We start from the raw sequence: 57,671 nt of genomic DNA on the forward strand, positions 1-57,671 counted from the left end.
GCGGGGAGGACAAAGGCGGTCATGGTCTGTCTCTGCGGTTGGATGTCGGGCCGGGGGGCACCTTCGGCCGAATTGAGGGGCCGGGCAAGGCGTCGCTTTTCATAAAGCATTGGCCGGCCCGCCCGTATAACGAACCCGGAGTTTCCATCACTTTCGCGGCGATGCATCCTCGACCGGGATAGACTATTTGCCAATAAGTCGGCCATGGTCGCGGGATTATGCTGCGGCCGGCAAACCGAAACGAGCCACATGACAGCAGCCACTGACAGCGCCCGGTTCCTGATCATCGACGATCATCCGCTGTTTCGCGAGGCGCTGCACAGCGCCGTGCAGATGGCCTATCCCGAGGTCGACACGGTAGAGGCGCGCTCGATCGCCGAGGCACTCGACCTGCTGGCCGGGACAAAGCCGTTCGACCTTGCCCTGCTCGATCTCAGCATGCCCGGCGTGCACGGCTTCGAGGGGTTGCTGCAGCTTCGGACCCGCTATCCGCGCCTGCCCGTGGTCATAGTGTCGGGTTACGAGGAGCCCAAGATCATCTCCGAGGCGCTGTCCTACGGTGCTGCCGGCTTCATCCCGAAATCGGCGCGCAAGAGCGATCTGGCCAACGCTATACGCTCGGTGATGGAGGGCGCCATCTATGTTCCGGAAACTTATGAGGGCCGCCCGCCCGACGCCGACAGCACCGACCGCGCCGACATGGTGCAGCGCCTGTCGACTTTGACGCCGCAGCAATTGCGCGTGTTGCAGATGTTGCGCCAAGGCCTGCTCAACAAGCAGATCGCCTATGAGCTGCAGGTGGGCGAGACCACCGTCAAGGCGCACGTCTCGGAGATCTTGCGCAAGCTCAACGTCTACAGCCGCACGCAAGCGGTGATCGAGGTTTCGAAGCTGGACAATGCGGAGCTGTTTCGGGACCAAGCGGGTTTTTGAGGGGCAGGTCTAAGCCAGCAGATGGGCCAGCAGCGCCCTTAACTGCGCGGGCTTGAGCGGCTTGCGCATCAGCTCGATGCCGCCGGCCCGCGCCGCCTTGGCGACGGCTTCGGAACTGTCGGCGGTTACGATCAGCGCCGGCACCGCGCGGCCGAGATAGCGGCGGACCTTCGATATGGTGGTGGTGCCGAGATCGCCGCCGTCGAGGTGCTGGTCGGCTATGACGATGTCGGGCACCCAGTCCGTGTCGCCGAGCATGTCGAGCGCGTCGTCGGTCGAGGTCGCGGCGCGCACCAGGCATTGCCAGCGTTCGAGCAACGAGGTCATCGCCTGCAGCACCTCGACATCGTTCTCGACCAGCAGAACCTTGGTGCCGAACAAGCCGTAGCCGCGCGGCCGCTCCAGGCTTGCAGCGCTGGCGACGGCGTCGGCCGTGGCACCGATGCCGACAGGGACATCGATGTGGAAGATCGTGCCGCGGCCAACCTTCGAGGAAAACGTCACGGGATGGCCGAGCGCGCCGGCGATGCGCCGCACGATGGCCAGCCCAAGGCCGAGGCCGCCGCCGGCGAGTTCGGCATTGGCTGGCATGATGCCGCGATGGAATTCCTCGAACACCGCCTCGCGCTGGTCGTCGGGAATGCCGCAGCCGGTGTCGGCGACATCGATGCGGATGGCATCGCCGCGGTGCCTGGTGCCGACAAGGACGCCGCCCGAGCGGGTGTAGCCCAGCGCATTGGAGAGGATGTTCTGCAGGATGCGGCGCAGCAGCGTGCGATCGGAGCGGACCACGGCGTTGACGGCGCGGAATTTGAGCGACAGGCCCTTCAGTTCGGCCACAGGCTGGAAATCCGACCGCAGCGACGAGAACAGCGCCTCCAGGCTGACGTCCCCAATGTCGGGCTGGACCACGCCCGCGTCGAGCTTGGAGATGTCGAGCAGCGTGCGCAGCAGGTCCTCCATCGTCTCCAGCGAGCGCTCGACCTGCCGCACCAGTTTCCGGCCCTCGTCGCTGGTCTGCACTTCGGCAAGGGCGGAGACGGACAGATGCGCCGCATTCAATGGCTGCAGCACGTCGTGGCTGGCCGCGGCGAGAAAGCGGGTCTTGGACAGGTTCGCCTGCTCGGCGTTTTCCTTGGCGGCGCTGAGGTCGATGTTCGATTGTTCCAGCCGCCGCAGGGTCGAGTGCAGTTCCTCGGTGCGCGCGCGCACCCTGCTTTCCAGGGAGATCGCGGTCTGGAACAGCGAGAAGGCGTTGCCTTGCTGGTCCATCGAACGCTCGACCCGGCTGACCAGCGCGGCGTTGATCTTCTTCAGCCTGTCGGGATCGTCTATGTCCTTGAGGGGCACGGCAGCGCTCACTCGGCGGCAGGGCGCTCGCCGAAGGCGATGCCGGTGAAGGTCTGGTTGAGATGCATCGACCGGTATTGTTCGCCATAAGTGCCGAAGCCGATGACGTTGTTGACCCGGTAGAGTTCGGAAATTTCGCGAAAGACCTGCCGGTTGCGCGCATCCAGCCGGCGCAGGACACAGTCGAAGCCGATGATCATGTCGATGCCGCCAAGCCTCGCCTCGACGTCGAGCAGAGCCGCGCGGGTCGATTCCACCATGTCCTTGGGTTGGGCGATCGACAGCACGACACCATCGTCGATGGCGCAGAAGAACGACAGCGAGCCGTCCGCGTGCATCTTCTGGATGGAGCGGCAGTAATATTCACCGCCTACCTTCACCACCACCGGATGCGAGGCGAAGCTCAGCGGCGTCAGCGTCTGCGCGACGATGCCGACCGAAGCGGCATATTCCTCGGCCGCATTGGTGGCATTGAACTCGCGCACGATGCGGTGATCGGGATCGGACGCGGTGACCACCAGTTTTTCATCGGTGGGAACGAAATTGTCGGTCTTGAAGACATGGAAAGGGATTTCCGTAGCGACCAGCACGATGATGGCGCTGTCGGACGTGACCTTGCCGTTGGAGATCAGGCTCGTCGTCTCGAATTTCAGGTCGTCACCGGCGGAACCGCCGAGCAGCGGTATGTCGTCGAGGCCCCAATGGATGGCCGAACTCACCGCTTCCTCGGCATAGGACAGCCCGTCGATGAAACAGAGCGCGAAGGTGTTCCTGGTCCGCTCGCCGCCGATACGCCCATGCAGAGTGCGTCTCAGATCCTCGACATCACCAGTGACCCTGTCCAAGCCCGATGACGAAAGGTTGTCGACCGTGGTGCTGACCGCGGTGAACGACGCCGAAGGGAGCAGCATGGCGAGGATATGGCCTTCCTCGAGGCCCTGCGGCGTGATTTCTCCGGCGGTCGAGCAGCCGGCGTAGTGGAGCGCCGGCGCATGGGCCGCGATTGCACGCGTAATGGCGCCGGCCTCGACAAGGCGCTGGGAAAAGAACAACAGGGCGAAGCCGGCCTCGATGGCGGCGGCCTCCGCCGCTACCGCGCGTGCGAAGACGTCCGGGTCGGGCTCGTCCGTGGTCAGCGCCGACAAGCCGCATGCGTAGCGCGTCCGTGAAACGGTCAGCGACGTTCTCCCGCATTTCCTCCGACGCTGCCTGTGCGCGCTGTTTATGTGCTTCTTGCGCGCCAACGTCGAAGGTCATTGTTGCCGCCAATCGGCATTTTGGCAATGGGGCGAGGGGAATGCGTGTTTCGCCTTGCCATGGCCGAAAGTACAATGATCCGGCTTTTGCGCCGCGCTGTTTTTTACGGCTTGTGCGGTGTACGAATAACGCATGGCCGAAGCCAACACCGCCTCGGCAGCGTGATGACCAAGGTGATACCCAGGGAGGATTCATGTCGGACGTTTCGTTGATGGTGAACGGAAAACAGGTCCGCGGCGCGGCCGAGGACCGGACGCTGCTGGTTCACTTCTTGCGGGAGAATCTCGGCCTCACCGGTACCCATGTCGGTTGCGATACCTCGCAATGCGGCGCCTGCGTCGTCCATGTCGACGGCAAGGCGGTGAAATCCTGTACGATGCTCGCGGTGCAAGCGTCCGGATCGAGTGTGGTGACGATCGAGGGGCTTGCCAACGGTGCCGACCTTCATCCCGTGCAGGCGGCGTTCAAGGAGCATCACGGACTGCAATGCGGCTTCTGCACGCCAGGCATGATCATGACGGCGGCCGACATGATCAAGCGCCACCCTGAAGGCCTCGACGAAGCGACGGTGCGCGCAGAGCTCGAAGGCAACATCTGCCGCTGCACCGGTTACCACAACATCGTCAAGGCGATCCTCGCCGCATCGGAGGGGATGAGCGGCAAGGTCAGGCAAGCGGCGTGAGAAAAGGGGTGAGTAGTGAGTAGCCGGTCCGAACCGGCGCCGATCTTCACTACTCACTACTCACTACTTCCTACTCACTATTTCGGGAGGAATTTCTGATGGGCATTGAAGGTGTTGGCGCTCGCGTTGCGCGCAAGGAAGACAAGCGGTTCATCACCGGCGCCGGTCGCTATGTCGACGACATGGTGGTGCCCGGCATGAAGCATGCGGCCTTCGTGCGCAGCCCGCACGCGCATGCCCAGATCGTGAAGATCGACGTCGACAAGGCGCAAGCCATGCCGGGCGTCATCGGTGTGCTGACCGGCAAGGAACTGAAGGCCGATGGCATCGGCAATCTCATCTGCGGCTGGATGATACATTCCAAGGACGGTTCCCCGATGAAGATGGGAGCCTGGTCGCCGCTGGCGGTCGACAAGGTTCGCTATGTCGGCGATGCGGTCGTCGTCGTGGTCGCCGACACCAAGGCGCAGGCGCGCGACGCCGCCGAAGCGGTCGAGATCACCTACAATGAACTCGAGGCAGTGGTGGATGCGACGAAGGCGCTCGAAAAGGGCGCTCCGCAACTCCATCCGGAAGCCGAAAACAATCTGATCTTCGACTGGGAGATCGGCGACGCCAAGGCGACCGACGCGGCGATCAAGGCGGCTTCCCACATCACTCGCATGAAAATCGTCAACAACCGGCTGGTGCCCAACGCCATGGAGCCGCGGGCAGCGCTGGGTCACTACGACAGAGCGGAAGACCATTATACCTGCTGGACGACCTCGCAGAACCCGCATGTCGCGCGGCTGGTGATGAGCGCCTTCTACAACATCGCGCCGGAAAACAAATTGCGCGTCATCGCGCCCGATGTCGGCGGCGGCTTCGGTTCCAAGATCTATATCTATCCGGAAGAGATCGTCTGCCTGTGGGCGTCCAAGAAAACCGGCGTGCCGGTGAAGTGGGTGGCCGACCGCACCGAAAGCTTCCTCTCCGACGCACATGGCCGCGATCATGTCTCGACAGTGGAAATGGCCTTCGACAAGAACAACAGGATCACCGGCCTCAAGGTCGACACGTTGGCCAATCTCGGCGCCTACATGTCGTTGTTCTCGTCCTGCGTGCCGACCTATCTCTACGCGACGCTGCTGTCGGGTCAGTACGATATCCCGGCGATCCACGCCAATGTCCGCACGGTCTACACCAACACGGCACCCGTCGATGCCTATCGCGGGGCAGGGCGTCCCGAAGCCACCTATCTCATCGAGCGCACGATGGAAACCGCGGCGCGGGAACTCGGCGTGTCGCCGGCCGAGCTTCGGCGGACCAACTTCATCACCACGTTCCCGCACCAGACACCGGTCATCATGAATTATGACGCCGGCGACTATGGCGCCTCGCTCGACGCGGCGATGGAGGCCGCCGACTATGCCGGCTTTGCCGGGCGCAAGGCGGAGGCCGCCAGGAACGGCAAGCTGCGCGGCATCGGCATGAGCTGCTACATCGAAGCATGCGGCCTGGCGCCGTCGGCGGCGGTGGGCTCGCTTGGCGCCGGCGTCGGCCTTTGGGAATCGGCCGAGGTGCGCGTCAACGCCGCCGGCACCATCGAGGTACTGACCGGCTCGCACAGCCATGGCCAAGGCCATGAGACGACCTTCGCGCAACTCGTCAACGAGCGGTTTGGGGTGCCGATCGACAGCGTCTCGATCGTCCATGGCGACACCGACAAGGTGCAGATGGGCATGGGCACCTACGGCTCGCGCTCGGGCGCGGTCGGCATGTCGGCGATTGCCAAGGCGCTGGACAAGGTCGAGGCCAAGGCCAAGAAGATCGCGGCGCACCTGCTCGAGGCCGACGAGGGCGACATCGTCATCGAGAACGGCGCGCTGAAGGTCGCCGGCACCGACAAAAACGTGCCGTGGTTCCAGATGGCGCTGGCGGCCTATACCGCTCATAATTTGCCCGGTGGCATGGAGCCGGGATTGAAGGAGACGGCGTTTTACGACCCGTCCAATTTCACCTTTCCGGCCGGCTGCTACATCTGCGAGGTCGAGATCGATCCGGAGACCGGAACGACCGAGATCATCCAGTTCGTCGCAGCCGACGATTTCGGCAACATCATCAACCCGATGATCGTCGAGGGCCAGGTGCATGGCGGCATCGCGCAGGGCATCGGCCAGGCGCTGCTCGAAGGCGCCCACTATGACGCCGACGGCCAGCTCCTGACCGCGAGCTACATGGACTACACCATGCCGCGCGCCGACGACCTGCCTTCGTTCAAGATCTCGACCTCGAACACGCCGTGTCCGGGCAATCCGCTCGGCATCAAGGGCTGCGGCGAGGCCGGCGCCATCGGCTCGCCGCCGGCGGTGATCAACGCCATCACCGACGCCATAGGAATCGCCGATATCGCCATGCCGGCTTCGCCGTCCACGGTGTGGGCCGCGATCCGTGCGACGAAGCATTGAAAAGCGAATAGGAAGTAGGGAGTAGCGAGTAGGGGAAAAGCGTGATGCGAAGGGAAGGTCCTATTCGCTAACTCGCTATTGCCTATTCGCTCTTCCCGAAGGGAGAGAGACAATGTACGCAGTCAATTACCACCGCGCCGCCTCAGTCGCCGATGCCGCGAAGCTCGTCACGGGCGGCGACGCCAAGTTGCTGGCGGGCGGCATGACCCTGATCCCGGCCATGAAGACGCGGCTGGCGGCCCCTTCCGATGTCGTCGACCTGTCGCGGATCAAGGAATTGCAAGGCGTGACAGTGTCCGGCAGGACGGTCACGATCGGCGCCGCCACCACGCATTTCGATGTTGCCAGCGACGACACGTTGAAACAAGCCTGTCCGGCGCTCGCCCATCTGGCATCGATGATCGGCGATCCGGCAGTGCGCTACAGGGGCACGATCGGCGGCTCGATCGCCAACAACGACCCGGCGGCCGATTATCCGGCGGCCATGCTGGCGCTAAGTGCAACAATCATTACCAATACACGCCAGATCGCGGCCGCCGAATTCTTTAAAGGCCTGTTCGAGACGGCGCTGGAGGATGGCGAAATCGTCACCGCCGTCACCTTCACCGCGCCGTCAAAGGCAGCCTATGAAAAGTTCCGCAATCCGGCCTCTCGCTACGCCATTGTCGGTGTGTTCGTGGCCAAGGGTGAGGACGGCGTCCGCGTCGCCGTGACCGGCGCCGGCGACGATGGCGTCTTCCGCTCGAAGGAGATCGAGGCCGCGCTTGCGAAGGACTTCGTGGCTTCGGCGCTCGACGGCGTCAAGGTGCCGCCGACCAAGCTGATGAGCGATATCCACGCTTCCGCCGAATACCGTGCCAATCTGGTCGCGGTCATGGCCAAGCGCGCGGTGGCCGCCGCCAACGCCTGATTCCTTTCTGCTCCTGTCAGGCAGGAGAGGGACTTCGCGCCCCTTTTCCGCAGACGGGCGCATTGTGGCAATCTCGCACTTGCACAAAGCGATATTGCACTGCACTATGCCGGCGATCAAACGCGAGCCGGGTTCGGAGTGTTCATCACGACCTGCGACCCCTATTCGCATGTTTCGATGCGAAGGGAGCGGCATGACCGACATCTCCGCGACGCATGTTGTGCCGCCAAGACCCGTCGCCGACAGATCCGCCAGGACAAGACTGGCCTATCTCGACGGCTGGCGCGGACTTTCGATCGCGCTGGTGCTCATCGGCCATTTCTTTCCCGTTGCAGGGATCAATCTTGGCGTGCTGGGCGTCGAATTCTTCTTCGTGCTCAGCGGCCGGCTGATGGCCGAGATCCTGTTCGTCGAGCGCTACCCGCTGAAGAAATTCTTCAAGCGCCGCTTCTCCCGCATCTATCCCGCACTGCTGGTGTTCGTGATCGTTTCGATGATTGCGCTGTCGGGCACGTTCGTCGCCTTCAAATGGAAGGCGGCGCTGACGGCGCTGACATTCACCTACAACTATGCCGGAATTCTCGTGAACCGCGCCGGCGCGCTCGACCACATCTGGTCGCTCTGCGTCGAAGAGCATGCCTACATAATCCTGGCCGCGATCAGCGCGTTCGTCGCAAGCCGCAGCCGCGTCATCCCGCTGCTCCTGGTGCTGGCGGTGCTGGCCATGGCAAACGGTGCCGTTTCGTACTGGTTCCTGCATATGGATTACGAAACCACATACTGGCGCACCGACGTGCACATTGCGTCGATCCTGCTGTCGGCCGCCATCTGCCTGCTGAAGGCCGACGGCAAGCTGCCGGCCCTGTTGAATGGCCGCTATGTGGCGGTGGCGGCAGCCGTCGCGGCGGTGCTTCTGTTCATGGACCCGGTACCGACCCCGATCCACTATCTGGTCGCCGTGCCGCTGCTGGCGGTTGCCGTCAACGCTCTCGATTTCAGCACGAGATTGTTTTCCGGACTGCTGTCGTCCTGGCCTATGGCGACGCTGGGCCTATGGTCCTATTCGCTCTATCTGTGGCAGCAGCCATTCTACAAATTCGTCTATGAGCGAGGCAGCGACCCATGGCTGATGCTGGCTGGGGTCTTTGCCTGCGCGCTCTGCAGCTATTATGTCATCGAGCGGCCGTCGCGTGAGTGGCTGAACCGCAACTGGTGAGTGACGCCGCAGCGTCCTTCCCTTGCGTTGCATAGCGGCCAAGGTCAGCCTCGCTCGATCCCGCCTGTTCGGCAGCTTGTTTGGTAAGTTCATCCTAATCTATCCAAGGGTGACCTGGCGATCTGCTTGCCGGACAGCCCAATGTCCTTAGACATTGGTACTATGGCAGCTATTCCTTGTTGTCCCGCCCCGTGCTCCGCCTAGTTTGTTCGAAACAGAACATTGCATGGGAGGATGGAATGGCAACGACCAGGGAAAACGCCGGCGGCTGGCTCGACCGGTCGCGCACGATCGCCGAGCCCGGTTTCAGCAGATGGATGGTGCCGCCGGCGGCATTGTGCATTCATCTTTGCATCGGTCAGGCCTACGCGTTCAGCGTCTTCAACCTGCCGATGTCGAAACTGATCGGTATCACCGATTCGGCGCCCGACGATTGGAAGCTGACCGGACTCGGCTGGATTTTTTCGATCGCGATCCTGTTCCTTGGCCTCGCGGCAGCTTTCGGCGGCGGTTGGCTGGATCGCGTCGGCCCGCGCAAGGCGATGGTCGCGGCCGCCTGCTGTTTCGGCGGTGGTTTCATCGTGTCGGCGCTCGGCGTCACCTTGCATCAATTGTGGATCATCTATCTCGGCTACGGCGTCCTGGGCGGCATCGGCCTGGGGCTCGGCTACATCTCGCCGGTCAAGACGCTGATCACCTGGTTTCCCGACCGGCCGGGCATGGCGACAGGCATGGCGATCATGGGGTTTGGCGGCGGAGCCTTCATCGCTTCGCCGCTTTCGGTCTATCTGTTGAAGCTGTTTTCGACCCCGCAGCATATCGGTGTCGCCGAAACCTTCATCGTGCTGGGCATCGTCTACTTCATCTTCATGCTGATCGGCGCTGTCATCGTCCGGGTGCCGCCCGATGGCTGGCGTCCGGCCGGCTGGACGCCGCCGGCGACACAAAACACGATGGTCACAACCGCCAACGTCCATCTCGACGACGCGTTGAAGACACCGCAGTTCTGGCTACTGTGGGGCGTGCTGTGCCTCAATGTGACGGCCGGCATCGGCGTTCTCGGCCAAGCCTCCGCCATGAGCCAGGAGATGTTCCCGGGACGCATCACGCCGGCGGCTGCCGCCGGCTTCGTCGGCCTGCTGTCGATCTTCAACATGCTCGGCCGCTTCTTCTGGGCATCGACCAGCGACTATATCGGCCGCAAGACGACCTACGCGGTCTTCTTCGTGCTGGGCGTGATCCTTTATGCGGTGGTGCCGTGGACGGGCCAGTCGGGCAACGTGTTCCTGTTCGTGCTGTTCTATGGCGTCATCTTGAGCATGTATGGCGGCGGCTTTTCCACCATTCCGGCCTATCTGCGCGATGTCTTCGGCGTGCGGTATGTCGGTGCCATCCATGGCCGCCTGCTGACGGCGTGGTCGGTGGCGGGCGTGCTGGGGCCGGTCCTGGTCAACTACATCAGGCAGTACCAGATCGATGCAGGAGTAGCGAAAGCCGATGCCTACACGGTCACCATGTATATCATGGCCGGCCTGCTCGTCGTCGGTTTCCTGCTCAACCTGATGATGCGGCCGGTGAATGCACGGTTCCACATGAAGGCCGAACCGGCTGCAGCATAAGGAGAGTGATCATGGCGCAAGACAACAGCAATTCTGTCAAATTGGTCCTTGCCTGGCTGCTGGTCGGCATCCCGCTGTTGTGGGGGTTCTGGACGACGCTGGTCAGTGCGGCGGCGTTGTTCCAGTAGTGGCAGAGACCTGGAAAGGAGCAGCGCTCAGGCGATGATCCGCCTGACGTAGTAGCGCACCGCCTTCTTGCCGCCGTGGATCACCGCGTCGCCGACCTCGGTGAAGCCGAGCGCGGCATGGAAGGCGTCCGAAGCCGGATTGGGCGGGTCGGCATTGACCTCGCATGTGACCAGTGCGTGGCCGGCGCGTGTGGCGTGCTCAAACAGGTCCTGGTAGAGCAGGCGGGCATGGCCGCGGCCACGGGCTTGCGCCGCCACCACGACACGATCGACATAGACGAAGCGCTCGTAGCGTCCGCGAAACCAGAGAAAATTCGGGCTGTCGTACCGGGCTCCCTGATCGAAGGTCATGATGAAGGCTTCGAGCGCGCCGATGCGGCGCGCATAGAACGCCTCGCCAAGCAGGAAAGACAGGCGCTCGGGCTCAAGCCACGACAATTCGGCGGCATGCTCGTTGTTGAGCGCGAGTATGGCCGCTTCGTCACTTTGCGAGACACGGCTGATCGGGGAGAGGGCGGTCATGCCTTGGCCGCCGCGATCGTCGCTGCCACAAGCGGCGTATCGGTTAGCGTATTGCGATACTCGCGGTCGAGGTCGGAGCCGCCCATGCCGACCTTGGGATTGCGGTAGCGCATGGCGCTGGGCACCTCCTTGAGGGCGGCAAAATGCATTTCGGATAGTCCAGTCCTTTGCCGCACCTCGGCAATGTTGCCTAGATCGAGCCCGCCGCAGCCGAGAATGACGATGCGATCGCCTCCCTGTCGCACCAGGTCCGCCAACAGCGACAGGCCTTCCATCGCCGTGTCGCGCTGGCCGCTGGTCAGCACGCGGCCGACCTTGCAGCGGATCAGCGCTTCCAACGCCTCGGCCGGGTCGCGCGTCATGTCGAAAGCGCGGTGACAAGTGACGTTGAGGCCGCCGGCGGCCTCCGTCAATTCGCTCATGCGGCGCTCGTCGATGGTGCCTTGGACGGTGAGGCAGCCGAATACCACGCCTGATACACCGAGGTCGCGCAGGGCGGCTACGTCGGCCAGCATCGAACGGTACTCGGTTTCGCTGTAGAGAAAATCGCCGCCACGCGGCCGCACCATGACATGGACCGGCACAGTCGCCTTGTCGAGGGCGGCGCGCACGGTCCCCAGGCTCGGCGTGATGCCGCCTTCGACGAGGCTGGCGCACAGTTCGACCCTGTCGGCGCCGCCGGCCTGCGCGGCCAGAAGGCCATCAATGCCCTCGACACAGATTTCGATCAGCGGCGGGCGGACTTCTTCAGTCAAGGTGTGATCCTGTCCATGATGTTGTGAGAAGCCCGTAGCATCCGGGCGGCCAGCGCGAAAGCAGGAACGGCACGTCGCATTGGACCAGGGGGGATTTCCCTGCTTGACAGTTTTATAACTAAATGGTTATGAATTAATCCATAGCCGTCGGGTTATTGATCGCGAGCGGCCGCTCGACAACGACAAAGAGGAGCAGGGCATGACACAGACCAAATCGATCGTCGTTGAACGGCTGATTCCGCATTCGGCGGAGAAGATATGGCGTGCGCTGACGGTGCCCGAACTTGTCGCAGAATGGCTCATGCAGAACGACTTCGCGCCGCAAGAGGGGCATTGCTTCACCTTCCGCGCTTCACCGGTACCGGGCTGGTCGGGGGTGACGAACTGCGTCGTGCTGAAAGTCGAGGCGCCACGCCTGCTTGCCTATAGCTGGGGCCACGGAAGCGAATCCGACAGCGGGCTGAAAACCGTGGTGACCTGGTCGCTCACGCCTGAGGGCGCGGCGACCCGGGTGCGGATGGAGCACTCGGGATTCCGGCCGGCCGACGAGCGTGGATATGTCGGCATGGGAAGCGGCTGGCCGCGTATTCTTGAGCGGCTTGAGCACGTGGCTGCGAAGCAAGGCTGAGCGCCGACTCTCCTCGATCAGCCGGCCGGCATGGCCGGCGAACCACAATAAGTCTCCCGGATGCGCCGCTTCCGGGCAATGGCAAACCGCGCCCAAACGTTTCAAACGGAGAAAGACCATGGAAGCCAGACTCAAGAACCCCGTGATGCTCATTCCCGGCGCCTTGCAGGCACTGCTGGCACTGGACAAGTCGACCGACGCGGCCGGTTTGCCCTATGTGACGCGCAAACTCGTCCATCTGCGCGCCAGCCAGATCAATGGCTGCTCGGTTTGCGTCGACATGCATGCGCGCGAACTCAAGAAGGCCGGCGAGAAGGACGAACGCATCTTTGCCTTGTCGGCCTGGCGGGAAACGCCGTACTTCACCGATGCCGAACGCGCCGCGCTTACCCTTGCCGAGGCCGGCACAAGGCTGGCCGACCGAACGGATGCAGTGACGGACGAGGTATGGGACGAGGCCGCCCGGCACTATGACGAAAAGGCGCTTGCCGGGCTCGTCATCCAGATCGCCGTGATCAACGCCTTCAACCGGCTGAACGCCACGACGCGGCAGATGGCCGGCGCCTGGGGCTAGGGCCGCGCAAAGGCGAGCCGTGCCCCGGTGCAATGGACGCTGGAATCTCGGGGCACCCAAGCCGCTTGCCTAGCCCGGCCGGGTCGCGGCCGGCGGCAGTTCGAACAGTTTGGCGCCATTTTCCTCGCCGCGCTCGACATAGCCGATGGTGCGAAACCATTTTGCGATTTCCGGTCCCGTGAGCCAGCTGCGGGAGTGAATAGGGAGATTCCCGGCGAGCGCCTGGATCTGCCTGATATGCCGCCTGCAGAAACGCACGGTCGCGGCCCTGAAAAAGCCCTCGCGCGCGGCGAACAACGTGTCCGCGGCATCGCCATGCTCGTGCCAGGCTATGATCGCCACGGTCCCGTCGCTGTCGACAAGGGCATGGGCGCGGCCCTCCTTCAGGTTCATCATCAGATTGTCGTAGGCGACCTTGCTGTCCTTGCCGGCGGCGATGTATTCGTCCGACATCCGCTTGGACAAATGGCGAAACACGTCTTCCAGATCGCCGACCGTCGCTGTTCGTGCTCTCATTTCTGCTCCTTGAGCCCCGGCAGGGAGTTTGCTCCAGGAAAAGGCATTCACCAAGCAAAGGGATTCCGCGAAGAACTCGGCACGAGGAATCCGGTTCCGCCGGTAAGGCGGGCAACCGGCATAGCATCGTCAGCCCGGTCGTGCGGAACCGGATGTGAAGAGCTGTGCCAACGACTTCGCGCGGCGCGTTCCTGTGGCGAGGCAGTCGAGGAGCCAGAGCAGCGGTGGCTTACTGGCGCAAAACCGTGTTCTTGGCGCCTTGTTCGACCTGGTCGATCACCAGAAGCTTGACCGGGTTGTCGCCGATATTGGTGGCCTGATGCCACTGCCCGATCATCTCGATGATGAAATCGCCAGTCTGGTAGGTGTTGCTGTTGCCGGTCTCGACATTGGTGACCTTCAACGTGCCGGCTTCGACATAGGCATAGCGCGGGAACGGATGCTTGTGCACCGGCAAGGTCGCGCCGGGCGCTATGTCGTAGGTCGACACCAGCACCTGCACGTTCTTCTGCGGCAGCGTGATCGGCTGGCCGGAAGCGGTGGTCGTGCGCGAGGCGAGGGGTGTCACGACGACGGGCGTGCCGCTGCTGTCCAGCGCATGAGCGCCGGTTGCGAACGCTGCAGCCGCCAGCAGCAAGGCCGATGCCAGGATTTTTCGCATGATTCCTCCCCGAACCGCCGCATCTATCGCGCCGCGAAAGCCCGCGCGCAAGCATGCCGCTGACGAATCTGATCGGACTCGTAGACCTTGACGTGGCGGGCGACGTGTCAGATCGCTGCGGTAAGCTGAATCTCGACGCGGATCTCGGGCAGCGCGAAGCTTGCTCCGACCGTCGCGCGTGCCGGGGGCTCCACGCCGTCGAGCCATGTGACCCAAGCCTTGTTCATGGCGTCGAAGTCTTCGACGTCCCTCAACCAGATCTGCGCGAACAGCAGCTTCGATCTATCCGAACCGACGCTCGCCAGGAGGCGCTCCGCCTTTTCCAATATCTCCTTCGTCTGGTCAGGCGTGCCGTTTTTCTTGTCATCGGCCGTCAAGCCCGAGAGATAAACCGTGCCGTTATGAACGACGATCCGGCTAAGCCGTTCGTTCTTATCGAATCTTTCGATGTTCGCCATGGCGGAGGTCCTAACTGTATTGGTCAAAAGTAGGCCGCTGCGGCCAATCCCGCAGCCTGCGGGGATCAAACGTGCGCGACTGCGGAGCGCTGAGCGTGGACCTGGAAGAAGCGTTGCGGGCGAAACGTCTCCATTTCATCATGGATTTTGCCGCGCACGACTTCGTCGGCGACCACCTTGCCCAATTGCGGGCCGATGGTCACACCGCTGTGCGTTACGGCCATGTAGTGGCCGACGATGTCCGGCATGGCGCCGGCGACGGTGTAGCCGTCCTCCGGGAACGGCCGGACAGTGGTGCGAATGGCTTCCACACCTGCATCGCGGAGCGACGGCAGGACCTTGGCCGCCGCATCCAGGAGCGTCGACGCCTCGCCCCCCGTTGGGCTGAGCGCCTCCGGCTTCTCCAGGGTCATGTCCACCGAGACCTTATGGATCATGATGCGGCCCGCTCCGTCGGGACGGATATCCAGATCGTCGGCATGCAGCTGGCTCCGGAGCGTCAACGCCACCGGCGGGGTGAAGGCGAGCACGCCTATGGTCGAGGAAAGTGGGATGCCCTGGGCATCGCCGAGCCTCTCACTAGACCAGCCGCCGGTGCAGCTCACGACGGCATCCGCGGCGTGCCGGTCTCCATCCGCCGTGCGAACTGCCCGTACGCGCCCGCTTTCGGTCTCGATCTCGGTCACGCGTGAACCGAGTTTGACCTGTGCTCCCCAGCGCTCGTTCGCCGCCCGCAAAAGCCAGGCTGAGTAGAGCACCGGATCGACCCAGCCTTCTTCCGGATAATAGGAGATCGGACAATCGCCGAAGGCGGAGACATCGATATCGGGCTCCATCTCAGCAACACGCTTCTTGTCGATCCACTCGACGCCGTAGCCCCATTCCTTCATCTGCCTGAAGTTCTCGAAATAATCGTCCATCGACTCCGGCTCCGTTCGCCAATCGAAACTGCCGGTCTGGGTGAGCCAGGGAACGATGCCGAAGTCGCGCTTGAGTTCAAGATGGGCGCGCATTCCCGAGACGTTCAGATCGAAATACGGCCGGGGCCGCTTGGTCGTCGCATTTGTCCAGGCAAAGCTTACCGCCGACGTGCCGCCTGCTATCCTTCCGGCCTCCAGCACGACGACGCTTGCTCCCGCCTTGGCGCACTCATAGGCGGTGGAACTGCCGATAATGCCGGAACCGATGACCACGACACGCATAAAAGATGACCTCCAATAAATTACCGAGCTAATGACGCCATCCGATGCGAGTAATCTCTGAAAGACGAATCGATGCAAATGCCGTTATATCGTTGAGGGATGTTGCTGGAGTTTTTGACAGTACTGCTGACGCCGCTCGCTTAATTCGATCGACGCCTGCGGTGTGTTTGCAATCCCGCACAACATCCTCGGTTGCCTGAAAACATTGCAATGGGTGCCAACTAGGGTCAATTGAACTGGTCGCTGCCGTTCATGGCCAAAAGTTATGAACCAGTGTCCCGGCCACCTCCAGCCGCATAGGTCGGCCCATTAGTCCGCGCGGGCAACTTCCCGCGCGAGGTTATCAAATTCGGGCGCAACCGTTTGCGAGGGCAATGCTACGCTTGGCGAAGATCGGCGTATCAGCGATCTCGGAACGGGAGAGACTGCGGAGTGAATGGCGAGCCGGAATTCCTCCTGATCGACAAGAACGCGATCCGGGACATTTTGAGCCTCTCCCTGGCTCTTGACACGACCGAGGCCGCACTGCGCAAAACATCGAGCGGCATGGCGCGCCAGCAGATCAGGCGCACGCTCGAACTTCCGGGCGCGGCCGGGAGTTGTCTGTCGCTCATGTATGCTGCGCTGGATGACCGGCCGCTGTTCGGGGCGAAGGTGCTTTCCGTGTTTCCTGACAATTTCGCGCATGGATTCGCGTCTCACCGCGGCGGTGTCTTCCTGTTCGACAAGGATCATGGACGGCCTGTAGCCTTGATCGATGGGGGAGAGCTTACGGCTTGGCGGACCGCGGCGGCCAGTGCTGTCGCGACGAGGGCACTTTCGCGCGAAGACAGCACCACGTTGACACTGTTCGGATATGGCGAGCAAGCGCGCCGGCATGTCGCGGCTATTGCAGGCGTCCGGCCAATCCATGCGATCCATGTTTGGGGCCGCGATTTTGCAAAGGCACAGCGCTTCGTCGAGGAGCAGTCAGCCGCCGGATTCCAGGCGAAGGCACATCGCGACCCTGGCGAGGCCGTTCGCGAGGCCGACATCATCTGCACCACGACATCTTCCGAAAAGCCGGTGCTGTGCGGCGAATGGCTTCCGCCTGGCGTTCACATCAATGCGGTCGGGGCGAGCGTCGCTTCATGCCGCGAGCTCGACCTCGACTGTGTGCGCAGAGCGCAGATCTGGGTCGACTACCTGCCTATGGCGCTGACGGCTGCGGGAGAACTGATCGAGGCGATTGAAACCGGCGTGATCGGCGTCGATCATATCCGTGGCGAGGTCGGCGACGTGCTGGCAGGTGCGAAACCCGGCCGCACTGGCGACGATCAGATCACGCTTTTCCGGTCTCTCGGCGTTCCCGCGCAAGACATCGAGCTTGCCAATCTTGTCTATATCTGCGCCCGCAACGCCGGACTCGGCACCTCAATTGATTTCAGGTTGTGATGCCATGCTGAGCTGCCAACGAAATCTTTTCTCCATTCCCCGCGAGACAGCTTATCTGGATGCCGCATACATGTCTCCGATCCCGACCGCCGCCGTCGCGGCCGGCGAGGCTGGCGTCAGGGTGAAAGCCGAGCCCTGGAAAATGACCATCGCCTCTTATTACGACGAGGTCGAAGAGGCGCGGCAGCTTGCCGCATCAATGGTGGGCGCCGATGCCGACGAAATAGCCATTGTGGCCGCCACCAGCTATGGCATGGCTATCGCAGCCGCCAACGTTCCGGTTCCGGCAGGTTCGGCCATCCTTCTGATGGAGAACGAACACACCTCGCACAGATATGTCTGGTACGACCTCGCGCAACGCGCCGGCGCCTGCGTCGATATCGTCCCGCAACCAGCCGACGGCGACTGGACCAGCGCGATCGTATCGGCAATCCAAAACTCGAGCCGTCCCATCGCGGTCGTCGCGGGGACGCTGGTGCATTGGTTCGAGGGCATGGCGATCGACCTGGAGGCAGTGGCCGCCGCCACACGGGCAGCGGGCGCCAGTCTCGTCGTTGACGGAACCCAGTGGGTTGGCGCGATACCCTTCGATGTCCGGCGCGTCCGACCGGACTTTCTCGTCTTTGCCACCTACAAGTTCCTTCTGGGGCCATATCGCCTCGCATTCCTTTACGCCGACCGGCGTTGGCACACAGAGGGGCGCACTCTGGAGCATCATTCATGGAACCGGATGGGTGGGGACAAGTCGGACTTCTACAAGGTGGCCGTGGCCGAGTTTCTTCCCGGCGCGCGGCGGTTCGACATGGGGGAACGCTCCGATTTCGCGGTCCTGCCCATCGCGATCGCCGCAATGAAGCTCATCCGCGGATGGACCGTCGAACGCGTGTTTGAGCGCCTGCGTCACCTTAGCGAGCTTGTCTGGGCGCAGGCGGAAAGCAGAGGGCTGCCGCTCACGCGTCCGCGACACCCAACGCCCCATATCGCGATCCTCGATATAGGCGACCGTCTTGCGCCGGACGCGGCACAAGAGCTGAAGCGGGCTGACGTGCACGTCACGCTGCGGGGCACGAAGATGCGCGTGTCGCCGCATGTCTACAATGACGATGCCGATATCGGCCGCCTGTTCGAATGCCTGCCGCTCCGCTAGAGGCTTTCAGCGGTGAATGGAAACAGTTCTATCGGCCTGACGGCGAGGACCCAGCGCGGTGATTCCTGCCTCAACGCTGTTCATAAAGGTTCGCGTCGTCTGGATGAGATGCTCGGTGAAGGCATCCGCCGCCGTCGATGCAATGACACCCCACGGCCGGTAGACGCTGAGATTCAGATCAAGACGTGGCCGGAAATCCCTGATCTCGATCGGCAGGTCGCGCGCCAGCCACGCCGAAAGCCTGTCGACGACGCTCACGCCCGCACCGGACGCGACAAGGGCGATGCAGGCACTGGACAGGCTGGCCTCTACCTTCAACAGACGTCCCACCCCGCGTTCTTCGCACAAGGCATCGAGTTGCTGCCGCATCGGATCGGCGGAGCCCATCGAGATGAAATCGAGACCGTCGAGATCTTCCGCCTGCACCACGTCGAGTTCGGCCAGACGGTGACCCGCCGGCATGACGCAAACAGGCGGCGTCGCTGTCAGCGCTCGCCTGACGATTGAAGAATTCTCGTCCGATGCCGTTACGCCTATTCCGATGTCGAGCTGATTGCGGCTCGCCCGCTGCACCACCGTGGCGGAGCTGCGGATATCCAGGGAAATCGACACCGACGGATGCTGTTTTGAGAAGCTCGTGATGATGGACGGCAGCAGCGTGGACCCGAAAGCCGGGAGCGCGCAGATGTTCAGCCTGCCACTGCGCAACTCGCGTATCTCCCTCGCGGCGCGCGAGATGCCGCGCGCGGACTCGAAAACGCGCTTCACCTCGGCATAGAGCATGTGTGCTTCAGGGGTGGGGATCAGCCGCTGCCGGCTTTTCCTGAACAGCTGGAAATCCGCCTTCTCGCTGAGTTGCTGGAGCATCTTGCTGACAGCCGGCTGCGTGATGTCGAGTGCGTCGGCCGCCTTGGTGGTTGTTCCATGCAGCATGACCGAAGCGAAGACCTCGATCTCGCGAGGCGTAAACTCTGCCTCCTTCGTGACGGTGTCCTTTTCGCCAAATTTCATGCCCGCGTTACCTTGCCAGGCAGCTGGATCGCTGTGCCGAAACAGCCAGCTGCGAACGCCAAGATTAATGGGAAGGGCCGGATGTTCCAAGAGGTGCGCGAAGGAAGTTTATTCCTGGAGGTTATGAACTTTCAGCGATTTGGCGGAACTGATTTCAGTTGCTTGTCAACATTTCGGCGAGGTCGAGCAAACCGGCGTCCTGACGCGGACCTGAGGCAAGTTGCACCGACACCGGAAGCCCGCCAGGAACCGGCAAAGGAATAGCCAGCGCCGGCATGCCAAGCATATTTGCCCAGCGGCGGAAGCGGCCGCCGGCCATTCCCCACGGCACCATTTCCCCATTCACCTCGGTAAGTTCGTCGGAAAGCCGCGGCGCCGATCCAGGCGCCGTAGGGATGGCAAGAGCGTCCAGGCCCGCGATTTTCTCCAGAAACCGGCCTCGGACGTCGTTACGGATTGCGATGGCGCTATCATAGGCGTCGGCATGGACACGAATGCCGTCCCGCAGGAATGAGCGAACCGCGTCGCCGACCATGTCCGGCTTCTGATCGATGGCATTGCGGTGGATTCGCGCGAACTCGAATTGGAGGATTGTCAGTCCCGCGGCGACGAACGCCTCCCTGTCGTCGAAGGAGATCTCGACCGTGCGCACTTCGGGACGATCGAGCATGGTAGCCATCGCGACATCGACAGACGTGTCGACAGCAGCACCGATCAACTCGGGGCAGATGCCGATGGTGATGTCGGTTCTCGTCTTGCTGCCCCCGCTTGCCGACGAGGCGAGCCGTTTTCCGGCAAGCGCCTCGGTCATCAGGCGAACGTCCCTGACCGAGCGTGCAAGAACGCCGACGCAGTCCAGCGAAGGCGCTATGCTCATGACGCCCTGCACGGCGATCAGATCATTCGTCGGCTTGTAACCGAACAAGCCGGTTGCAGCAGCCGGGGATCGGTTTGACCCGCCGCTGTCCGTGCCAACCGCTGCCAGGCAAAAACCGGCTGCGACCGCTGCGGCCGAGCCGCTGCTCGTCCCACCTGTCCCACGGTCCGGATCAAGCGGGTTGGCGACCTTGCCGAACCAAGGGTTATCATGACCGCCGACGCACAGTTCGTGCAGGTTCGTCTTGCCGATGATGATGGCGCCGGCCGCCTGAAGATTGGCAATGCACGTTGCCGTTTCCGTCGCGACGTGGTCCCGAAACAGCCGGGAGCCAGCCGTTGTCGGCCAATCCTTGACATCGATAACGTCCTTGACCGTGATCGGCACGCCATGCAGCGGACCGCGCCATAGACCGGATCTGATTTCGCGTGTGGCCTGAAGCGCGGCGTCCAGGGCGCCAGCTTCGTCCACGAATATGATCGACTTGATGTGTTCATTCAGTTCCTGGATGCGCTCGAGGCAATCCTCCACGATTTCCACGGGCGACAAGCCGGCGGCGATCTTTTCGCTCATCTCCTCGATCGATCGGCAAGGGCTGCTATTCATATGACGACCTTAGAGCGAACGGGCCTGACCGACTGCATTGCGGCCGGCCGGAACCAGCCGACGATGCCACATCAGAAATTTGGTGGACAGTCGCGAGCTTATTCCCGTGGACGCGGGACTATCGCTGAAAACTCATAGTCGCGATCAATGGCGGCGTCGTGAACCGTTCAATTCAGCCCTGTCCTCGCACGCGCCGATCAAGGAGCGCCGATCGTTTGCCGGTCGCCGGACTGCGTCACTCGAAGGGGCTATCGCTGTCATAACTATTGGTGATGAACCGCACGGCAGGGGGCATTAGATCGAGATCATTCGAACTGTTAGCGTTTTCAAACACCGCCCTGAAAGAAGGTCGACTGAGCCGAATGGCCAAGTTCGCATCGCCGACATCCGTACCAGTCCACGATGCGAGATGCTGCCAGCTGGCCACGGGCCGACGCCGAAAGATCGGCACATGCCCGGCGACCAGCATCATTATTGCGGAAGATACAAATCCACAGAAACAAAAAGGGGAACAATCATGAAAAAGCTTGCACTCGCCTTGTCACTGATCGTGGCGGTATTTGGCGCCGCCAACCCATCGTCGGCGGCCGATGACGTCATCCGTTTCGGTGTCGCCGCGGAGCCATACCCGCCTTTCTCCGTCAAGGATGCCAGCGGCACCTGGCAAGGCTGGGAAATCGACCTGATGAATGCCGTTTGCAAAGAGATGAAGGCGAAATGCGAGATCGTCGATATCGCCTGGGACGGCATCATTCCCGCGCTGTTGGCCAAGAAATTCGACGTTATCTGGAGCTCGATGTCGATCACGGACAAGCGCAAGGAGGTGATCGATTTCACCGACAAGTACTACTATTCGCCCAACGTGCTTGTCGGTGCCAAGGCGGATACGCGGCAGTTCGACGTGACCAAGCCGGAGACATTCAAGGGGATCGCCGTCGCGGCACAGAGTGCCAGTCTGCAGGCGACCTACATGCAGGATAAGTTCAACGGCATTGCCGAAGTGAAGATCTATCCAACACTCGATGACGAAATCGCCGACATCCAGGCCGGACGCGTGGATCTCATGGCGGCGGCAGGCATCCAGATCCAGGATTTCTTGAAGAAGCCGGAGGGCCAGGCTTATGAAATCAAGGTGACGCTGCCGCATGAGAAAATGTTTGGATACGGCGACGGCGGCGGCCTGCGCAAGGAAGACAGCGCTCTGAGGGACCGCCTCAATGCAGCACTCAAGGCGGTGCGCGCCAGCGGCGAGTATGACACCATCACCAAGCGCTATTTCGATTTCAACATTTACGGCGATTGATCGTCTGGTTCAGGCCCGGGGACGGCCGCCACGGGGCGGCCGTCGCCATCTTCATTGAACTGGAACGCGCTGTATGAACTCGACCGTGTCTTGGGCAACCCTGCTCAGCTTCGGGGACAAGGGCTGGGGCGACGAATTGCTTCTTGGCGCTTGCCTGAGCCTTGGAATTTCGATCAGCGCCTATCTCGTGGGCCTGACCCTCGGCCTCATGGGGGCGGTGGCCAAGATCTCGAAGAGCCGCGTGGCCGCCTCCGCAGCCGTTGCCTATACGACAATCATCCGGTCCGTCCCGGACATTCTCATCATATTTCTCGTCTACTATACCGCGACGGACGCGTTGCGCTGGGCCGTGAGCCTGGCGGGACTGACTTCCGAATTCCAGGTCAATGGGTTTGTCGCCGCGACGCTGTCGCTTGGGATCGTTCAAGGCGGCTACAGCACGGAGGTCCTGCGTGGCGCGATCGTGGCCATCCCGCGAGGTCAGGTCGAGGCAGCCCATGCACTCGGTCTGACACGGCGACAGACGTTCTTCCTGGTGACCGTGCCGCAAATGGTTCCCCTGGCCTTGCCTGGGCTTGGCAATTTGTGGCTGGTCGTCTTGAAGGAAAGCTCACTGGTCAGCCTGATCGGCTTTACCGAGCTCGTTCTCGCCGGCAAGATGGCTGCCGGCGCGACGCGCGACTACTTCATGTTCTATTGCGCGATCGCGTTCGTATTCCTCGCCATGTCGGGCATATCGGCGATGCTTTTCCATGCCCTCGAAACAGCCACCGTCCGTGGCGGGAGGCGGGGCTAGCGTGACTGAGTTTGGAGCGTACCTTGCCAATCAGCTTCTGGCCGGCGTGCAGGTCACCATAATCCTGTTCCTCGGCTGTGCGGCGGTCGGCAATTTGCTTGCCATCCCGGTTGCACTGGCCCGGTTATCCAACAGCAAATGGCTGCGATATCCTGCGGTTGCGTTTATCCTCGCGTTCCGGGGGACCCCGCTCCTGGTCCAGCTTTACCTCTGCTACTTCGGTATCGGCCAAATTCTCTCGGGTATCCCCTCGATCCGCTACAGCCCGCTGTGGCCCATTTTGCGAGGCGCAGACTTCTATGCGTTTTTTACCCTTTCCCTGAACACCGCGGCCTACTGTGGCGAGATTTGGAGAGGGGCGATACAGGCCATTCCAGAAGGGCAGCGGGAGGCCGGCCAATCGCTTGGCCTGTCGAAAACACGGATCATGATTTCCGTCCTTCTCCCGCAGGCTTTCAGGTTGGCGTTGCCGGCGATCGGCGGCCAGAACATCCTGCTTTTGAAGGGGACCGCACTGGCGTCGACGATCACGGTCTTCGAACTCATGGGTGCGGCGAACCTCGTTCGCGCGCAGACATTTCGGGTCTACGAGCCTCTGTTCGCCGCCGCGCTAGGATATTTCCTGCTGGCGGCATTGATCACTATCGGCTTTGGTTTCTTCGAGAGACGGCTTGCTCGACAACATTGAGCGGAACGGATCGGTGTATCGAGCCGCTGCGTGGAAGGCGGCGTGACCTTCAGGCACGCCTTCGCCATAGAATCGCGCCGCTTCGATGACCTCGCCAAAGCCCATTTTGCGAGCAGCGGCTATCTCGTTGCGGAACTGATCCCACTCTATCGGGGCCGTTGGCGCGCTTGAGCGCGTCGGACAAAAAACTTCTCGGCCTCTGCATGAACCCCAGGGCATTTCTTTAGGGCCTGCTGGTCAGTGGCACCAAGCGGGCACGAGGTGTTCTCGCTCGCCCAAAATGGCCCGAAGTTCTTCAAGGATTTTGCGCCTTTAGCGCCATCCGGCTTTGCCGCGTTTCTGAATGTGGTTCACGTCGATCTTCATAGCCCAGTGTACCCCGCAGTGTACCTCTGGGAAGCGGAAACCCTTGCAATGCTTGGGTTTAAAGACATTTCTGGATTAAGTGGCTCCCCGGGCCGGATTCGAACCAGCGACCAACCGGTTAACAGCCGGTTGCTCTACCACTGAGCTACCGGGGAACAGAGGCTCTCATGCGAGTGGCGCAGCCTATAGCAAACCCTTTTCGGCTTTGCAAAGAACCATTTCGCATTTTTCCGAGACTTTTTCGCTCAGGCGTTTCTCGCAATCGGCGGCGTTCGTCCTCATATTAGCCTCCTTGCGAGGGGCGCGGAACCGAATGCGCGGTCGCGGCTTTCCTCAAGTGACACCCTCAAGCCACCAGACGGACCAGCCATTCGAGATGACGGCAGCAGAAGAAAACCAGGCAACGGCGCGAAAGATATCAGTCTTCGGGCGCAAGTTCACCATGCCGCGTTCGCGCGGCCTCAGGATTGCGATCGGCGTGCTTTTGACGATCGGCGGCATTCTGGGGTTCTTGCCTGTTCTCGGTTTCTGGATGGTGCCGCTCGGACTTTTGGTGCTCTCCTACGAATTCGCCATGGTGCGCCGCCATCGGCGCCGGTTCGTCGTCTGGTGGGAACGGCGGCGCCGGCCGGATTGATCGGCCACACGGGGCCTTGCCCGGCTTCGTCGCGGCGACCTTTGGGGCCGAATCAAATCGCAGCGCTATCCTGCGTTCCAGTGCTCGCCTCCTCCGGGGCGTCCTGCTGGCCTGCTTTCAGATCCTCGCTGATTTCCTTCAGGACGGCGGAAGCCGAGGCAAGGCGCGCGCGGTCGCGCGGCGAAAGCCGGCCGGTGCCTTCTATCTTGAGGCAATCCATGGCGTAGCGCACCAGCTCCTCGCATCCCAGCAGCGGCGAGCTGTCCGCATTGTTGGTCGACTCGTCAGGTTTGGCCAGCTGCATGGCGTAGTCCTCCTCGGCTTCAACGCAGCCCGGTGCGCGGAGTTTCTCTCGATCATCCACCATGCTTAACGGCTTGCTAACGCAGCTCGAACCGCCCTGTCTCGCATTTAGAGCGGGGTGCGGGGACTGGCGCAGGCGAAACCGTCGCGAATGCATTGTCGCCGCTTGACGGCTTTTTCGCCGCAACCTATTGGAACCGGGTGGAACGCCGGGAGCAACGAGGCCTCGTGGCGGAGTGGTTACGCAGAGGACTGCAAATCCTTGCACCCCGGTTCGATTCCGGGCGAGGCCTCCAATCTCCGGGCTCCCGCGCGTCAGCGCAGGGGCTCGCCGTTCCCGTCTAGATGAACCGCGATGTGGCGCGGCAAGCGGATTGGTTGGGACATGAGCGCTGATTTCTCCGAGCTTCGCGTCAAGATGGTCGATGGTCAGATCCGCACCACCGACGTGACCAGCACGCCGCTGCTCGACGCCATGCTTTCCGTCCCGCGCGAGCTTTTCGTCGACGAACGCCAGCGCAATCTCGCCTACATCGACGAAGACATCCGCATCGCGGACGGCCCCGGCGGCGCGCGATATCTGATGGAGCCTTCGCCGCTGGCCAAGCTGATGCAACTGGCCGAGATCAGTCAGGCCGATTCGGTCCTCGATATCGGGTGCGGCACCGGCTATGCCTCGGCCATCCTGTCGCGACTGGCGGGATCCGTGGTGGCGCTTGAAAGTGATTCGGCGCTGGCCGAAACCGCAAAGTCGGTGCTTTCATCGCTGGGCTGCGGCAATGTGACCGTGGTCCAGGGCCCGCTGCCGCAGGGATATGCGGCCAAGGCGCCCTACGATGTCGTCTTCGTCGGCGGCAGCGTCGGCAAAGTGCCGGCGGCGCTGCTCGACCAGCTCGCCGAAGGCGGCCGCCTCGTCGCGGTCGAAGGGCAGGGCAATTCCGGCGTGGCGCGGCTTTTTTTCAAAGCAGGGGGGGTTGTAACCGGTAGACGGGCATTTAATGCGGCAATTAAGCCACTACCCGGGTTCGAACGTGAGCATGCTTTCGAATTCTGAATGATTTGGCCTTGCAGCAGAGGCTTTGTCATGGTCGCTTGCATTTGAACAATCGTTGCTGATCCCAATGGGGGCACTTTGGGCCGAGCGACAGGGAACATTCTGACACGCCGCTCCGGTTCTCAAAGGAGAAGCCGGTGCGGTGTGGTTCCCATGGAAAACGAATGAGGGTTTAATGGTGCCGTCTCTACGCAAGTCACTTTTCACCGCCGTCCTCGTTTCGGCGACCGCGCTTTCCCCGCTGGCCGCCTCGGCCGAAACCATCTCCGGCGCGCTTGCAAAGGCCTATCAATACAATTCCTCGCTGAATGCCTCCCGAGCCGGCGTACGCGTCACCGACGAGAGCGTGGCCATCGCCAAGTCCGGCTGGCGCCCGACCATCACCGGGACGGCCGACGCGAATTATGTGAATACCCGTGCCAGCGGCGCCAACGTCAAGACGGGGTCGGCCAGTGTGGGCATCGTCATAAACCAGAGCCTGTTCGACGGCTTCCAGACGAGAAACAATGTGGCGGCAGCCGAATCGCGGGTCAAGGCATCCGTCGAAAGCCTGCGCAACACCGAGGAGAACACGCTGTTGAGCGCGGCCACGGCCTATATGGACGTGATTCGCGACCGGCAGATCGCGGTGCTGACGGAGCAGAATCTGCAGTTCCTGACCGAGCAGGCGCGCGCCGCGCGCTCGCGGTTCGAGGTCGGCGAAGGCACGCGCACCGACGTTGCGCAGGCCGATGCGTCGCGCGCTTCCGCCGTGGCGTCGCTCAGCGCCGCTCGCGCGCAGGCGCTGGCAAGTGCGGCGAGCTATCACCAGATCGTCGGTGACGAGCCGGGCAAGCTCAGGCCTGCCTCGCCATTGGCCAGGCTGCTGCCGCCGAGCCTCGATTCGGCGATTGCCATCGCCTCGGCCGAGCATCCGGCGATCCTCGCCACCCAGCATCTGGTCGATGCGGCCGCGTTTTCGGTGAAATCGTCCGAGGGCGCATTGCTGCCGCAGCTTTCCGCGTCGGCCGGCATTTCGGAGGATTATCTGCATCGCAATCCCGACCTCCAGGGGAGCAACGGGGGTTCGACCTCAGCCAACATCGGTGCGACACTGACAATCCCGATCTATTCGGGCGGCCGCACCTCGGCGGTCGTGCGACAGAACAAGGAATCGCTTGGCGAGGCCCGCATCCAGGTCGATGTCAGCCGCGACCAGGTGCGCCAGGCCGTCGCCTCGGCGTGGTCGCAATACACCGCCGCGCAGCAGAGCGTCGCCGCCAACAGGCAGGTGATCGACGCCGCGCAACTGGCGCTGAACGGTGTCATCGAGGAACGCAATGTCGGCCAGCGCACCACGCTGGACGTGCTCAACGCGCAGGCCACCGTCATCACCGCCAAGATCAATCAGGCAAATTCCGAGCACGACGTGGTGGTGGCAAGCTATGCCATCCTGTCGGCGATCGGCCGCCTCTCGGCCGAGCGCCTTGCGCTGCAGGCGACGAAGTACAGGCCTGAAGAGCACTACAACGCCGTCAAGGACAAGTGGATCGGCCTGCGCACGCCGGACGGCCGCTAAGCTCCACAGATTCGAGTAGTTCTCTAGAAGCGGGCCGGCGTTCGATCGAAACGCGGGGCCGCTTCATTGTTTGCGCAACTGCGCCGGCAAGCCGTCACATGCTTTTCGATGAATTTCGCTAATCTGTTGAAATCCCACATGTCCCCAGAATGGGGATTCTCGTACGGCGATCCGTCGGTTACGCTGTCGCATGATTCGAATCCGGCTTTTTCCGGAGCGGAAATCTGCAACAGGTCACAAGGGCGGCGGATGTGACGATGGCAACGGCAAGCAGCGCACAGCGCGAACCTTCCATGGAAGAGATACTGGCTTCCATCAGGAGGATCATCGAGGACAGCGACAGCGGCCGCAAGCAGCCGGACGATGCCGATGACTTGCGGCAGGATCTGAAGCCGGCGGCGGGTGCTGCTCCCGACGTCGATGCGTTCCGCGCCGAATTGCATGCCGCTCCCGAGGTCAGGAAGCCGGTCACGTTGGCCGAGGTGCAGGCACAGACATCGGCGGCCGAACCGACGGTCGCGCGCATGGAAGCGCCGGAGCGAACCGATCCCGTGACGCCAAGGGCGTCGATGACGCTTGCCGAGGTGAGCGCCCGGATCGCCGCCGAGCCGCTTCCCGCCGAAAGAACCGACAGGCCCGCGGCGCCCGAGGCCGGCGCGGCAAGCGATGCCATCGTCGCCGATTGGCGCCGCGAGATCGCGGCGGTCGGCGAGCAGGCGAAGGCGATACCAGGCATTCGCAAACCAGTTGCCCAGCCCGAAGCGCCGGTGAACGAGCCGATGCCTGAGCCGGCGTTCGAGCGGGCCCCTTCGATCGCCGCCCCGGCGACCACCGATGAGGCGGGCAAGGCGGCGGATGAAACGCCTGCGGCCCGTCCGGCAATCCTTTCCGAGCATACGGGCCGGCAGGTCGCCGCGGCCTTTGGCGAACTCTCCGACGCCTTTGCCAGCCGCAGCAAGAAGACGTTCGACGAGATGGCCGAGGAGATGCTGCGGCCGATGCTGCAGGACTGGCTGGACAACAACCTGCCGACGCTGGTCGAGCGCCTGGTGCGCGAAGAGATCGAGCGCGTGGCGCGCGGAGGACAGTGATTTTCCCGGACGCCTTAGGCAGCTAGTTGGACACCGTTGCACATTCACACTGGCGGCGCAGGCACGGCAATCTCGGGGTCGGCATGGCGAGGAAGGCGGGTGGCTGCAATGATCGCTCCGACGATGGCGATTGCCACGACCACGCCGCTCCAGGCTTCATATAGGCCCAATCCAAGGATAAAGCCCGCCAAAACCGGTGAAGCGATATCCGTTACCGCGACCAGGGCTTGACCTGTTCCAATGGCGACCCCTTGTCGCTCGGACGAGACATGGACTGACAGCGCCGCGAGATAGGTGGGCTTGGCAAGAGCGTCGCCCGTACTGATGCAGAGCACGGCGAAGGCGAGCACGGGAATTGTGCTCGCCATCCCGGCGCTGACGAAACCCGTGCAAATGAGGGCGAAGATCAGGATGATCAGTCGACGCTCTGAGAAAAACCGACCGAGCCATCTGAGCAGGAAAAGCTGAACGAGGATGTTGATCACACCGTCCGCCGCGATGATGTAGCTGAACTCGCGTGGTCCGAGAGCGTGGCCGTTCCAGACGAACCTGTCGGCAAGAAAGATCGGAAGCTGCGAGGTGTACATTCCATAGGCGAGGAAATGGCATAACATCACCACCATGAGCACCCGGATCACCGGAGAGCTGGTTACCGCCCGCAATGAGATTTTCTCCCGATCGGCCCCATCCGCGCCCTGTCCCATCACCTTGCCGCCGTTCAGGCCGAAGGTCGTCACGACAACACCGGAAGCCGACAAGGCCAGTGCCATATAGATCGGGGTGGTCAGCGATATTTCCGACAGAATGCTTGAAAAACCTGCACCGATGGTTCCTCCGAGACCGAGACCGGCGTTTACGACGCCGATCGCCTGGCGTCGGGTCATCGCCGAACTATTGTCTGCTGCATAGGCCGCCGCAGCCGAGAAGTTGCCGGCGGTGAAACCGAACAGGAAGCGAGCAAGCAGGACGGTCAGGATGCTCTGCGCCTGGGCGAGCAGCAGCAGGCTGACGACTGCCACCATCTGGCTAGCCAGAAGAACCCGCTTGCGTCCGAAACGGTCGGAAAGCTGGCCGAGCAAAGGCGATGCAGCGGACTGGCTCAGCGCCTCGGTGGAAAGGACGAGGCCAAAGACGAAAGGGCTCGCCCCCATCTCACGCAAATAGAAAGGCAGGACGGGTAGAACCGCACCGATCCCGGCGGCATAGAGGGTGACGACAGCGAATAAAGGCAGCATCAACCGCCAGTCGAGCCTGTCCGGCGCGCCAACTTCGTTCTTCGAAGACATCTCGACGCTCATTTCGGTTCTTCTTCGGGTTGGACTAGGCCCATGCGGGCCAGATAGATTTCGAGCTCCGCGGTCCGGTCCGCGCCAAGAATCGCGATCGCACCGACATACCCGTCCGGCCGGATCAGCACACACTCGCCCGGTGCCAGTGCATAAGCATCGCGAAGGTGTCCCCAGGCATCGATGACATCGCCTTGCGGGCCGATGTAGTGGACATGCAGCCCCTGGCGTGGCGCAACCGTCTCTCTCCCGGCTCGATGAACAAGCAGCGTCCAATGCGGCCCTTTGAGCAGTTGGAACAGTCGCCATGGTTGGCCCGCCGCGCCCCTGATTTGGGCATCCGGCGCGCGGTCCCCCGCACGCGGGCCGCTGCTGCGTTCGGCCAGTTCCCTGGAGAGCGACGAGTCCGGATAGCCGATATCGAGCTGGCGCACCTCGCGGCCGCGGTGCATTCCACCCTGTTTCTGGGCGTCGAGCAGCCGCGTCGAAAGGCCGAGAACCGATTCCGCGACTGGACGCCGTTCCTGCTCATAGGTGTCGAGCAGGCAATCATCCGCGCCGCCAAGCACGGCGGCGAGTTTCCAGCCCAGGTTATAAGCATCCTGCACGCTGGTGTTCAGGCCTTGGCCGCCGGTTGGCGGATGGATATGAGCCGCATCCCCGACGAGGAATACCCGATCGACCCGGTAGCGATCGGCAAGCCGGGCGTTCATCAGGTAGGCCGATGCCCAGGCGACCGAATCCACCTGCACGTCGGCGCGGCCTGTCCGCTCACTAATCAAGCGCCCCAGTTGTTCTGCCGAGAGGTCCACTTCGCCGTCCAGCGGAATGGGTGCCTGAATCTGGAAGAGATCGGTTCCGGCGAGCGGGCAAATCGCGACCATTCGCTCCATGTCACCGTCGTTGAACTGGTGCCACGCATCGCGGTCCAGCCCGGTCAACAGCACATCCGCTACGACCGCACGCACGCCAAGCGTCTTGCCGGGGAAATTCAAGCCGAGCGTGCCGCGCACGAAGCTGCGCCCGCCGTCCGCTCCGACAAGATAGCGTGCGCGAACGGTTTGCTCGCCATTCGGCCCCGCAAGACGTGCCATGACACCGTTTTCGCCTTGCTCGAACCCAACCAACTCACGTCCGTACTCGACCCTATGGCCTAGTTCTGCCAGCCGCTCTCGCATGATCCGCTCGGTGAGGAATTGCGGAATCATCAGCGCGATAGCGTAAGGCTCTGCCGGCGTCGGATCGGGGCGCTCGCCGGTGTCCTTTTCGATATAGCTGCCGTCATCGCCATACACGCGCATCGGCGGATAGACGCCGCCTGCGGCAACGACCCTGTCGAGAATGCCGAGGTCTTCGAAAATCTCCTGTGTCCTCGGCTGGATGCCCTTGCCGCGCGAGCCACGGAAAGGTTCGCTCATCTTCTCAATGAGCTGGAAAGATATACCGCGCCGTGCAAGCTCGATCCCCAGCGTCAGGCCAGCCGCTCCCGCGCCGCAGATGAGCGCATCTGCCGCAAAACCGTTTGTCATGTCGATCTCCTTGTGTGTAAAATGCACATAATGGAGAGTCGGAGTGCCGTCAATGAAAAATGTGAAAAATACACATATTGGAAGTCATCAGATTCGCGAGCTCCACGGAGCGCTGATCGAGATTGCCAGCCTTATGAACCGGCCTCAGCGCGATGAGCAGATGGTAAAGGAGGCCGGAATTGCGCTCGACCGCGCACTGTTTCCTCTGCTGGTCGGGATAGAGCGGCTTGGGCCGATCGGGATAGTGGACCTCGCCGACCGGGCTGGCCGCGATTACACCACTGTCAGCCGTCAGGTGGCGAAGCTCGAAAGCCTTGGCCTGGCCGTGCGCCGGCAGAGCGAGACAGACCGCCGCGTGAACGAGGCCGTCGTCACGCCAAAGGGCAAGGCGATGACCGACAAGATCGACGCTGCACGAGAGAGAAACGCTCGCGCCATTTTCGAAAGCTGGGACGCGCACGACATCGACGAACTCGTGCGGCTTATGCGCAAGTTCGCCGACGCTATGAAAGAAAAGCCGGAGGACTCCAGCGCGCCCTGAGACGTCGCGCTATTGCTCGTTTCGTAGACCCGAGCTGGCATTTGGGATTGGGCGGCGTCGGCGTGCAATGCCTCTCCGGCTGGAGCCGGTGACAGTGCCGACGCCACCAGGGATTGTCGCATACGGGACAGACACTATCTGAACGGTGATCCTCTTTCTGTTGTGCCGGTTGCCGAGGCGGCCCCCACGGTTGACTCGATCAAAGCCTTCCGATTTACACCGGACCAGCAAAAATCCGACAGCGCGGACCGTTTTCCCATGCTTGAAAAGACCTACGACGCCAAAACCGTCGAACCGAAGATTGCCAAGATGTGGGAAGAGGCCGACGCGTTTCGCGCCGGCGCTGGCGCCGAGGAGGGGGCTGAGGCCTTCACCATCGTCATCCCGCCGCCCAACGTCACCGGCTCGCTGCATATGGGCCATGCCCTCAACAACACGTTGCAGGACATTCTCGTGCGATTCGAGCGCATGCGCGGCAAGAACGTGCTGTGGCAGCCGGGCATGGACCATGCCGGCATCGCCACGCAGATGGTGGTCGAGCGGCAGTTGATGGAAAAGCAGATCCATCGCCGCGACCTCACCCGCGAACAGTTCATCGAGAAAGTGTGGGAGTGGAAAGCCGAATCCGGCGGCGCGATCCTCAACCAGCTGAAGCGGCTCGGCGCCTCGGCCGACTGGTCGCGCGAACGCTTCACCATGGATGAGGGCCTGTCCAAGGCTGTGCTCGAAGTGTTCGTCACGCTCTACAAGGAAGGCCTGATCTACAAGGACAAGCGCCTTGTGAACTGGGATCCCAAGCTGCTCACGGCGATTTCCGATCTCGAGGTCGAGCAGCAGGAGGTCAACGGCAATCTCTGGCACTTCCGGTACCCCGTTGAAGGCGTGGCCTTCGATCCGGAAAACCCGAAGACCTTCATCACGGTTGCGACCACACGTCCGGAAACGATGCTGGGCGACACGGCCGTCGCCGTGCATCCGGAGGACGAGCGTTTCCGGCACCTTGTCGGCAAGAATGTCGTCCTGCCGATCGTCGGCCGCAAGATTCCCGTGGTGGCGGATGAGTATTCCGATCCGGAGAAGGGCTCTGGCGCGGTCAAGATCACGCCGGCGCACGACTTCAACGATTTCGAGGTCGGCAAGCGCCACAAGTTGCCGGCGATCAATATCCTCACCGTCGAGGCGGCGCTAAACCTCAGGGACAATGAGGATTTCCTCGCCGGCCTCGAGGTGACGCCGGAGCGCCAGGCGGTCTGGGACGAACTCAACGGCCTCGACCGCTTTGTCGCGCGCAAGAAGATCGTCGAACTGATGGAAGAAGGCGGCTTCCTCGACAAGGTGGAACCGCATCGCCACGCCGTGCCGCATGGCGATCGCGGCGGCGTGCCGATCGAGCCGTTCCTGACCGAGCAGTGGTATGCTAACGCGGCGGAACTCGCCAAGCCGGCCATCGCCTCGGTGCGAGAGGGGCGCACCAAGATCATACCCGCGAATTGGGAAAAGACTTACTTCCAGTGGATGGAAAACATTGAACCCTGGTGCATCTCGCGCCAGCTTTGGTGGGGTCACCAGATTCCGGCATGGTATGGGCCGGACGGGCGCGTCTTCGTCGAGAAGACCGAGGAAGAAGCGCTGAGTGCCGCGATCGAATATTATCTGGCGCTCGAAGGACCCTGGAAGGCCTGGGTCGAGGACAAGCTCGAGAATTTCCAGCCAGGCGAAATCCTGAGCCGCGACGAGGACGTGCTCGACACCTGGTTTTCGTCGGCGCTGTGGCCGTTCTCGACGCTGGGCTGGCCGGATGAGACGCCGGAACTGAAGACCTACTACCAGACCGACGTGCTGGTGACCGGCTTCGACCTGATCTTCTTCTGGGTCGCCCGCATGATGATGATGGGCCTGCACTTCATGGACGAGGAGCCGTTCCACACCGTCTACATGCACGCGCTGGTGCGTGACAAGAACGGGCAGAAGATGTCGAAGTCGAAAGGCAACGTCGTCGACCCGCTCGACCTCGTCGACGAATATGGCGCCGACGCGCTGCGCTTCACGCTGACGGTGATGGCGGCGCAGGGACGTGATGTGAAGCTCGATCCCGCCCGCATCGCCGGCTACCGCAATTTCGGCACCAAGCTGTGGAACGCGACGCGCTTCGCCGAAATGAACGAAGTCGCGCGCAACGACGATTTCTGGCTGAACGACGCCAAGCTGGCGGTCAACCGCTGGATCCTGACCGAGCTGACACGCGCCGCGCGAGAGGTCACGGACGGCATCACCTCATACCGCTTCAACGAGGCGGCGGGGGCGGCCTACCGCTTCGTCTGGAACCTGTTCTGCGACTGGTATCTGGAGCTGCTGAAGCCGGTGTTCATGGGCGCGGACGAGGCGGCCAAGGCCGAAAGCCGTGCCTGCGTCGCCTTCGTGCTCGACGAGATCTACAAGCTCCTGCATCCGATGATGCCGTTCATGACCGAGGAACTTTGGGCGCAGACCGCGGGCGAGGGCAAGGAACGCGCTTCGCTGCTTTGCCATGCCGCGTGGCCGTCGCCGGATTTCGAGGACGCTGAAGCGGCCGCCGACATCAACTGGCTGGTTGATCTCGTGTCCGGCATTCGTTCCGTGCGTTCGGAAATGAACGTGCCGCCGGCAGCCATCGCGCCGCTGATGGTGATCGGAGCCAACACGCTTACCCACGAACGGCTGGAGCGCCACGCCGCCGCGATCAAGCGGCTGGCACGCGTCGGCGACATCTCGCAGGTTGACGCCGCACCCAAGGGCTCGGCGCAGATCGTGCTCAACGAGGCAACGGTCTGCCTGCCGCTCGGCAGCCTGATCGATCTCGCCGCCGAGGCCGCGCGCTTGCAGAAAGAACTGGCCAAGGTGACCGAGGAGATCGCACGCCTGCACAAGAAGCTGTCCAACGAAAGATTCGTCGCCAGCGCACCGGCCGAGATCGTGGAAGCCGAGCGTGAAAAGCTGGCCGAATACCGCGAGGCGCAGGGCAAGCTTTCGGTGGCGTTGGCCAGGGTTCGCGAAGCGGGTTGAAGGCAGATTCGGGAGGCTTTAGGACCCTCTAAAATGGGGTGGCTTTTTGCCTCGAAAACCGGCATTCCGTAGCGTTAATGTTGACGTAAACGGAAGTTTTCGCCCCATTGTTGCCATAATGTAACAATGGGGCGTCTGACTGCTCAAAACTACTTATTTTTGGCCCTTTTGGCCGATTTTCTCCTGCTTTTTTGAGTGCGACGCCCCCCGGCGGACCGTTTTTTTGCCTTGCTGCGCTGGTCTGCATTTTGTCCGGGATGCGTCCGGTGGACATGTACATGTACGCCCCGAGAATTCGTTGTTGCACCGTTAACCTGAATTGGTTCTAGCTGGATGCACTGACTATTCGGGGAGGACATCCATGAACAATCTGCGTCTGAAAGCACTGCTGGGGGCAGGGTGCTTTTCGCTGGCTTTGCTGGGGACGGCAATGAGCTCGGCACATGCCGGCGGCCTGGAGCGCGGCGGCTACGATATCGACCTCCTGTTCGATCCGGCTCCGTTCACGACGGACGCGGAAGCGACCTACGTGATGCCGGATCGCAAGTACGAGAATGCGCGTGGTCCCGGCGGAGCCAATCTCGGCCTGGGTACCTCGGCCGACGGAGCCGAGGGTTATTGGGTACCGCGCATAGGAATGAAGGCCCAGATTGTGCAGGGCGTCGACTGCATGGTCGATTATTCGCAGCCTTGGGGTGCGCATACAGCGCCTGGTATGTGGAACGGCGCGCTCTCTAACATCGAGACCGATATCAAGAGCAACAACTACGCCGGCACCTGTTCCTACAAGTTTGATGCAGGCAAGGGCCAGCTCCGCTTTATCGGCGGGTTGTTTTACCAGGATATCTCGGGCTTCAAGGAAAGCTTGGTCAATCTTGCCCCCGTATTGACGGGTCGTGTCGATCTGGAGGCTAGCGGTTGGGGCTGGCGCGCCGGCCTCGCCTACGAAATCCCTGACATCGCGCTCCGCGCCAGCTTGGTCTACAATTCGAAGGTCAAGCTTGACAACATTTCGGGCACACTCACCTTACCGGCTATTCTTGGAGGTTCTCGGCCGATCTATGGCGCAGAGGAGTCGATGCCGGATTCGCTGGAACTGAAACTGCAGTCCGGTATTGCGCCTGGCTGGCTGGCCTTCGGTTCAATCAAGTGGGTCAACTGGAGCGTGCTGCAGAGCGTTCCGATCTGCCCAACAATTGCGCCTGGGGCGGCTTGCTTCACGAACGGTCCGGGTCAAGTGACGTCGCTCGACCTGATGTATCGTGACGGCTGGACCGTTTCAGGTGGTATCGGCCACAAGTTCAATGATCAATGGAGTGCCGCCGGTCAATTGACTTGGGATCGTGGCACCTCGCATGGCTATGGTGCGCAGACCGATACGTGGACCCTGGGCGGCGGCGTCGCCTATACGCCGCAGCCCAACATCGAAGTGCGGCTCGCTGGAGCGGTCGGCGTTTTGACCAGCGGCCATTCGGGGACATTGGCTGGTGAGAACGGCTATGTTGCAGGCGAGGATGCCAGCTACGATTTCGGGAATGATCTGATCACGGCGATCTCTGGTGGTGTGAAGATCAAGTTCTAAGTCTCTGTAAGATCGAATGAAAGGCCGGGCAATGCCCGGCCTTTTTCGTTGCGGGCTGTGGCCGAGCCTGTCGGCCCCAGGACTGCGTTGCAGATAAACCGCACCGGCTCCGCCTCGTGTCGATGTGATGTTTTGGCAACACTTTCTGAACAACCCCTGCGCTAGAAGTCAGGCCGAGGAAATTGCCCATTTCCCGCCATAAACCCGGCGCACCTCGATCTTGTCTCGGGACACGCGCCAAAAGGCTCGGCGATGAGGCAGGCCGCACCGCCCCCTTGCGAGGAAGATGTGGGGCAAGGAAGAGTATGGACGCCAAAGTCATCTCCAAGGCCAAGCTCCCCAGCCGCTATGTGACCGTCGGTCCGGCGCGTGCGCCGCATCGTTCCTATCTCTATGCCATGGGCCTGTCGGCGGCCGAGATCGCGCAGCCGCTGGTCGGCGTCGCCTCCTGCTGGAATGAAGCGGCGCCCTGCAACATTTCGCTGATGCGCCAGGCGCAAGTAGTCAAGAAGGGCGTCGCGGCCGCCAACGGCACGCCGCGTGAATTCTGCACCATCACCGTCACCGACGGCATCGCCATGGGCCACCAGGGCATGAAGTCTTCGCTGGTGTCGCGCGAAGTCATCGCCGATTCGGTCGAGCTCACCATGCGCGGCCATTGCTACGACGCGCTGGTCGGGCTCGCCGGCTGCGACAAGTCGCTGCCCGGCATGATGATGGCCATGGTGCGGCTCAACGTGCCGTCGATCTTCATCTATGGCGGCTCGATCCTGCCCGGCAGCTATCGCGGCCGCCAGATCACCGTGCAGGATGTGTTCGAGGCGGTGGGCCAGCACTCGGTCGGCACGATCGGCGATGCCGAACTGCTTGAAATCGAGCAGGCCGCCTGTCCGTCGGCCGGCTCCTGCGGCGCCCAGTTCACCGCCAACACGATGGCGACCGTGGCCGAGGCGATCGGCCTGGCACTGCCCTATTCCTGCGGCGCGCCGGCGCCCTATGAAATGCGCGATCGTTTCAACTTCGCCTCCGGCGAAAAGATCATGGAACTGATCGCCAGGAATATCCGGCCGCGCGACATCGTCACGCTGAAAGCACTGGAGAACGCGGCAACGGTGGTTTCGGCCACTGGCGGCTCGACCAATGCGGCGCTGCATTTGCCGGCCATAGCGCATGAGGCCGGCATCAAGTTCGACCTGTTCGATGTCGCCCGGATTTTCGAGAGGACGCCATACATCGCGGACCTCAAGCCCGGCGGCAAATATGTCGCCAAGGACATGTTCGAGGCCGGCGGCATCCCGCTGTTGATGAAGACGCTGCTTGACCACGGCTACCTGCATGGCGACTGCCTGACGGTCACTGGCCGCACTTTGGCCGAAAATATGGAGCATGTTGCCTGGAATGAACACCAGGATGTGGTCCGCCCGGCCGACAGACCTATTACCCAAACCGGCGGTGTCGTGGGCTTGAAGGGAAACCTTGCCCCCGAAGGCGCGATCGTGAAGGTCGCGGGCATGACGGAGTTGAAATTCTCCGGCCCGGCGCGCTGTTTCGATTCGGAAGAGGAATGTTTCGAAGCGGTGACGCATCGCAACTACCGGGAAGGCGAAGTTCTCGTCATCCGCTACGAAGGGCCGCGCGGCGGACCTGGCATGCGCGAGATGCTGTCGACGACGGCGGCACTCTACGGCCAGGGCATGGGTGGCAAGGTGGCGCTGATCACAGACGGCCGTTTCTCGGGCGCGACGCGCGGCTTCTGCATCGGCCATGTCGGGCCGGAGGCAGCCGTTGGCGGTCCGATCGGCCTCATCCGGGACGGCGATGTGATCTCTATAGACGCCGTGAACGGCACGATCGATGTGGCGTTGTCCGATAGGGAACTGGCTGCGAGGGCAAAGAGTTGGAAGGCGCGCACGACCGATTATCAGTCGGGCGCGATATGGAAATACGCACAGACGGTAGGTTCCGCCCGCGACGGCGCGGTCACCCATCCGGGCGGTGCGAAAGAAACACACTGCTATGCGGACATCTGAGTTGTTGAAGTCAACGCCAGAGTTGTTGAGGTCGTCTGTCCTTCCGGCACTGGTCGCGTTGGCGATCTTCGGCGCCGTCGGCCAGGCCATGGCCTTCGACGACAAGGTGTTCGACGACAAGACCGGCGTGAAGCCGCAGTCGAGCCCCTGGGCGGTGTTCCAGTTCGGTTTCTCCGCCTACAAGAACGGCCACAAGGAACAGGCCGCCGAGGCCTATAAATACGCCGCCGAAAACGGCCAGATCGGCGCCACCTGGAAGCTTGCCCGCATGTATGCCGAGGGCGACGGCGTGGCGCGCGACGATTACGAGGCGTTCAAGTTCTTCTCGGAGATCGTCGATCAGGACGTCGAGCCCGGCTCACCGGAAGAAAGCTACGTCTCCGACGCGCTGGTGGCGCTGGGCGACTACCTGCGCAAAGGCATTCCCGGCAGCCCGGTGACCGAGAACGAAGTGGCGGCCCAGGAATATTACATGCGCGCCGCCGCCAACTACCGCAACCCGAATGCCCAGTTCGAGATGGGGCAGATGTTCCTGAAGGGCGAGGGCGGCGTGAAGGCCAGCGTCAAGCAGGCCGGGCGCTGGTTCCAGCTCGCCGCCGAAAAAGGCCATGCCGGCGCGCAGGCGACGCTCGGCCATCTGCTGTTCCAGAGCGGCAAAATCGTGCGCGGCCTGGCGATGATGACGGCAGCACTCGAACGTGCGGCGCCCGCCGACCAGCCCTGGATCCGCGGCATGCAGGAAGAGGCTTTTGCCGCCGCCGGCGAAGCCGACCGCCGCACCGCGATCTCGCTCGCTGACGACATCCTGACCAAGGGTACCAACGCTGAGCAGTAAGGAGCGACGGCCGAACCGCCGATCTCCCTACAAGGGGGGAGATTAGCCACCGCAAACTCAATTCTCGGTCGGCTTCGTCGGCACCATGCTGGGAGCGGGCGCCGAGATCGGCGTCATCGGCGGGTGGGGTGCCAACATGTCTTGCGGGCAGCTATCCTCGACCTTCGTCCATGAGGTGTTGTTGAGCACCATTTCGCAGCGGGCGAGATGGCTCTTGTCGGCGACCGTCAGGCAGGCGACCTGGCCGACCGGGTAGGATTTTTCATTGGCGAGACATTCCTCAGCGGCGAAAGCCGCCGCGGGAGCGGCCATGGCGAATGCCAGGCCGATCGGACAAAGGACAAGTCGTATGGTCATGGGAACCCCAGCCGCCATGATGATCTTCCATCATGCGCCTGATTGTGGCGATAGGAGGTCCAGCGCGGGCTCGGGGTCTCCGTCAGGCCGGCAGCAAATCGAGATCGATGGCCACCGGCACGTGGTCGGACGGTTTTTCCCAGGCGCGCACATGCTTTTCGATCGAGGCCGATGAAAACCGGTTGGCGGCCTCGGGCGACAGCAGCAGGTGGTCGATGCGGATGCCGTTGTTTTTCTGCCAGGCGCCGGCCTGGTAGTCCCAGAAGGTGAAGGTGTCACCCGCATCGGTGACCGAACGCACCGCTTCGGTGAAGCCGAGATTCTTCAGCCTGCGGAACGCCTGCCGCGTCTGCGGCTGGAACAGCGCGTCATTCAGCCAGTTCTCCGGGAATTTCGCGTCGACAGGTTCGGGAATGACATTGTAGTCACCGGCCAGCACCAGGGCTTCCTCCAGCCTCAGCCGCTCCTCGGCCCAGCGCTCCAGCCGCGCCATCCAGGACAGCTTATAGGAGAATTTCCTCTCGTCATCGATCGGATTGCCGTTCGGCAGATAGAGCGAGGCGACACGCAGCGCGCCCTTGTCGGTCGAGAACACGCCTTCGATGAAGCGCGCATGCTCGTCGGCGTCATCGCCGGGCAAGCCTCTGATAACCTCGTCGAAGCGCAGTTTCGACAGCAGGGCGACGCCGTTGAACCCCTTCTGGCCGTGGGTTTCCACATTGTAGCCAAGCGCCTCGATCTCGGCGCGCGGGAACTGCTCGTCGACCGTCTTGATCTCCTGCAGGCAGACGATGTCGGGGGCGCTTTCGGTCAGCCAATGGGTGAGGTTGCCGATGCGGGCGCGAATGCCGTTGATGTTCCAGGTGACGATCTTCATGGCGGCCTCAATGTTCTTCCGGGGCAAGACGTTCGACGAGACCGATCGTATTGCCTGCGGGATCCTTTAGAAAGGCCATCCACTCGCTTTCCCCCGCCCGGCCGAACTGGCCCTCGGTGTCGCGATGAACAAGCGTCGGAGGCGCGGTGAAGGGAACGCCCGCAGCTTTCGCGCCGGCGTGGAAATCCTCGAGACCTGATATGTCGAGATAGACGGTTCCGGCTGGAATGCCGTCGGTGAACAGCAGCCGCACGCTGCCGGCCATGATGAAGGCGATGCCCGGCGGATCGTAACGCGCATGCACGCTCATCCCAAGCACGTCGCGCCAGAAGGCCAGAGTCGCGTCGAGGTCTCGCCCGGCCGAGAGTGCGACCTGACGGACCGCGCCAATGGCAGGCATGTTGTTCCTAAATGGAGAAGCTTGTGCCGCAGCCGCAGGAGGCGACCGCATTCGGGTTGCGGATCTGGAACGACTGGCCCATCAGGTCGTCGACGAAATCGATCACCGACCCGCCCATATAGACCAGCGACAGATCATCGATCAGAACCGTGGCGCCGTCCTTCTCGATGGCGACATCGTCGTCGTTGCGCGCCTCGACCAGATCGAACTTGTAGGAAAAGCCGGAGCAGCCGCCGCCTTCGACGGAAACGCGCAACGCCGTCTTGCCGGCCTCGCCCGACACAATCTTGGCGATCCGCCTGGCGGCGGCATCGGTCATCTCGACTTTCATGGCAGTCTTGGCATCCGCGCCCATGGGCGTCACCTTGCTTTCGGTTTCACATGATAGGTATGAAGCGCGAAGGGCCAAGTCAACCGGCCATAGTCTGGCGGCCATAGTCTGGCGGCCAAAGTCTAGCGGCCAAAGTCAGGCGGCCAAAGTCAGGCGGCATCGACCATGACCAACGAATTGGGCGACATCGGATTCGGGTATAGGCCCCGCGCGGCCTACGCCAGCGATCCGGCGCGCTCGCGCGGGCGTCTGTTCGAAGAGGTCGAAAGCCCGACCCGCACGCCCTTCCAGCGCGACCGCGACCGCATCATCCATTCCACCGCGTTCCGGCGGCTGAAGCACAAGACGCAGGTCTTCATCGCCCATGAAGGCGATCATTATCGCACCCGGCTGACCCATTCGATCGAGGTGGCGCAGATCGCACGCGCCCTGGCGCGGGCGCTGCGCGGCGACGAGGATCTGGCTGAGGCGGTGGCGCTGGTCCATGATTTCGGCCACACGCCTTTCGGCCACACCGGCGAGGACGCCCTCAACGAGAAGATGGCTGATTGGGGCGGCTTCGACCACAACGCGCAATCGCTGCGCATCGTGACAAGGCTGGAAGCGCGCTACGCAGAGTTCGACGGACTGAACCTGACCTGGGAAACGTTGGAAGGCCTGGTCAAGCACAATGGTCCGCTGACCGATGCAAACGGCAAGGGCCTGAAGGGTCCGGTGCCGCAGGCGATCCGCGACTATTCGGAACTGCACGACCTCGAACTCGACCGGTTCGCCGGCATCGAGGCGCAGTGTGCTGCCATCGCCGACGATATCGCCTACAACACCCACGACATCGACGACGGTTTGAGGGCGGGGCTGCTGACGCTGGACATGCTGAAGGCCGTCTCGCTGCCGGGGACCATCCTGGAGGGGGTGCGCGCGCGCTATCCCAATCTCGACGAGGTGCGCACCGGTCACGAGCTGATGCGGCGCCAGATCACTGCCATGGTCGAGGACGTGATCAGGTCGACCACCGCCAATCTGGAACGCACCGGGCCACAGAGCGCCGATGCGGTGAGGGCGGCGCGCCAGACGATGGTGACCTTTTCCGCCGAAATGGCCGTCGCCGAGAAAGAGCTGAAGGCCTTTCTCTACAAGCACCTCTACCGGCACAAGGAAGTCATGCGCGTGCGCGCCGATGCCGAGCGGATCGTCAGGGACCTGTTCGACGTCTATTTCGCCGACCCGCGCGCGATGCCGGACGGCTGGCGCGAAGGGCTCGACCGGGCCGAGGATCGCATCAAGGCGCGCAGCGTGGCCGACTTTCTGGCGGGGATGACCGACACCTACGCGCTGAAGGAACACCGGCGTTTGTTTGACCGTACGCCGGATTTGAGCTAGGGCGGGCTCGATTTTGCCGGCCAACAAGCCGGATTCCCTGCAAAGCCGCCAGAGTCATACCCATGAACATCTTCGCCGACTTCACCGCGCGAATCATAAAAGCCGTCGAAACGCTTGATCTGAAAGACAATGACGGTGTTCCGCCCGACCTGTCGCGCATCGCCGTCGAGCCGCCGCGCGATGCCAGCCATGGCGATCTCGCTACCAATGCGGCGATGGTGCTGGCGAAGCCCACCGGCCAGAACCCGCGGGCGCTGGCCGAGCGCCTGGCGCTCGCGCTGCGGGACGACAAGGATGTCGCGGCCGCCGAAGTTGCGGGCCCTGGCTTCGTCAATTTGCGGCTCAAGGACGGTTTTTGGCAGGCACATCTCACGACGCTTCTAGGGGAGGGCCGCAATTACGGCCGCTCCAGCATCGGCGGCGGCAGGAAAGCCAATGTCGAATATGTATCGGCAAACCCGACGGGACCAATGCATGTCGGCCATTGCCGTGGCGCGGTGGTTGGCGATGCGCTTGCCAATCTGATGGCCTTTGCCGGCTTCGACGTGACCAAGGAATATGTCATCAACGACGCCGGCTCGCAGATCGACGTTCTCGGGCGCTCGGTGATGCTGCGTTATCGCGAAGCGCTTGGCGACGAGATCGGCGAGATCCCGGCCGGGCTCTATCCCGGCGACTATCTGGTCCCGGTCGGGCAGGCGCTGGCCAAGGAATTCGGCCGGTCCTTGCTGCAGATGCCGGACGAAGAGGCGCTCGCCATCGTCAAGGACCGCACCATCGACGCGATGATGGCGATGATCCGCGAGGATCTGGCGCTGCTCAACGTGCATCATGACGTGTTCTTCTCCGAGCGCACGCTGCACGCCGACAATGCCAGGAAGATCCGCTCGGCGATCAACGACCTGACGCTGAAGGGCCATATCTACAAAGGCAAGTTGCCGCCGCCCAAGGGCGAGAGGCCGGACGACTGGGAAGATCGCGAACAGACCCTGTTCCGTTCGACGGCGGTCGGCGACGACATGGACCGGGCGCTGGTCAAGTCGGATGGTTCGTTCACCTATTTCGCCGCCGACGTCGCCTATCTCAAGGACAAGGTCGATCGCGGCTTCGTCGAGCTGATCTATGTGCTCGGCGCCGATCATGGCGGTTATGTCAAGCGGCTGGAAGCGCTGGCGCGGGCGATCGCCGGCGACGATGTGAAGCTCACGGTTCTTCTGTGCAACCTGGTAAAGCTGTTTCGCGATGGCGAGCCGGTGCGCATGTCCAAGCGGTCCGGCGATTTCGTGACGCTGCGCGAAGTGGTGGAGGAAGTCGGACGCGACCCCATCCGCTTCATGATGCTTTATCGCAAGAACGATGCGCCGCTCGATTTCGACTTCGCCAAGGTGACCGAGCAGTCCAAGGACAATCCGGTGTTCTATGTGCAGTACGCTTCGGCGCGCTGCCATTCGGTGTTCCGGCAGGCGAGCGAGCAATTGGGCGAAGCGAATTTCGATCGCAACAGCCTGGCAGCTGCCGTGGCGTTGCTGACCGATGAAGGCGAGATCGGCCTGATCAGGAAACTCGCTGAATATCCACGGTTGATCGAGTCGGCGGCACTTGCGCTCGAGCCGCATCGGCTGGCATTCTACCTCTACGATCTGGCCTCAAGCTTCCACGGGCACTGGAACCGCGGCACCGATAATCCGGACTTACGTTTTGTTAAGGTTAACGACCGACAATTGACGCATGCCAGACTAGGGCTGGTGCAGGCTGTTTCGGATGTCTTGACGTCCGGCCTGACGCTGATCGGCGCCGCCGCGCCCACCGAAATGCGTTAGGTTTGACTAAAAAACCTGTCACCTTTTGCCCACATTGCGCTGGTAAGGGCCAACCCTGCGCGACGTCCATGGCGTCCGAATGAGTGCGAGTTCGGGAACAATAATGGCAGACAGAACCCAGCTGAGAATAGCCGACAACAACGACATCGCCAACGATGATCCGTTCGCGGAACTGACCAGGATCATGGGGTTCGACCCGCGCCAGCCGGTCAGGCCCCAGGCGCCCGCCCAGCCGAAAGCCGCCGCTGATCAGCAGGCGCAGGAGAACGATTTCGACATCGATCTCGAAAAGGAATTGATGGGCGACTTCGACTTTGCCGAAGGCGACGCAGCGACCGTCGCCGATGTTGATGAGCCGGCCTTCGATGCCGCCGCTACCGACGGCACGGATGACGAACTCGCCATGGCGTTCGACGACATGCAGCTCGACGATGAGCATGGCGTCGATGACGCAGCTGTCGTCGCCGAGGCCGCGCCAGTTGTCGATCCCGCTTTCGATACGGATTTCGACGATGCGGTAGCCAGCTCCCTCGATGGCGTTTCGCCGCTCGATGACGATCTGCCCATGGCGGACGAGCTTGCGGCATCGCTCGATCAGGACTTCCGGCTTGATGACGCGATCGATGCGGCCGAGCCCGCCCTGGCCGCCGAAGTGGCGGAGCCTGTCGCGGAGCCGACCGTCGACCATGAATTCGACGATGGCTTTGCTCTTTCGCGCGAAGACGAACTGATGCTCGATGGTCACGTGGCGGAACAGCAGCCTGAAGCGGCCGCGGCTCCGGCCGAGCCTCCCGTCGAGGCGGCGCTGAACGCGAACCAGGCGGTTTCCGAAGAGGATCTTGGCGATCGCTTTGATGACGTCACGGCTTTCGACGACGCTTTGGCGGATATCGATTTCGATCTGGCCGCCGATCACTCGGTCGCGACCGATGCGCCCGTGGCTGCGGAGACGGATGCGCTTGACGCGCACGACGTGACCGCCGAGACGGCCGATGCGCACGAAATGGATGACGTGTTCGCCAAGGCGACGGATGCGGAAGGCGAGGCGGCAGACCTGGCCGCCGACGAGCCGCTCGACGATGCTTTCGAGCAGGACTTCAACGACGCGCTTGCCGAAGCGACGGACGAGCCGGCTGCCGAGCCTGTGGCTGCCACCGTTCAGCCGGCCGCCCCGGCTATGGCCGAACCGGTGCATGCCGCTGCCGACGAGCGTAGCCTTGAAGACGAGTTGAACGCGCTGTTGGGCGCTATGAGCGCACGCCCGGCGCCGGTGGCCAAGGAGGAGGTCGCGGTTCAGCAGCCTGTCGCCGCGACCGCGAAATCCGACGAAGAATCGGCAGCCGGCGACCTCGACTGGAACCTGGACGAACCCGCGGCGGCGCAGCAGCATCAGGCGGTCTCGACCGCTGACGTCGATCTTGACGATCTCATGCTCGATGAGCTTCAGGACCAGGACCTCGGCGCGCATGCCACTGCCTCTGAGGACGATGATTTCGAAGCGGAACTCGCCGCAAGCATCGACCTGGCCGAAGGCATCGACCTGGATGAAGGCGTCGCCGCGGATCCCGCCGCGCCGGAAACTTTCCGCGACGATCCCCTCGATTGGCTGACGACGCAGTCCACGCCGCCCGAGCCGGCCCGCTCGTGGAGCCGGGTTACGCCGGTCCCGCAGCCGCAACAGGCGAGTTTTACCGCCCAGCCGATGGCTTCGGCGGTCCCCATGGCCGCGGCGCCGGCTGCCGCGGTCCCGACCTATCGTGCGGCTGAGCCTGCCGCTTATGCGGCGCCGGCGGCCGCGCAGCGCGAGCAGTCCGCTTTCGATGACGAGATGCCCGACGTCGAGACCGTCGATGTGCCGGAGCGCGTCGTGGCGCTTCAGGATGATCTCGACATTCCGGAATTGCACTTCGAAGAGGACGAGCCGGCCGCGCCCGGCTACGACGATCTCGACGCCGAATTCTCCAATCTGCTGACCGAGATGAATACAGTGGATGTCGCTGCGGCTCCAGTAAACGCCAGCGCGTCCTATGCCGACGACTCCTACAATCCCGGCTTCAAATCGGGATACGATGCCTTTGAACCGGGCTATGAGACGCTCAAGCCGGGCTATGAGGGGCTCAAGCCGGGCTATGAGGGGCTCAAGCCGGGCTATCAGCCCGAGGCGCGCACCTACGCGGCACGGCCGGCGGAAATGTCTGCCCGCGCGACAGCGCCGGCAGGTTATGCCGACGCCACCAATGGCTTCGACGTCGACGACTTGCCCGGCAGCCAGCCGGTTTCACAAGCCGACGAGTTTGCCGTCGACGAGCTCGACTACGATCCCGAGCTGGACGAGGCGATGTCGGTTCCGGGTCTCGTCGAACGCGAGGCCGGCGGGCCGTCTCGCAGGCGCGGCCTGTTCATCGCCGCCATTGTCGGTGCGGTCGTTGTCGCCGGTGGTCTCGGCGCGTTCGCGCTGTCTCTGGGCGGCGAGGGCGGCAGTGACGCCCCGGTCCTGGTCAAGGCCGACAACGCACCGATCAAGGTCAAGCCGGAAAACCCGGGTGGTGCGGTGGTGCCGAACCAGGACAACAAGGTCTACGACGCGGTGGCCAAGGGTGCCAGACCCGCCGAGCCGGTCCAGCAGAAGCTCGTCACTAATGTCGAGGAGCCGGTCGATGTGGCGGCGAAGGATCCGGCTCGCGCCGTCGATCTCTCGCCCGACCAGACCGCAGCCGGCGTGACGGACGGCGACAGCGGCAATGCTTCAACCGCCGTTGCGGCGCCAGCCGACAACGCCGCGCCCGCAGCCAAGTCCGAGGATCGCATCGCGCAGGTTCTCCAGGATGCCGACAAGGGAACGAATCCCGACGTCGTCGCCGTGGCGCCGCGCAAGGTCAGGACCATGGTGGTCAAATCGGACGGGTCGCTGGTGCCGCGTGAGGATCCGGCGCCCGCCGCACCGCAAGTGGCTGCCGTGGAGCCGGTCGATCCGGCGCCGCAACATGTCGCGCCGTCGGCTCAGGCCGATGCTGACCAGACCGGCACGGTGGCGCCGGACGCCGCACAGGCGGCCGATGAGCCGGCCCTGAAACCGGTGGCCGAGCCCAAGACGGAAGCCAAGGCGCAGTCGGCCAACACGCCGGCCAAGGTTCCGGTCGCGCCGCAGCGTCCGTCCGACCAGCCGGTCGACGTGGTCGGCGAGGTCAAGCCCGATCAGGTTGCCTCCATCAGTCCGGCGGCGCCCTCGACCGGCGGCGGTTCGTGGTCGATGCAGATCGCCTCGCAGCCGACGGTCGAAAGCGCGCAGTCGACCTATCAGGACCTGCAGCGCCGCTACGGCGGCGTGCTTTCCGGCCGCACCGCCAACATCGTCAAGGCGGAGATCGCCGGCAAGGGGACTTTCTACCGTGTCCGCGTGCCTGCGCAGTCGCGCAACGATGCCATCAATCTGTGCACCAGCTACAAGGCTGCCGGCGGCAACTGCTTCGTGTCGAGGTAGTCATTCACCTCCCGTACTGGAGGAGAGCAGTTCGAAAACCGGCGCGGCCTCAACGCCGCGCCGGTTTTCTTTTGATTTTTCGACGTGATTCCCTTTGGCCGCGGAAGATTCTAGACTCGTCGGCATGACCGAATCAAAATCCATGATCCTCGGCTGTGCCGGGAAATCGCTCACCCGCGAAGAAATCAGTTTCTATCGCAATGAATGCCCGTGGGCCTTCATCCTGTTTGCCCGCAACATCAGCGAGACCGAGCAGATCCGCGATCTGGTCGCCGAGATGCGCGACTGCATCGGACGCCCGGATGCGCTGGTGTTCATCGACCAGGAAGGCGGCAGGGTGCAACGCCTGCGGCCGCCGCTGGCGCCGAACTATCCAGCCGGCGGCGCGCTCGGTGCGCTGTGGCGCGACGACCACGACGCCGGAGCCCGCGCCGCCTGGCTGATGGCGCGGCTGCACGCTTTCGACCTTCTGCGCTACGGCATCACGGCGGATTGCCTGCCGGTGCTCGACGTGCCGATCGAAGGGGCGAGCGACGTCATCGGCGCGCGCGCCTATGGCAAGGAGCCGCGCCCGGTCATCGAGCTCGGTCGCGCCGCGGCGGAAGGCCTTATGTCGGGCGGCGTGCTGCCGGTCATGAAGCACATTCCCGGCCATGGCCGGGCCTTCGCGGACACGCATTTCGAATTGCCTGTCGTCGACGCTTCGATGAGCGAGCTGCAGCGGCACGATTTTGCGCCGTTCAGGGAACTCAACCACCTGCCGATGGCGATGACCGCGCATGTCGTCTACAGCGCGATCGATCCGAAGAACCCGGCAACCACTTCCGGCAAGGTCATCGACGAGGTCATTCGCCGCGAGATCGGCTTCGATGGGCTCTTGATGAGCGACGACACCTCGATGAAGGCACTTTCTGGGGATTTCCCGACAAAGGCGGCCTCGATCCTTGCGGCCGGCTGCGATCTGGTCCTTCACTGCAACGGCGTTTTCGAGGAGATGGCGGGCATCGCATCGCGAACCAAAGGGCTTGAGGGCAAGTCGCTGGAGCGTGCAAACCGGGCAATGACCTATATAGAAAAACGCGACGCGGCTGAAGAAACCGAGATACGCGCCGAATTCGCCACCTATTTCGATGCGGTGGCCTAGCAAGAGGACGTGACAGCACAAGTGGCGGAAACATTGGAAAGCATGGCCGCGAAAGCCACACCGATGGACCGCCTGTGGGCCGAGAACGACGATTCACGGCTGACGGGCGACCCGTCGCTGGTCGTCGACGTGGCTGGCTTCGAAGGTCCGCTCGATCTCCTCCTGCATCTCGCCCGCAACCAGAAGGTCGATCTGGCGCGCATCTCCATCCTGGCGCTCGCAGAGCAGTACCTGGCTTTCGTCGAGACGGCGAGGGCACTGAGACTGGAACTCGCCGCCGATTATCTGGTGATGGCGGCGTGGCTCGCCTTCCTCAAATCGAAGCTTTTGATTCCAAAGCAGCCGGGAGAGGAAGGCGAAAGCGGCGAGGAACTGGCGGCAGTGCTGCAATTCCGGCTCAAGCGGCTGGAAGCCATGCGCGATGCATCGGCGCGCCTGGTCAACCGAAACCGCCTCGGCCGCGACGTGTTCGCGCGCGGCATGCCGGAAATGGTCATCATCGAGAAGCGCAATGCCTATTCGGCGTCGCTCTACGATCTGCTCACCGCCTATGCCCAGCAGCGGCAGAAGCAGGCAATCACCAATGTCACGATCGCCCGGCGCGGCGTCTGGTCACTCAAGGACGCGCGCGACATCCTGACCAGGCTGATCGGAAGCTTGCGGGACTGGACGGCGCTCGACAGTTTTCTCGTCCGATACTTGTCCAGCCCCGAAGAGCGGCGCACCGCGATCGCCAGCTCGTTCGCGGCGACATTGGAACTGGTGCGCGAGGGCAAGATGGATGTGCGGCAGGACGAGGTGTTCGCGCCGATCTATCTGCGCGACCACCGCGCACAGGCAATCAAGGCAGTCGAGGTGGCATCATGAGCGAACGCGCCAACGCTTCGGTTATCCCGTTCAAGATGGACAACGAACCGGAGGAGGGCGAGATCGACCAGGCTTCGGTTCAGAATCCGGCAGAGCGGCTGCATTTGGCGGAGGCGGTGCGGATGGCCGAGGCGATCATTTTCGCCAGCGCCGAGCCCGTCAGCGAAAAGCAGTTGGCCGCGCGCCTTCCCGATGGCATCAACATCGCGCTCGCGATGGCCGAGCTGCAGCAGATCTATGCGCGCCGCGGCGTCAACCTGGTGCGGGTCGGCGATGCCTGGGCGTTTCGCACCGCCGGCGATCTTGCCTTCCTGATGAGCCGTGACACCGTGCAACAGCGCAAGCTGTCGCGCGCGGCGCTCGAGGTTCTGGCGATCATCGCCTATCACCAGCCGGTGACGCGCGCCGAGATCGAGGACATCAGAGGCGTCGAAACCTCGAAAGGCACACTGGATACCCTCTTGGAGACGGAATGGGTGCGCATGCGCGGCCGGCGCAAAACGCCCGGCCGTCCCGTCACCTATGGCACCACCGAAACCTTCCTCGACCATTTCGCGCTCGAGGAAATCCGCGATCTCCCCGGCATGGAGGAGTTGAAGGGCGCCGGCCTGCTTTCGGGCCGCATGCCGTCGAATTTCTCCATTCCGCAGCCGCCGGCCGATCCGGATGCGCTGACCGAGGACGAGGATCCGCTGACCGATATCGATCTCGAGGAACTCGGCCTGCTGACGCCGCGCGTCACGGAAGATTGACCGCAAGCCTCTGTTCCTGGAGGCTTTCCCGGGCTAGATGCGCCGATTGGTAGCGGACCGCATCGCCGAAAATGTGTGACATCCGACAGCCTTTCATAAACTCTGTCGCGGTTGTGTTTGAATCCCAACGCGAAAACGCATAGATCATCGCCAGGGAAACCATTCGAGAGAGAGTTGCTATGGGTTCATTTTCGATTTGGCACTGGATGATCGTGCTGGTCATCGTGCTTCTGGTGTTCGGCCGCGGCAAGATTCCCGAGCTGATGGGTGACATGGCCAAGGGCATCAAGAGCTTCAAGAAGGGCATGGCCGACGACGACGTTGCCGATGACAAGCGGACCGTCGAACATCGCGCCGACGAAACCGTTTCGGCAGCGAAGGAAAAGGCCAGCAAGAGCTGAGCCAAGGGTTGTTGCTTTGTGCGTGTCGTTGTCCCAAAACCGCTTCGCACTTTTGGGCGGCATGCATTAGTCGGAACGGATAGCCATGTTTGAAGTCGGCTGGACCGAAATGCTGGTGATCGCGATCGTCATGATCGTGGTCGTCGGGCCGAAGGATTTGCCCAACATGCTGCGCACATTCGGCCGCACCACGGCGAAGCTGCGTGCCATGGCCGCCGATTTCCAGAAGCAGTTCAACGAGGCACTGAAGGAAGCGGAGCTCGACGACGTCAAGAAGTCGGTCGACGAGCTAAGGGGGCTCAGCCCGGTTGCCGAGATCAGGAAGCAGCTCAATCCGTTCGAGCAGGCGGCCGCCGATGTGCGTTCCGGCGTCGACGCGGCGATGAAGCCGAAGCCGGCCGCCGATACGGCAGCGCCCGCCGGCTCGGTACCGCAGTCGGCCGAACCTTTGAAGAACGGCGCGACCACCATGGCGGGGCCCAATGACCCCGCTACCACGCCGGCCGCGCCGATCTTCCCGGTCATGACCGACGAATCGGTGGTGGCGTCTTCAGTGCCGACAGAGCTGACGCCAAAGGCACCCGCGGCAGGGAAAGCGGCAAAGCCTGCGCCTGCCAGGGCTTCGGCGAATGGCGCAAAAGCCTCGGCGCCTGGGAAAGCGGCGACCGCCAAGGCCGCGCCAGCATCGAAAACGCCGGCGAAGCCCGTAGCGGCTTCAAAAGCTGAAAGCTCCAAGGCTGCCAAACCGGCAACAGCCAAGGCGGCCACGACCAAGGCCGAGGCGAAACCGGCTCCGGCGAAGAACCCGGTTGCCAAAAAGACGGCGGGAGCCGCCAAGTGAGCGTTTCGGACAAGGAAAAGGACGAGATCGAGAAATCGTCGGCGCCGCTGATGGAGCATCTCATCGAATTGCGCCGGCGGCTGATCTGGTCGCTCGGCGGTTTCTTCGTCGCCTTCCTGGTCTGCTTCTTCTTCGCCAAGAAGCTGTTCAACCTGCTGGTCGTGCCGTTCAAATGGGCGACCCAATGGGCGGGGCTCGACCCGCACAAGGTCGAGCTGATCTACACCGCGCCGCAGGAATTCTTCTTCACCCAGGTCAAGCTTGCCATGTTCGGCGGCATGGTGATCGCCTTTCCGCTGATCGCCACGCAGATCTACAAGTTCATCGCGCCCGGCCTCTACAGGAACGAGCGCAACGCCTTCCTGCCGTTCCTGATCGCGTCGCCCATCCTGTTCCTGATGGGCGCCTCGCTGGTTTATTTCTTCTTCACGCCGATGGTGATGTGGTTCTTCCTCGCCATGCAGCAGTCGGGCACCAACGACCAGGTGCAGATTTCGCTGCTGCCGAAAGTGTCGGAATATCTCAGCCTGATCATGACGCTGATCTTCTCCTTCGGCCTGGTGTTCCAGCTGCCGGTGGTGACCAGCCTTATGACGCGCGTCGGCATGCTGTCGTCCAAGGCGCTGGCCGAGAAGCGCAAATGGGCGATCGTCATCGCTTTCGTCGTCGCGGCGGTGCTGACGCCGCCCGACCCGATGAGCCAGATCGGGCTCGCCATCCCGACCATCCTGCTCTACGAGGTCGCCATCTGGTCGGCCAGGCTGATCGAGCGCAGCCAGGAGCGCGAGCGCCTGGCGCGAGAGAAGCAGCAGTCCGAGGAAGAGGTGGCGGAAAAGCCGGCGGACGCATCCTCCACATAGGCAAGGCCGCGTCGCCCCTGCGGGCTGCCGGGCCCAGAATCGGTGCACGGCCGGCGCCGATAGGAATTTTTTCTTGACTTCCTGCCCGCCACTATGGTAGATATTTGCCTATGGTGCTGATTTGCGCCAACCACCCGCCGCCGAGGCGGGTTTTTTATTTTTGGACTGTCGCGCTATCCCTCACCAGTCGAAAGCGGGCTCGCGGCCCTGCCGTCACCCAAGCCCGATCTTGCATCGATCAGAGATGCGGTTTACCCCCTCTGGCCTGAAACGCATCGCGAACCGGCGATGCGTTTGAGGCTATATTCTTGAGCATATCGTAGCGCAAACCGCCGTGCGCTTTGGGCGGCAAGCTACCGCAGGAGCTTTCAGACCATGCTTGACATCAAATGGATTCGCGACAACCCGAAGGCCCTTGTCGAGGCGCTGGCGAAGCGCTCCTGGTCGGTCGTGGAAGCGCAGTCCACCGTCGATGACCTGATCGCCAAAGACGAGGCGCGGCGCGAACATGTCACCGAGCTGCAGACCAAGCAGGAACGCCGCAACGCCGCCTCGAAGGAGATCGGCAACGCCATGCGCTCGGGCGATGCGGCCCTTGCTGAAAAACTGAAAGCCGAAGTCGGCGAGATAAAAGCCTTCATCCAGAACGGCGAGGCGCGCGAACGCGAGCTCGACAAGGCGCTGAACGACGCGCTGGCGGTGCTGCCCAACGTGCCGCTCGACGACGTGCCGGTCGGCAAGGACGAGCACCACAATGTGGTCAAGCATATCGTCGGCGAGGTGCCGACTCGCCCGAACTGGGTGAAGGAGCATTTCGAGATCGGCGAAGCGCTCGGCATGATGGATTTCGAGCGTGCGGCAAAGCTGTCCGGTTCGCGCTTCACCGTGCTGAAGAGCGGGCTGGCGCGGATGGAACGCGCGCTCGGCCAGTTCATGCTCGACCTGCACACGACCGAGCATGGCTACGAGGAAGTCATTCCGCCGCTGATGGTCAAGGACGATGTTCTTTTCGGCACCAACCAGCTGCCGAAATTCGAGGAGGATCTGTTCTTCACGCCGCATGGGGACGGCAGGCTTGGCCTGATCCCCACCGCCGAAGTGCCGCTCACCAACCTCGTGCGCGAGGAGATCACCGCGCATGAGAAATTGCCGCTGCGCTATACGGCGCTGACGCCGTGCTTCCGGTCGGAGGCCGGTTCGGCAGGCCGCGACACGCGCGGCATGCTGCGTCAGCACCAGTTCTACAAGGTCGAGCTGGTGTCGATCACGGACCAGGAGTCCTCGCTGGCAGAGCACGAGCGGATGACGCAATGCGCCGAGGAGGTGCTGAAGCGGCTCGGCCTGCCGTTTCGCACAATGGTGCTGTGCACCGGCGACATGGGCTTTGGCGCGCGCAAGACCTATGACATCGAGGTGTGGCTGCCGGGCCAGAACGCCTATCGCGAAATCTCGTCCTGCTCTGTCTGCGGCGATTTCCAGGCGCGGCGCATGGACGCCCGCTACAAGGACAGGGATGGCAAGGGCAATCGCTTCGTCCATACGCTCAACGGTTCGGGCACCGCTGTCGGGCGCGCACTTATCGCCGTCATCGAAAACTACCAGAACGAGGATGGCAGCGTAACCATTCCTGAAGTGCTGCGGCCTTACATGGGCGGGCTGGAAAAGATCGAATCATCGAAGTGACTAGCTTGGCAGTGTCGCATTCCTTCGCGCCCCCCTCTGTCCTGCCGGACATCTCCCCCACTAGGGGGGAGATCGCCCTCTCATCCCGGCTTTCGCCAATTATTGGCGTAACAAGGAAGTCGGCGGTCATGGAACTGCCGATCTCCCCCCTTGTGGGGGAGATGGCCGGTAGGCCAGAGGGGGGCGCCATAGAGCGCTGCCATCAATCCAATTCTGCGAAGGCGGCTTCATGCGCATTCTCTTGACCAATGACGACGGTATTCATGCCGAGGGCCTGGCGTCGCTCGAGCGCGTCGCGCGCACATTGTCCGACGATGTCTGGGTGGTAGCGCCGGAGCAGGACCAGTCCGGCTATGCGCACTCGCTGTCGATCTCGGAGCCGCTGCGGCTGAGGAAAATCGGCGAGAAGCATTTTGCCGTCCGCGGCACGCCGACCGACTGCGTCATCATGGGCGTCAAGAAGGTCCTGCCCGGCGCGCCCGACCTGATCCTGTCTGGCATCAATTCCGGCGCCAACATCGCCGACGACGTCACCTATTCGGGGACTGTCGCCGGCGCGATGGAGGGCGCGTTGCTCGGCATACGCTCGATCGCACTCAGCCAGGGTTACAGCACTGTCGGCGAGGACCGCGTGGTCCCTTACGAAACCACCGAGGCGCTGGCGCCGGCGCTGCTCAAGAAACTCGTCGCGACGCCGTTGCCGGATGGCGTGCTGCTCAACGTCAATTTTCCGAACTGCCTGCCTGAAGAGGTCGCCGGCACGGTGGTCACTTCGCAGGGCAAGCTCGTGCACAGCCTGTGGGTCGACGAACGCCGCGACGGGCGCGGCCTGCCTTACTACTGGCTGCGCTTCGGCCGCGAGCCGGTCGAGGGCAAGCAAGGCACCGACCTTTTTGCCCTGCGCAATCGCCTGGTATCGGTGACGCCGTTGCAGCTCGACCTCACCGCGCATGAGATTCGTGACCAACTGAGCAAGGCCCTTGCATGAACCTGCCAATCGATGACCGAGAAGGATTTGCGGCCTTCCTGCTGCGCCTGCGCGGCAGGGGGACCGTGCCGAAGGCGCTGATCGCGGCTTTCGAGGCGACGCCGCGGCGCGGCTTCCTCGCCGCCCAATTCCATTCCATCGCCTGGTCGGACCGCATGCTGCCGATCGAGTGCGGCGAAGCGATCGAGGGTGCGGACATGCAGGCGGCGGTGATCGCCGCACTCGCCATCGAAGTCGGCAACCGCGTGCTCGAGATCGGCACGGGCTCCGGTTATACGGCAGCGGTGATGTCGCGCCTGGCGGGCCGGGTCGTCACCATCGACCGCTACAAGACGCTGGTCGAACAGGCCAGGCAGCGTTTCGAGGCGCTCGGCATCGGCAACGTCATCGCGCGCCAGGTGGATGGTTCCTCCGGTTTGGCTGCCGAAGGACCGTTCGACCGGATCGTCGCCTGGGCCGCCTTCGACAGCCTGCCGCGCTTCCTGCTCGACCAATTGTCGAGCGGCGGCATCGTGATCGCGCCGATCGGACCGGAGGAGGGCGAGCAGGTGCTGGCCAAGCTCACCAAGGTCGGCAGCCGTTTCGAGCGAGAGGATATCGGCCTCGTGCGCCTGCAGCCGGTATTGCGCAGCCTGGCGGCCGTTATCTAGGGATTGTCCATGTTCAGCCGGCCTGCAACCGCGGCTGCGCGTGCCTCTCTGTGGGCGGTCTGAACGGCCCCAAATATTTTAAGAAAATTTGCGTCTGATTCTAATGGGTTAACCGACCAGTAACATTAACGCGCTTTAATCCTGTCCAGTTGGTGCAGAGTTTGTGCGGGTTAGTGCGATGCAACTCAGTGTTTTGAAGGCAAACAGTCGCAATTTGGCGCGGGGGTGCGCTGTTCTCATGATCGCGGGCGCTGCGGCTGGGTGCAGCTCGCAAGTATCGCGGTTCAACGGCGTCGACGACGTCTTCACCTCCTCGACAAACAACCAGCGCGCCATCATCAACAAGCAGGATGCCGTGCAACAGCCCTATCCGGGGGATGTCGCCGCCGCGCCGCTCGATGGCAGCCACACGCAGTCGGTCAGCCGCTCCAGCCTCGAACCTGTTTCGACGCGGCCGTTGCCGCCGCCGGTCGCCCAGGCGCAGCCGGCTCCGGCGCTGGCACCCGCCGCCAATCCGGTGCGTGTTGCATCGGCGCCCGCTGTGGTGCGCCCGGCACCGCATGTCGACCGGACGACGACCGGCACGGTTGCTCCCGCGGCCAAGCCGTTCAAGGATGCCCAGCCCGACGCCAAGATGGCCGGCACGCGGCACGCTACCGAAATCGTCGTCAGGGACGGTGAAACGATCTCCGGCCTGGCGCAACACTACAAGGTGCCGGCCGACGTGATCATGAAGGTCAACGGGCTGAGCACGACCAAGGGACTGAAGACCGGCCAGAAGATCATCATTCCGGCCTACGCCTATTCCAGCAAGGCCGAGCCCAAGATGGCCGATGCCAAGCCCGCCAACGGCAAGCGCGACTTGCCGGCCACCGCGCCGGACAAGGTCGCCGTGCTGCCGCAGCAGCCGAAGCTCAAGGAGGGCAAGTCGGCCGCGCAGGTCGATGCTTCGGCCGCGGCGAACAAGCCGAAGGACAACAAGCCCACCCCGCAAATGGCCGCCGCCGCGCCCAAGGCCGGCGCCGGCGGTACCTATACGGTGCAATCGGGCGATACGCTTTCCTCGATCGCCAGGAAGACCGGCGTCGGCGTTGTCGCCATCAAGCAGGCGAACGGCATGCAGGACGGCTTGCTGAAGATCGGCCAGACCCTGAAGGTGCCGGCGGGTGGAACAGCGACCGTCGCCGCCGCCAAGCCGGCGAAGGTCGATCCGGTAACCACGGCCACCACGCAGCCTCCCGTGAAGGCAACGCCGTCGGAAACGT

General features: G+C 62.8%; 52 protein-coding genes and 2 tRNA genes (1 of these 54 running past the window's edge). 36 read left to right on the plus strand and 18 right to left on the minus strand.

Annotated features, from left to right (window positions below; all coding sequences use genetic code 11):
* Positions 1-249: 249 nt before the first annotated feature.
* On the plus strand, positions 250-933 hold the full coding sequence (locus LB566_RS18630; RefSeq protein WP_140495724.1) for a response regulator: 684 nt from the start codon (positions 250-252) through the stop codon (positions 931-933).
* Positions 934-942: 9 nt separating this feature from the next.
* On the opposite strand, the gene LB566_RS18635 is transcribed toward LB566_RS18630, so the two are convergent.
* Together LB566_RS18635 and LB566_RS18640 are read right to left on the minus strand one after the other, a co-directional pair.
* Entirely contained in the window at positions 943-2,283 is a 1,341-nt protein-coding gene (locus tag LB566_RS18635; protein ID WP_224625451.1) for a hybrid sensor histidine kinase/response regulator, read from the minus strand.
* An 8-nt stretch (positions 2,284-2,291) separates the two neighbouring features.
* Complete coding sequence (locus LB566_RS18640) at positions 2,292-3,428, minus strand: FIST signal transduction protein (RefSeq protein ID WP_224625452.1); 1,137 nt, start codon at positions 3,426-3,428, stop codon at positions 2,292-2,294.
* 305 nt (positions 3,429-3,733) lie between these two features.
* On the opposite strand from LB566_RS18640, the gene LB566_RS18645 reads away from it, so the two are divergent.
* From LB566_RS18645 to LB566_RS18665, 5 genes are all read left to right on the plus strand, one after another.
* Complete coding sequence (locus LB566_RS18645) at positions 3,734-4,222, plus strand: (2Fe-2S)-binding protein (protein ID WP_140521053.1); 489 nt, start codon at positions 3,734-3,736, stop codon at positions 4,220-4,222.
* A 98-nt stretch (positions 4,223-4,320) separates the two neighbouring features.
* The gene (locus LB566_RS18650) at positions 4,321-6,669 is read left to right on the plus strand and encodes a xanthine dehydrogenase family protein molybdopterin-binding subunit (protein ID WP_224625453.1); all 2,349 of its coding nucleotides are present in this window, start codon (positions 4,321-4,323) and stop codon (positions 6,667-6,669) included.
* Between the two features lie 112 nt (positions 6,670-6,781).
* Positions 6,782-7,579 (plus strand): FAD binding domain-containing protein, encoded by a 798-nt coding sequence (locus LB566_RS18655; RefSeq protein WP_224625454.1) that lies wholly within the window; start codon positions 6,782-6,784, stop codon positions 7,577-7,579.
* Positions 7,580-7,772: 193 nt separating this feature from the next.
* On the plus strand, positions 7,773-8,795 hold the full coding sequence (locus tag LB566_RS18660) for an acyltransferase family protein (RefSeq protein WP_140551426.1): 1,023 nt from the start codon (positions 7,773-7,775) through the stop codon (positions 8,793-8,795).
* Between the two features lie 239 nt (positions 8,796-9,034).
* Positions 9,035-10,414, plus strand: coding sequence for an OFA family MFS transporter (locus tag LB566_RS18665; protein ID WP_140551427.1), 1,380 nt, complete (start codon positions 9,035-9,037; stop codon positions 10,412-10,414).
* 155 nt (positions 10,415-10,569) lie between these two features.
* Here LB566_RS18665 and LB566_RS18670 read toward each other — a convergent pair whose 3' ends face one another.
* Positions 10,570-11,064 (minus strand): GNAT family N-acetyltransferase, encoded by a 495-nt coding sequence (locus LB566_RS18670; RefSeq protein ID WP_224625455.1) that lies wholly within the window; start codon positions 11,062-11,064, stop codon positions 10,570-10,572.
* Entirely contained in the window at positions 11,061-11,819 is a 759-nt protein-coding gene (locus LB566_RS18675) for a copper homeostasis protein CutC (RefSeq protein WP_224625456.1), read from the minus strand. The genes LB566_RS18670 and LB566_RS18675 overlap by 4 nt, the downstream gene beginning before the upstream one ends.
* A 199-nt stretch (positions 11,820-12,018) precedes the next feature.
* Between LB566_RS18675 and LB566_RS18680 the strand changes: the two genes are divergently transcribed.
* Together LB566_RS18680 and LB566_RS18685 are read left to right on the plus strand one after the other, a co-directional pair.
* Positions 12,019-12,447: an SRPBCC family protein gene (locus LB566_RS18680; RefSeq protein WP_224625457.1), complete on the plus strand. Its 429-nt coding sequence runs from the start codon at positions 12,019-12,021 to the stop codon at positions 12,445-12,447.
* A gap of 118 nt (positions 12,448-12,565) precedes the next feature.
* Positions 12,566-13,021: a carboxymuconolactone decarboxylase family protein gene (locus LB566_RS18685; protein WP_224625458.1), complete on the plus strand. Its 456-nt coding sequence runs from the start codon at positions 12,566-12,568 to the stop codon at positions 13,019-13,021.
* A 69-nt stretch (positions 13,022-13,090) separates the two neighbouring features.
* Here the strand turns inward: LB566_RS18685 and LB566_RS18690 are convergent, their stop codons facing one another.
* The 4 genes from LB566_RS18690 to LB566_RS18705 all read right to left on the minus strand — a co-directional run bounded on the left by LB566_RS18690 (position 13,091) and on the right by LB566_RS18705 (position 15,936).
* Entirely contained in the window at positions 13,091-13,537 is a 447-nt protein-coding gene (locus tag LB566_RS18690) for a hypothetical protein (protein WP_140551432.1), read from the minus strand.
* A 229-nt stretch (positions 13,538-13,766) separates the two neighbouring features.
* Positions 13,767-14,198: a cupin domain-containing protein gene (locus LB566_RS18695; RefSeq protein WP_140551433.1), complete on the minus strand. Its 432-nt coding sequence runs from the start codon at positions 14,196-14,198 to the stop codon at positions 13,767-13,769.
* Between the two features lie 107 nt (positions 14,199-14,305).
* Positions 14,306-14,656, minus strand: coding sequence for a RidA family protein (locus LB566_RS18700; RefSeq protein WP_224625459.1), 351 nt, complete (start codon positions 14,654-14,656; stop codon positions 14,306-14,308).
* A 65-nt stretch (positions 14,657-14,721) separates the two neighbouring features.
* The gene (locus LB566_RS18705; RefSeq protein ID WP_224625460.1) at positions 14,722-15,936 is read right to left on the minus strand and encodes an NAD(P)/FAD-dependent oxidoreductase; all 1,215 of its coding nucleotides are present in this window, start codon (positions 15,934-15,936) and stop codon (positions 14,722-14,724) included.
* A 354-nt stretch (positions 15,937-16,290) separates the two neighbouring features.
* On the opposite strand from LB566_RS18705, the gene LB566_RS18710 reads away from it, so the two are divergent.
* Positions 16,291-17,292: an ornithine cyclodeaminase family protein gene (locus tag LB566_RS18710; protein WP_224625461.1), complete on the plus strand. Its 1,002-nt coding sequence runs from the start codon at positions 16,291-16,293 to the stop codon at positions 17,290-17,292.
* Complete coding sequence (locus LB566_RS18715; protein ID WP_224625462.1) at positions 17,234-18,439, plus strand: aminotransferase class V-fold PLP-dependent enzyme; 1,206 nt, start codon at positions 17,234-17,236, stop codon at positions 18,437-18,439. The genes LB566_RS18710 and LB566_RS18715 overlap by 59 nt, the downstream gene beginning before the upstream one ends.
* 6 nt (positions 18,440-18,445) lie before the next feature.
* Here the strand turns inward: LB566_RS18715 and LB566_RS18720 are convergent, their stop codons facing one another.
* Positions 18,446-19,540 carry a LysR substrate-binding domain-containing protein gene (locus LB566_RS18720; protein WP_224625463.1) on the minus strand — a complete coding sequence of 365 codons (1,095 nt, stop codon included), beginning with the start codon at positions 19,538-19,540 and terminating at the stop codon, positions 18,446-18,448.
* Between the two features lie 64 nt (positions 19,541-19,604).
* Entirely contained in the window at positions 19,605-20,900 is a 1,296-nt protein-coding gene (locus LB566_RS18725) for an amidase (RefSeq protein WP_224625464.1), read from the minus strand.
* Between the two features lie 550 nt (positions 20,901-21,450).
* Here LB566_RS18725 and LB566_RS18730 point away from each other — a divergent pair.
* The 3 genes from LB566_RS18730 (at position 21,451) to LB566_RS18740 (ending at position 23,720) form a co-directional block, all read left to right on the plus strand.
* Positions 21,451-22,236 (plus strand): transporter substrate-binding domain-containing protein, encoded by a 786-nt coding sequence (locus LB566_RS18730; RefSeq protein WP_140551543.1) that lies wholly within the window; start codon positions 21,451-21,453, stop codon positions 22,234-22,236.
* Between the two features lie 73 nt (positions 22,237-22,309).
* Positions 22,310-23,032 (plus strand): ABC transporter permease, encoded by a 723-nt coding sequence (locus tag LB566_RS18735; protein ID WP_140551438.1) that lies wholly within the window; start codon positions 22,310-22,312, stop codon positions 23,030-23,032.
* 1 nt (position 23,033) lies between these two features.
* Entirely contained in the window at positions 23,034-23,720 is a 687-nt protein-coding gene (locus tag LB566_RS18740) for an ABC transporter permease (protein WP_224625465.1), read from the plus strand.
* A gap of 446 nt (positions 23,721-24,166) precedes the next feature.
* Here the strand turns inward: LB566_RS18740 and LB566_RS18745 are convergent.
* A tRNA-Asn gene (locus tag LB566_RS18745) sits at positions 24,167-24,241 on the minus strand.
* Positions 24,242-24,462: 221 nt separating this feature from the next.
* Between LB566_RS18745 and LB566_RS18750 the strand changes: the two genes are divergently transcribed.
* Positions 24,463-24,723: a hypothetical protein gene (locus LB566_RS18750; protein ID WP_140551440.1), complete on the plus strand. Its 261-nt coding sequence runs from the start codon at positions 24,463-24,465 to the stop codon at positions 24,721-24,723.
* 52 nt (positions 24,724-24,775) lie between these two features.
* On the opposite strand, the gene LB566_RS18755 is transcribed toward LB566_RS18750, so the two are convergent.
* Entirely contained in the window at positions 24,776-25,027 is a 252-nt protein-coding gene (locus LB566_RS18755; protein ID WP_140551441.1) for a hypothetical protein, read from the minus strand.
* A gap of 221 nt (positions 25,028-25,248) precedes the next feature.
* Between LB566_RS18755 and LB566_RS18760 the strand changes: the two genes are divergently transcribed.
* The 4 genes from LB566_RS18760 (at position 25,249) to LB566_RS18775 (ending at position 28,729) form a co-directional block, all read left to right on the plus strand.
* Positions 25,249-25,322 (plus strand) — tRNA-Cys (locus tag LB566_RS18760).
* An 89-nt stretch (positions 25,323-25,411) separates the two neighbouring features.
* Positions 25,412-26,080, plus strand: coding sequence for a protein-L-isoaspartate O-methyltransferase family protein (locus LB566_RS18765; protein ID WP_224625466.1), 669 nt, complete (start codon positions 25,412-25,414; stop codon positions 26,078-26,080).
* A 178-nt stretch (positions 26,081-26,258) separates the two neighbouring features.
* A complete protein-coding gene (locus LB566_RS18770; RefSeq protein WP_140551544.1) occupies positions 26,259-27,638 on the plus strand; it encodes a TolC family outer membrane protein in 1,380 nt (459 codons plus the stop codon).
* 257 nt (positions 27,639-27,895) lie between these two features.
* On the plus strand, positions 27,896-28,729 hold the full coding sequence (locus LB566_RS18775; protein WP_224625467.1) for a PopZ family protein: 834 nt from the start codon (positions 27,896-27,898) through the stop codon (positions 28,727-28,729).
* Between the two features lie 44 nt (positions 28,730-28,773).
* On the opposite strand, the gene LB566_RS18780 is transcribed toward LB566_RS18775, so the two are convergent.
* Positions 28,774-30,027, minus strand: coding sequence for an MFS transporter (locus LB566_RS18780; RefSeq protein ID WP_224625468.1), 1,254 nt, complete (start codon positions 30,025-30,027; stop codon positions 28,774-28,776).
* Positions 30,024-31,544 carry an FAD-dependent oxidoreductase gene (locus LB566_RS18785; RefSeq protein WP_224625469.1) on the minus strand — a complete coding sequence of 507 codons (1,521 nt, stop codon included), beginning with the start codon at positions 31,542-31,544 and terminating at the stop codon, positions 30,024-30,026. The genes LB566_RS18780 and LB566_RS18785 overlap by 4 nt, the downstream gene beginning before the upstream one ends.
* 43 nt (positions 31,545-31,587) lie before the next feature.
* Here LB566_RS18785 and LB566_RS18790 point away from each other — a divergent pair, with 43 nt between their 5' ends.
* From LB566_RS18790 to LB566_RS18810, 5 genes are all read left to right on the plus strand, one after another.
* Positions 31,588-32,085: a MarR family winged helix-turn-helix transcriptional regulator gene (locus tag LB566_RS18790; protein ID WP_224625470.1), complete on the plus strand. Its 498-nt coding sequence runs from the start codon at positions 31,588-31,590 to the stop codon at positions 32,083-32,085.
* Between the two features lie 258 nt (positions 32,086-32,343).
* The gene (locus LB566_RS18795) at positions 32,344-35,127 is read left to right on the plus strand and encodes a valine--tRNA ligase (protein ID WP_224625471.1); all 2,784 of its coding nucleotides are present in this window, start codon (positions 32,344-32,346) and stop codon (positions 35,125-35,127) included.
* Positions 35,128-35,488: 361 nt separating this feature from the next.
* On the plus strand, positions 35,489-36,709 hold the full coding sequence (locus LB566_RS18800; RefSeq protein WP_224625472.1) for an OmpP1/FadL family transporter: 1,221 nt from the start codon (positions 35,489-35,491) through the stop codon (positions 36,707-36,709).
* 305 nt (positions 36,710-37,014) lie between these two features.
* Positions 37,015-38,739, plus strand: a complete 1,725-nt coding sequence (gene ilvD / locus LB566_RS18805) for a dihydroxy-acid dehydratase (protein WP_224625473.1) — start codon at positions 37,015-37,017, stop codon at positions 38,737-38,739.
* Positions 38,726-39,574 (plus strand): tetratricopeptide repeat protein, encoded by an 849-nt coding sequence (locus LB566_RS18810; protein ID WP_224625474.1) that lies wholly within the window; start codon positions 38,726-38,728, stop codon positions 39,572-39,574. Before ilvD ends, LB566_RS18810 begins: the two co-directional genes overlap by 14 nt.
* A gap of 57 nt (positions 39,575-39,631) precedes the next feature.
* On the opposite strand, the gene LB566_RS18815 is transcribed toward LB566_RS18810, so the two are convergent.
* The 4 genes from LB566_RS18815 to erpA all read right to left on the minus strand — a co-directional run bounded on the left by LB566_RS18815 (position 39,632) and on the right by erpA (position 41,563).
* A complete protein-coding gene (locus tag LB566_RS18815) occupies positions 39,632-39,949 on the minus strand; it encodes a hypothetical protein (protein ID WP_318012859.1) in 318 nt (105 codons plus the stop codon).
* Between the two features lie 64 nt (positions 39,950-40,013).
* Positions 40,014-40,808 (minus strand): exodeoxyribonuclease III, encoded by a 795-nt coding sequence (xth, locus tag LB566_RS18820; protein WP_140495757.1) that lies wholly within the window; start codon positions 40,806-40,808, stop codon positions 40,014-40,016.
* A 7-nt stretch (positions 40,809-40,815) separates the two neighbouring features.
* Complete coding sequence (locus LB566_RS18825; RefSeq protein WP_140551451.1) at positions 40,816-41,208, minus strand: VOC family protein; 393 nt, start codon at positions 41,206-41,208, stop codon at positions 40,816-40,818.
* Positions 41,209-41,215: 7 nt separating this feature from the next.
* On the minus strand, positions 41,216-41,563 hold the full coding sequence (gene erpA / locus LB566_RS18830; protein ID WP_224625476.1) for an iron-sulfur cluster insertion protein ErpA: 348 nt from the start codon (positions 41,561-41,563) through the stop codon (positions 41,216-41,218).
* A 141-nt stretch (positions 41,564-41,704) separates the two neighbouring features.
* On the opposite strand from erpA, the gene LB566_RS18835 reads away from it, so the two are divergent.
* The 13 genes from LB566_RS18835 to LB566_RS18895 all read left to right on the plus strand — a co-directional run.
* Entirely contained in the window at positions 41,705-42,919 is a 1,215-nt protein-coding gene (locus LB566_RS18835; RefSeq protein WP_224625477.1) for a deoxyguanosinetriphosphate triphosphohydrolase, read from the plus strand.
* 62 nt (positions 42,920-42,981) lie between these two features.
* Positions 42,982-44,739, plus strand: a complete 1,758-nt coding sequence (gene argS, locus LB566_RS18840; protein WP_140551454.1) for an arginine--tRNA ligase — start codon at positions 42,982-42,984, stop codon at positions 44,737-44,739.
* 103 nt (positions 44,740-44,842) lie between these two features.
* Positions 44,843-48,220: an SPOR domain-containing protein gene (locus LB566_RS18845; protein WP_224625478.1), complete on the plus strand. Its 3,378-nt coding sequence runs from the start codon at positions 44,843-44,845 to the stop codon at positions 48,218-48,220.
* 124 nt (positions 48,221-48,344) lie between these two features.
* Positions 48,345-49,364, plus strand: coding sequence for a beta-N-acetylhexosaminidase (gene nagZ / locus LB566_RS18850; RefSeq protein ID WP_224625479.1), 1,020 nt, complete (start codon positions 48,345-48,347; stop codon positions 49,362-49,364).
* A gap of 63 nt (positions 49,365-49,427) precedes the next feature.
* Entirely contained in the window at positions 49,428-50,231 is an 804-nt protein-coding gene (locus LB566_RS18855; protein WP_224625848.1) for a segregation and condensation protein A, read from the plus strand.
* Positions 50,228-50,983, plus strand: a complete 756-nt coding sequence (gene scpB / locus LB566_RS18860; RefSeq protein WP_224625480.1) for an SMC-Scp complex subunit ScpB — start codon at positions 50,228-50,230, stop codon at positions 50,981-50,983. Before LB566_RS18855 ends, scpB begins: the two co-directional genes overlap by 4 nt.
* Before the next feature lie 179 nt (positions 50,984-51,162).
* Positions 51,163-51,384, plus strand: a complete 222-nt coding sequence (locus LB566_RS18865; protein WP_015317533.1) for a twin-arginine translocase TatA/TatE family subunit — start codon at positions 51,163-51,165, stop codon at positions 51,382-51,384.
* Positions 51,385-51,469: 85 nt separating this feature from the next.
* The gene (tatB, locus tag LB566_RS18870; protein WP_224625481.1) at positions 51,470-52,225 is read left to right on the plus strand and encodes a Sec-independent protein translocase protein TatB; all 756 of its coding nucleotides are present in this window, start codon (positions 51,470-51,472) and stop codon (positions 52,223-52,225) included.
* The gene (tatC, locus tag LB566_RS18875; protein ID WP_140551459.1) at positions 52,222-53,085 is read left to right on the plus strand and encodes a twin-arginine translocase subunit TatC; all 864 of its coding nucleotides are present in this window, start codon (positions 52,222-52,224) and stop codon (positions 53,083-53,085) included. Before tatB ends, tatC begins: the two co-directional genes overlap by 4 nt.
* A gap of 375 nt (positions 53,086-53,460) precedes the next feature.
* Positions 53,461-54,768: a serine--tRNA ligase gene (gene serS / locus LB566_RS18880; protein WP_224625482.1), complete on the plus strand. Its 1,308-nt coding sequence runs from the start codon at positions 53,461-53,463 to the stop codon at positions 54,766-54,768.
* A 229-nt stretch (positions 54,769-54,997) separates the two neighbouring features.
* Entirely contained in the window at positions 54,998-55,756 is a 759-nt protein-coding gene (gene surE, locus LB566_RS18885) for a 5'/3'-nucleotidase SurE (RefSeq protein WP_140551461.1), read from the plus strand.
* On the plus strand, positions 55,753-56,406 hold the full coding sequence (locus LB566_RS18890; RefSeq protein WP_140551462.1) for a protein-L-isoaspartate(D-aspartate) O-methyltransferase: 654 nt from the start codon (positions 55,753-55,755) through the stop codon (positions 56,404-56,406). The genes surE and LB566_RS18890 overlap by 4 nt, the downstream gene beginning before the upstream one ends.
* Positions 56,407-56,584: 178 nt before the next feature.
* Positions 56,585-57,671: the 5' portion of a LysM peptidoglycan-binding domain-containing M23 family metallopeptidase gene (locus LB566_RS18895; protein ID WP_140551463.1), read on the plus strand. 446 nt of this gene lie beyond the right edge of the window; the window shows 1,087 of its 1,533 coding nt (coding positions 1-1,087); it begins with the start codon at positions 56,585-56,587; the stop codon falls past the right edge of the window.

Source organism: Mesorhizobium sp. CA13, assembly GCF_020165235.1.
In the GTDB taxonomy this organism is placed as follows: Bacteria; Pseudomonadota; Alphaproteobacteria; order Rhizobiales; family Rhizobiaceae; genus Mesorhizobium.

Bases quoted from the DNA above. Each gene is read 5' to 3' on its own strand.
- LB566_RS18655 (WP_224625454.1), top strand. From the start codon at position 6,782: ATGTACGCAGTCAATTACCACCGCGCCGCCTCAGTCGCCGATGCCGCG.
- LB566_RS18825 (WP_140551451.1), bottom strand. From the start codon at position 41,208: ATGCCTGCCATTGGCGCGGTCCGTCAGGTCGCACTCTCGGCCGGGCGA.
- xth (WP_140495757.1), bottom strand. From the start codon at position 40,808: ATGAAGATCGTCACCTGGAACATCAACGGCATTCGCGCCCGCATCGGC.
- LB566_RS18810 (WP_224625474.1), top strand. From the start codon at position 38,726: ATGCGGACATCTGAGTTGTTGAAGTCAACGCCAGAGTTGTTGAGGTCG.
- LB566_RS18690 (WP_140551432.1), bottom strand. From the start codon at position 13,537: ATGAGAGCACGAACAGCGACGGTCGGCGATCTGGAAGACGTGTTTCGC.
- LB566_RS18795 (WP_224625471.1), top strand. From the start codon at position 32,344: ATGCTTGAAAAGACCTACGACGCCAAAACCGTCGAACCGAAGATTGCC.
- LB566_RS18730 (WP_140551543.1), top strand. From the start codon at position 21,451: ATGAAAAAGCTTGCACTCGCCTTGTCACTGATCGTGGCGGTATTTGGC.
- argS (WP_140551454.1), top strand. From the start codon at position 42,982: ATGAACATCTTCGCCGACTTCACCGCGCGAATCATAAAAGCCGTCGAA.
- LB566_RS18890 (WP_140551462.1), top strand. From the start codon at position 55,753: ATGAACCTGCCAATCGATGACCGAGAAGGATTTGCGGCCTTCCTGCTG.
- LB566_RS18680 (WP_224625457.1), top strand. From the start codon at position 12,019: ATGACACAGACCAAATCGATCGTCGTTGAACGGCTGATTCCGCATTCG.
- scpB (WP_224625480.1), top strand. From the start codon at position 50,228: ATGAGCGAACGCGCCAACGCTTCGGTTATCCCGTTCAAGATGGACAAC.
- LB566_RS18835 (WP_224625477.1), top strand. From the start codon at position 41,705: ATGACCAACGAATTGGGCGACATCGGATTCGGGTATAGGCCCCGCGCG.
- LB566_RS18765 (WP_224625466.1), top strand. From the start codon at position 25,412: ATGAGCGCTGATTTCTCCGAGCTTCGCGTCAAGATGGTCGATGGTCAG.
- tatB (WP_224625481.1), top strand. From the start codon at position 51,470: ATGTTTGAAGTCGGCTGGACCGAAATGCTGGTGATCGCGATCGTCATG.
- LB566_RS18780 (WP_224625468.1), bottom strand. From the start codon at position 30,027: ATGAGCGTCGAGATGTCTTCGAAGAACGAAGTTGGCGCGCCGGACAGG.
- LB566_RS18775 (WP_224625467.1), top strand. From the start codon at position 27,896: ATGGCAACGGCAAGCAGCGCACAGCGCGAACCTTCCATGGAAGAGATA.
- LB566_RS18660 (WP_140551426.1), top strand. From the start codon at position 7,773: ATGACCGACATCTCCGCGACGCATGTTGTGCCGCCAAGACCCGTCGCC.
- LB566_RS18750 (WP_140551440.1), top strand. From the start codon at position 24,463: ATGACGGCAGCAGAAGAAAACCAGGCAACGGCGCGAAAGATATCAGTC.
- ilvD (WP_224625473.1), top strand. From the start codon at position 37,015: ATGGACGCCAAAGTCATCTCCAAGGCCAAGCTCCCCAGCCGCTATGTG.
- LB566_RS18695 (WP_140551433.1), bottom strand. From the start codon at position 14,198: ATGCGAAAAATCCTGGCATCGGCCTTGCTGCTGGCGGCTGCAGCGTTC.
- LB566_RS18700 (WP_224625459.1), bottom strand. From the start codon at position 14,656: ATGGCGAACATCGAAAGATTCGATAAGAACGAACGGCTTAGCCGGATC.
- LB566_RS18785 (WP_224625469.1), bottom strand. From the start codon at position 31,544: ATGACAAACGGTTTTGCGGCAGATGCGCTCATCTGCGGCGCGGGAGCG.
- LB566_RS18855 (WP_224625848.1), top strand. From the start codon at position 49,428: ATGGACCGCCTGTGGGCCGAGAACGACGATTCACGGCTGACGGGCGAC.
- LB566_RS18665 (WP_140551427.1), top strand. From the start codon at position 9,035: ATGGCAACGACCAGGGAAAACGCCGGCGGCTGGCTCGACCGGTCGCGC.
- LB566_RS18685 (WP_224625458.1), top strand. From the start codon at position 12,566: ATGGAAGCCAGACTCAAGAACCCCGTGATGCTCATTCCCGGCGCCTTG.
- erpA (WP_224625476.1), bottom strand. From the start codon at position 41,563: ATGGGCGCGGATGCCAAGACTGCCATGAAAGTCGAGATGACCGATGCC.
- LB566_RS18630 (WP_140495724.1), top strand. From the start codon at position 250: ATGACAGCAGCCACTGACAGCGCCCGGTTCCTGATCATCGACGATCAT.
- LB566_RS18725 (WP_224625464.1), bottom strand. From the start codon at position 20,900: ATGAGCGAAAAGATCGCCGCCGGCTTGTCGCCCGTGGAAATCGTGGAG.
- nagZ (WP_224625479.1), top strand. From the start codon at position 48,345: ATGACCGAATCAAAATCCATGATCCTCGGCTGTGCCGGGAAATCGCTC.
- LB566_RS18845 (WP_224625478.1), top strand. From the start codon at position 44,843: ATGGCAGACAGAACCCAGCTGAGAATAGCCGACAACAACGACATCGCC.
- LB566_RS18800 (WP_224625472.1), top strand. From the start codon at position 35,489: ATGAACAATCTGCGTCTGAAAGCACTGCTGGGGGCAGGGTGCTTTTCG.
- serS (WP_224625482.1), top strand. From the start codon at position 53,461: ATGCTTGACATCAAATGGATTCGCGACAACCCGAAGGCCCTTGTCGAG.
- LB566_RS18735 (WP_140551438.1), top strand. From the start codon at position 22,310: ATGAACTCGACCGTGTCTTGGGCAACCCTGCTCAGCTTCGGGGACAAG.
- LB566_RS18865 (WP_015317533.1), top strand. From the start codon at position 51,163: ATGGGTTCATTTTCGATTTGGCACTGGATGATCGTGCTGGTCATCGTG.
- LB566_RS18670 (WP_224625455.1), bottom strand. From the start codon at position 11,064: ATGACCGCCCTCTCCCCGATCAGCCGTGTCTCGCAAAGTGACGAAGCG.
- LB566_RS18815 (WP_318012859.1), bottom strand. From the start codon at position 39,949: ATGGCGGCTGGGGTTCCCATGACCATACGACTTGTCCTTTGTCCGATC.
- LB566_RS18650 (WP_224625453.1), top strand. From the start codon at position 4,321: ATGGGCATTGAAGGTGTTGGCGCTCGCGTTGCGCGCAAGGAAGACAAG.
- LB566_RS18755 (WP_140551441.1), bottom strand. From the start codon at position 25,027: ATGCAGCTGGCCAAACCTGACGAGTCGACCAACAATGCGGACAGCTCG.
- surE (WP_140551461.1), top strand. From the start codon at position 54,998: ATGCGCATTCTCTTGACCAATGACGACGGTATTCATGCCGAGGGCCTG.
- LB566_RS18645 (WP_140521053.1), top strand. From the start codon at position 3,734: ATGTCGGACGTTTCGTTGATGGTGAACGGAAAACAGGTCCGCGGCGCG.